Annotated in this window: 60 protein-coding genes and 5 pseudogenes (2 of these 65 only partly in view); 39 read left to right on the forward strand and 26 right to left on the reverse strand. The window is 41.4% G+C overall.

The features are described 5' to 3' along the window. From proB to gpt, 3 genes are all read right to left on the reverse strand, one after another. Window positions 1–71 carry the beginning of a glutamate 5-kinase gene (gene proB, locus BDD30_RS15310; RefSeq protein ID WP_041382270.1) on the reverse strand. The gene continues 1033 nt to the left of window position 1, outside the view, so only the first 71 of its 1104 coding nucleotides appear in the window; the start codon lies at window positions 69–71; its stop codon lies beyond the left edge, outside the window. A gap of 247 nt (window positions 72–318) precedes the next feature. Beyond that, window positions 319–1569, reverse strand: coding sequence for an esterase FrsA (frsA, locus tag BDD30_RS15315; protein WP_041382272.1), 1251 nt, complete (start codon window positions 1567–1569; stop codon window positions 319–321). A gap of 14 nt (window positions 1570–1583) precedes the next feature. Continuing rightward, a complete protein-coding gene (gene gpt, locus BDD30_RS15320) occupies window positions 1584–2045 on the reverse strand; it encodes a xanthine phosphoribosyltransferase (protein ID WP_041382274.1) in 462 nt (153 codons plus the stop codon). Between the two features lie 256 nt (window positions 2046–2301). On the opposite strand from gpt, the gene pepD reads away from it, so the two are divergent. Beyond that, window positions 2302–3762, forward strand: coding sequence for a beta-Ala-His dipeptidase (pepD, locus tag BDD30_RS15325; RefSeq protein WP_041382276.1), 1461 nt, complete (start codon window positions 2302–2304; stop codon window positions 3760–3762). A 52-nt stretch (window positions 3763–3814) separates the two neighbouring features. Here the strand turns inward: pepD and dinB are convergent, their stop codons facing one another. Next, window positions 3815–4870 (reverse strand): DNA polymerase IV, encoded by a 1056-nt coding sequence (gene dinB, locus BDD30_RS15330; protein ID WP_041382278.1) that lies wholly within the window; start codon window positions 4868–4870, stop codon window positions 3815–3817. 246 nt (window positions 4871–5116) lie between these two features. On the opposite strand from dinB, the gene BDD30_RS15335 reads away from it, so the two are divergent. The 3 genes from BDD30_RS15335 (at window position 5117) to BDD30_RS15345 (ending at window position 9034) form a co-directional block, all read left to right on the forward strand. Beyond that, window positions 5117–7423, forward strand: coding sequence for a TonB-dependent hemoglobin/transferrin/lactoferrin family receptor (locus tag BDD30_RS15335; protein ID WP_231849144.1), 2307 nt, complete (start codon window positions 5117–5119; stop codon window positions 7421–7423). 120 nt (window positions 7424–7543) lie between these two features. Continuing rightward, window positions 7544–8062 (forward strand): sigma-70 family RNA polymerase sigma factor, encoded by a 519-nt coding sequence (locus BDD30_RS15340; RefSeq protein WP_041382280.1) that lies wholly within the window; start codon window positions 7544–7546, stop codon window positions 8060–8062. A 96-nt stretch (window positions 8063–8158) separates the two neighbouring features. Further along, a complete protein-coding gene (locus tag BDD30_RS15345; protein WP_041382282.1) occupies window positions 8159–9034 on the forward strand; it encodes a glycerophosphodiester phosphodiesterase family protein in 876 nt (291 codons plus the stop codon). Window positions 9035–9099: 65 nt separating this feature from the next. Here BDD30_RS15345 and BDD30_RS15350 read toward each other — a convergent pair. Beyond that, window positions 9100–9381, reverse strand: a pseudogene (locus BDD30_RS15350) (transposase); the annotation flags it as partial. Window positions 9382–10153: 772 nt separating this feature from the next. On the opposite strand from BDD30_RS15350, the gene BDD30_RS15355 reads away from it, so the two are divergent. The 6 genes and pseudogenes from BDD30_RS15355 to nadS all read left to right on the forward strand — a co-directional run bounded on the left by BDD30_RS15355 (window position 10154) and on the right by nadS (window position 14922). After that, complete coding sequence (locus BDD30_RS15355; protein WP_015835346.1) at window positions 10154–12043, forward strand: lipase family protein; 1890 nt, start codon at window positions 10154–10156, stop codon at window positions 12041–12043. Next, a complete protein-coding gene (locus BDD30_RS15360) occupies window positions 12040–12780 on the forward strand; it encodes a hypothetical protein (protein WP_015835347.1) in 741 nt (246 codons plus the stop codon). The genes BDD30_RS15355 and BDD30_RS15360 overlap by 4 nt, the downstream gene beginning before the upstream one ends. Window positions 12781–12850: 70 nt before the next feature. Then, window positions 12851–13609, forward strand: coding sequence for a hypothetical protein (locus tag BDD30_RS15365; RefSeq protein ID WP_041382285.1), 759 nt, complete (start codon window positions 12851–12853; stop codon window positions 13607–13609). A 62-nt stretch (window positions 13610–13671) separates the two neighbouring features. After that, window positions 13672–14184: pseudogene (locus BDD30_RS15370) on the forward strand (hypothetical protein); the annotation flags it as partial. Window positions 14185–14304: 120 nt separating this feature from the next. Beyond that, a pseudogene (locus BDD30_RS15375) lies at window positions 14305–14636 on the forward strand (type II toxin-antitoxin system RelE/ParE family toxin). 1 nt (window position 14637) lies between these two features. Then, window positions 14638–14922 carry a NadS family protein gene (gene nadS / locus BDD30_RS15380; protein WP_041382287.1) on the forward strand — a complete coding sequence of 95 codons (285 nt, stop codon included), beginning with the start codon at window positions 14638–14640 and terminating at the stop codon, window positions 14920–14922. Window positions 14923–14964: 42 nt separating this feature from the next. On the opposite strand, the gene BDD30_RS15385 is transcribed toward nadS, so the two are convergent. Next, complete coding sequence (locus tag BDD30_RS15385) at window positions 14965–16890, reverse strand: sigma 54-interacting transcriptional regulator (protein ID WP_015835353.1); 1926 nt, start codon at window positions 16888–16890, stop codon at window positions 14965–14967. Window positions 16891–17137: 247 nt separating this feature from the next. Between BDD30_RS15385 and BDD30_RS15390 the strand changes: the two genes are divergently transcribed. From BDD30_RS15390 to BDD30_RS15445, 10 genes are all read left to right on the forward strand, one after another. After that, window positions 17138–17620, forward strand: a complete 483-nt coding sequence (locus tag BDD30_RS15390; RefSeq protein WP_036770581.1) for an MSMEG_0572/Sll0783 family nitrogen starvation response protein — start codon at window positions 17138–17140, stop codon at window positions 17618–17620. Window positions 17621–17650: 30 nt separating this feature from the next. After that, on the forward strand, window positions 17651–18658 hold the full coding sequence (locus tag BDD30_RS15395; RefSeq protein ID WP_015835355.1) for a Nit6803 family nitrilase: 1008 nt from the start codon (window positions 17651–17653) through the stop codon (window positions 18656–18658). Between the two features lie 23 nt (window positions 18659–18681). Next, window positions 18682–19761, forward strand: coding sequence for an MSMEG_0568 family radical SAM protein (locus BDD30_RS15400; protein ID WP_015835356.1), 1080 nt, complete (start codon window positions 18682–18684; stop codon window positions 19759–19761). Window positions 19762–19773: 12 nt separating this feature from the next. Next, window positions 19774–20337 (forward strand): MSMEG_0567/Sll0786 family nitrogen starvation N-acetyltransferase, encoded by a 564-nt coding sequence (locus BDD30_RS15405; protein WP_015835357.1) that lies wholly within the window; start codon window positions 19774–19776, stop codon window positions 20335–20337. After that, the gene (locus BDD30_RS15410) at window positions 20334–21389 is read left to right on the forward strand and encodes a sll0787 family AIR synthase-like protein (protein WP_015835358.1); all 1056 of its coding nucleotides are present in this window, start codon (window positions 20334–20336) and stop codon (window positions 21387–21389) included. The genes BDD30_RS15405 and BDD30_RS15410 overlap by 4 nt, the downstream gene beginning before the upstream one ends. Then, complete coding sequence (locus tag BDD30_RS15415) at window positions 21377–21667, forward strand: MSMEG_0570 family nitrogen starvation response protein (protein WP_015835359.1); 291 nt, start codon at window positions 21377–21379, stop codon at window positions 21665–21667. Before BDD30_RS15410 ends, BDD30_RS15415 begins: the two co-directional genes overlap by 13 nt. A gap of 12 nt (window positions 21668–21679) precedes the next feature. After that, a complete protein-coding gene (locus BDD30_RS15420) occupies window positions 21680–23017 on the forward strand; it encodes an MSMEG_0569 family flavin-dependent oxidoreductase (protein WP_015835360.1) in 1338 nt (445 codons plus the stop codon). 603 nt (window positions 23018–23620) lie between these two features. Then, window positions 23621–24358, forward strand: a complete 738-nt coding sequence (locus tag BDD30_RS15425; RefSeq protein ID WP_015835361.1) for a class I SAM-dependent DNA methyltransferase — start codon at window positions 23621–23623, stop codon at window positions 24356–24358. Window positions 24359–25563: 1205 nt separating this feature from the next. Next, entirely contained in the window at window positions 25564–25686 is a 123-nt protein-coding gene (locus BDD30_RS24745; RefSeq protein ID WP_282958046.1) for a hypothetical protein, read from the forward strand. Between the two features lie 203 nt (window positions 25687–25889). Next, on the forward strand, window positions 25890–26306 hold the full coding sequence (locus tag BDD30_RS15445) for a hypothetical protein (RefSeq protein ID WP_015835363.1): 417 nt from the start codon (window positions 25890–25892) through the stop codon (window positions 26304–26306). Here BDD30_RS15445 and BDD30_RS23645 read toward each other — a convergent pair. Further along, window positions 26284–26694 carry a hypothetical protein gene (locus BDD30_RS23645; protein WP_015835364.1) on the reverse strand — a complete coding sequence of 137 codons (411 nt, stop codon included), beginning with the start codon at window positions 26692–26694 and terminating at the stop codon, window positions 26284–26286. The genes BDD30_RS15445 and BDD30_RS23645 overlap by 23 nt on opposite strands. 26 nt (window positions 26695–26720) lie before the next feature. Here BDD30_RS23645 and BDD30_RS15460 point away from each other — a divergent pair, with 26 nt between their 5' ends. The 5 genes from BDD30_RS15460 to BDD30_RS15480 all read left to right on the forward strand — a co-directional run bounded on the left by BDD30_RS15460 (window position 26721) and on the right by BDD30_RS15480 (window position 29225). Next, a complete protein-coding gene (locus tag BDD30_RS15460; RefSeq protein WP_015835365.1) occupies window positions 26721–27122 on the forward strand; it encodes a DUF1240 domain-containing protein in 402 nt (133 codons plus the stop codon). A gap of 37 nt (window positions 27123–27159) precedes the next feature. Beyond that, on the forward strand, window positions 27160–27561 hold the full coding sequence (locus BDD30_RS15465; RefSeq protein WP_015835366.1) for a DUF1240 domain-containing protein: 402 nt from the start codon (window positions 27160–27162) through the stop codon (window positions 27559–27561). Window positions 27562–27598: 37 nt separating this feature from the next. After that, entirely contained in the window at window positions 27599–28000 is a 402-nt protein-coding gene (locus BDD30_RS15470) for a DUF1240 domain-containing protein (RefSeq protein ID WP_071823747.1), read from the forward strand. Between the two features lie 438 nt (window positions 28001–28438). Then, entirely contained in the window at window positions 28439–28723 is a 285-nt protein-coding gene (locus BDD30_RS15475) for a type II toxin-antitoxin system TacA family antitoxin (protein ID WP_015835368.1), read from the forward strand. Next, window positions 28713–29225 (forward strand): GNAT family N-acetyltransferase, encoded by a 513-nt coding sequence (locus BDD30_RS15480; protein ID WP_015835369.1) that lies wholly within the window; start codon window positions 28713–28715, stop codon window positions 29223–29225. Before BDD30_RS15475 ends, BDD30_RS15480 begins: the two co-directional genes overlap by 11 nt. A 150-nt stretch (window positions 29226–29375) precedes the next feature. On the opposite strand, the gene nqrM is transcribed toward BDD30_RS15480, so the two are convergent. From nqrM to BDD30_RS15520, 9 genes are all read right to left on the reverse strand, one after another. Continuing rightward, window positions 29376–29603 carry a (Na+)-NQR maturation NqrM gene (nqrM, locus tag BDD30_RS15485; protein WP_015835370.1) on the reverse strand — a complete coding sequence of 76 codons (228 nt, stop codon included), beginning with the start codon at window positions 29601–29603 and terminating at the stop codon, window positions 29376–29378. A gap of 13 nt (window positions 29604–29616) precedes the next feature. Further along, the gene (locus tag BDD30_RS15490) at window positions 29617–30645 is read right to left on the reverse strand and encodes an FAD:protein FMN transferase (protein WP_015835371.1); all 1029 of its coding nucleotides are present in this window, start codon (window positions 30643–30645) and stop codon (window positions 29617–29619) included. Then, window positions 30638–30769, reverse strand: a complete 132-nt coding sequence (locus tag BDD30_RS24750; RefSeq protein WP_282958047.1) for a hypothetical protein — start codon at window positions 30767–30769, stop codon at window positions 30638–30640. Before BDD30_RS24750 ends, BDD30_RS15490 begins: the two co-directional genes overlap by 8 nt. A gap of 80 nt (window positions 30770–30849) precedes the next feature. Beyond that, window positions 30850–32076: an NADH:ubiquinone reductase (Na(+)-transporting) subunit F gene (gene nqrF / locus BDD30_RS15495; RefSeq protein ID WP_015835372.1), complete on the reverse strand. Its 1227-nt coding sequence runs from the start codon at window positions 32074–32076 to the stop codon at window positions 30850–30852. A gap of 15 nt (window positions 32077–32091) precedes the next feature. Next, window positions 32092–32688 carry an NADH:ubiquinone reductase (Na(+)-transporting) subunit E gene (gene nqrE / locus BDD30_RS15500; protein WP_015835373.1) on the reverse strand — a complete coding sequence of 199 codons (597 nt, stop codon included), beginning with the start codon at window positions 32686–32688 and terminating at the stop codon, window positions 32092–32094. Between the two features lie 8 nt (window positions 32689–32696). Next, window positions 32697–33326, reverse strand: a complete 630-nt coding sequence (locus BDD30_RS15505) for an NADH:ubiquinone reductase (Na(+)-transporting) subunit D (RefSeq protein ID WP_015835374.1) — start codon at window positions 33324–33326, stop codon at window positions 32697–32699. After that, the gene (locus BDD30_RS15510; protein WP_015835375.1) at window positions 33319–34116 is read right to left on the reverse strand and encodes a Na(+)-translocating NADH-quinone reductase subunit C; all 798 of its coding nucleotides are present in this window, start codon (window positions 34114–34116) and stop codon (window positions 33319–33321) included. The genes BDD30_RS15505 and BDD30_RS15510 overlap by 8 nt, the downstream gene beginning before the upstream one ends. Further along, a complete protein-coding gene (locus BDD30_RS15515) occupies window positions 34109–35347 on the reverse strand; it encodes an NADH:ubiquinone reductase (Na(+)-transporting) subunit B (RefSeq protein WP_015835376.1) in 1239 nt (412 codons plus the stop codon). Before BDD30_RS15515 ends, BDD30_RS15510 begins: the two co-directional genes overlap by 8 nt. 3 nt (window positions 35348–35350) lie before the next feature. Beyond that, a complete protein-coding gene (locus BDD30_RS15520; RefSeq protein ID WP_015835377.1) occupies window positions 35351–36694 on the reverse strand; it encodes a Na(+)-translocating NADH-quinone reductase subunit A in 1344 nt (447 codons plus the stop codon). Window positions 36695–37109: 415 nt separating this feature from the next. Here BDD30_RS15520 and BDD30_RS15525 point away from each other — a divergent pair, with 415 nt between their 5' ends. Next, window positions 37110–37844 carry a L,D-transpeptidase family protein gene (locus BDD30_RS15525; protein WP_015835378.1) on the forward strand — a complete coding sequence of 245 codons (735 nt, stop codon included), beginning with the start codon at window positions 37110–37112 and terminating at the stop codon, window positions 37842–37844. Here BDD30_RS15525 and BDD30_RS15530 read toward each other — a convergent pair. Both BDD30_RS15530 and lpcA read right to left on the reverse strand, forming a co-directional pair. Continuing rightward, complete coding sequence (locus BDD30_RS15530; protein WP_015835379.1) at window positions 37815–38582, reverse strand: class II glutamine amidotransferase; 768 nt, start codon at window positions 38580–38582, stop codon at window positions 37815–37817. The genes BDD30_RS15525 and BDD30_RS15530 overlap by 30 nt on opposite strands. A gap of 24 nt (window positions 38583–38606) precedes the next feature. After that, window positions 38607–39188 (reverse strand): D-sedoheptulose 7-phosphate isomerase, encoded by a 582-nt coding sequence (gene lpcA / locus BDD30_RS15535; protein WP_015835380.1) that lies wholly within the window; start codon window positions 39186–39188, stop codon window positions 38607–38609. A gap of 259 nt (window positions 39189–39447) precedes the next feature. Between lpcA and fadE the strand changes: the two genes are divergently transcribed. The 3 genes from fadE (at window position 39448) to BDD30_RS15550 (ending at window position 44092) form a co-directional block, all read left to right on the forward strand. After that, window positions 39448–41883, forward strand: a complete 2436-nt coding sequence (gene fadE / locus BDD30_RS15540; protein WP_015835381.1) for an acyl-CoA dehydrogenase FadE — start codon at window positions 39448–39450, stop codon at window positions 41881–41883. Between the two features lie 347 nt (window positions 41884–42230). Next, window positions 42231–43127: a LysR family transcriptional regulator gene (locus BDD30_RS15545; RefSeq protein ID WP_041382298.1), complete on the forward strand. Its 897-nt coding sequence runs from the start codon at window positions 42231–42233 to the stop codon at window positions 43125–43127. Between the two features lie 227 nt (window positions 43128–43354). Continuing rightward, the gene (locus tag BDD30_RS15550; protein ID WP_015835383.1) at window positions 43355–44092 is read left to right on the forward strand and encodes a hypothetical protein; all 738 of its coding nucleotides are present in this window, start codon (window positions 43355–43357) and stop codon (window positions 44090–44092) included. A gap of 672 nt (window positions 44093–44764) precedes the next feature. Here BDD30_RS15550 and BDD30_RS15555 read toward each other — a convergent pair. Both BDD30_RS15555 and BDD30_RS15560 read right to left on the reverse strand, forming a co-directional pair. Beyond that, a complete protein-coding gene (locus BDD30_RS15555; protein WP_147408135.1) occupies window positions 44765–45136 on the reverse strand; it encodes a hypothetical protein in 372 nt (123 codons plus the stop codon). 347 nt (window positions 45137–45483) lie between these two features. Further along, entirely contained in the window at window positions 45484–45909 is a 426-nt protein-coding gene (locus tag BDD30_RS15560) for a hypothetical protein (RefSeq protein ID WP_147408136.1), read from the reverse strand. 541 nt (window positions 45910–46450) lie between these two features. On the opposite strand from BDD30_RS15560, the gene BDD30_RS25085 reads away from it, so the two are divergent. From BDD30_RS25085 to BDD30_RS15575, 3 genes are read left to right on the forward strand one after another with little or no spacing between them, the layout of a single operon-like run. Continuing rightward, on the forward strand, window positions 46451–46540 hold the full coding sequence (locus BDD30_RS25085; protein ID WP_081461606.1) for a hypothetical protein: 90 nt from the start codon (window positions 46451–46453) through the stop codon (window positions 46538–46540). Continuing rightward, complete coding sequence (locus BDD30_RS15570) at window positions 46518–46931, forward strand: homocitrate synthase/isopropylmalate synthase family protein (RefSeq protein ID WP_049795214.1); 414 nt, start codon at window positions 46518–46520, stop codon at window positions 46929–46931. The genes BDD30_RS25085 and BDD30_RS15570 overlap by 23 nt, the downstream gene beginning before the upstream one ends. A 3-nt stretch (window positions 46932–46934) precedes the next feature. After that, a complete protein-coding gene (locus BDD30_RS15575) occupies window positions 46935–47510 on the forward strand; it encodes a cupin domain-containing protein (protein ID WP_015835387.1) in 576 nt (191 codons plus the stop codon). 81 nt (window positions 47511–47591) lie between these two features. Here BDD30_RS15575 and BDD30_RS24285 read toward each other — a convergent pair. The 3 genes and pseudogenes from BDD30_RS24285 to lysA form a co-directional block, all read right to left on the reverse strand. Further along, window positions 47592–47756 (reverse strand): annotated as a pseudogene (locus tag BDD30_RS24285) (IS982 family transposase); the annotation flags it as partial. Between the two features lie 138 nt (window positions 47757–47894). After that, window positions 47895–48077: pseudogene (locus BDD30_RS24290) on the reverse strand (hypothetical protein); the annotation flags it as partial. Beyond that, window positions 48004–49341: a diaminopimelate decarboxylase gene (lysA, locus tag BDD30_RS15590; RefSeq protein WP_015835389.1), complete on the reverse strand. Its 1338-nt coding sequence runs from the start codon at window positions 49339–49341 to the stop codon at window positions 48004–48006. The gene lysA and the pseudogene BDD30_RS24290, both read right to left, overlap by 74 nt. A 124-nt stretch (window positions 49342–49465) precedes the next feature. On the opposite strand from lysA, the gene BDD30_RS15595 reads away from it, so the two are divergent. Beyond that, window positions 49466–50401, forward strand: a complete 936-nt coding sequence (locus BDD30_RS15595; protein ID WP_015835390.1) for a LysR family transcriptional regulator — start codon at window positions 49466–49468, stop codon at window positions 50399–50401. Here BDD30_RS15595 and BDD30_RS15600 read toward each other — a convergent pair. After that, the gene (locus tag BDD30_RS15600) at window positions 50384–51298 is read right to left on the reverse strand and encodes a LysR family transcriptional regulator (RefSeq protein WP_041382305.1); all 915 of its coding nucleotides are present in this window, start codon (window positions 51296–51298) and stop codon (window positions 50384–50386) included. The genes BDD30_RS15595 and BDD30_RS15600 overlap by 18 nt on opposite strands. Window positions 51299–51403: 105 nt before the next feature. Here BDD30_RS15600 and BDD30_RS15605 point away from each other — a divergent pair, with 105 nt between their 5' ends. Beyond that, window positions 51404–52288 carry an MBL fold metallo-hydrolase gene (locus tag BDD30_RS15605; protein ID WP_015835392.1) on the forward strand — a complete coding sequence of 295 codons (885 nt, stop codon included), beginning with the start codon at window positions 51404–51406 and terminating at the stop codon, window positions 52286–52288. A 31-nt stretch (window positions 52289–52319) separates the two neighbouring features. After that, entirely contained in the window at window positions 52320–52961 is a 642-nt protein-coding gene (locus BDD30_RS15610) for a DsbA family protein (RefSeq protein ID WP_015835393.1), read from the forward strand. 37 nt (window positions 52962–52998) lie between these two features. Here the strand turns inward: BDD30_RS15610 and BDD30_RS15615 are convergent, their stop codons facing one another. Next, window positions 52999–53673 (reverse strand): prepilin peptidase, encoded by a 675-nt coding sequence (locus tag BDD30_RS15615; protein ID WP_015835394.1) that lies wholly within the window; start codon window positions 53671–53673, stop codon window positions 52999–53001. A gap of 296 nt (window positions 53674–53969) precedes the next feature. Here BDD30_RS15615 and rsmE point away from each other — a divergent pair, with 296 nt between their 5' ends. From rsmE to ruvX, 4 genes are all read left to right on the forward strand, one after another. Next, window positions 53970–54701: a 16S rRNA (uracil(1498)-N(3))-methyltransferase gene (gene rsmE / locus BDD30_RS15620; RefSeq protein WP_041382307.1), complete on the forward strand. Its 732-nt coding sequence runs from the start codon at window positions 53970–53972 to the stop codon at window positions 54699–54701. A gap of 10 nt (window positions 54702–54711) precedes the next feature. Continuing rightward, the gene (gene gshB / locus BDD30_RS15625; protein WP_015835396.1) at window positions 54712–55662 is read left to right on the forward strand and encodes a glutathione synthase; all 951 of its coding nucleotides are present in this window, start codon (window positions 54712–54714) and stop codon (window positions 55660–55662) included. A gap of 107 nt (window positions 55663–55769) precedes the next feature. After that, window positions 55770–56333 carry a YqgE/AlgH family protein gene (locus BDD30_RS15630; RefSeq protein ID WP_015835397.1) on the forward strand — a complete coding sequence of 188 codons (564 nt, stop codon included), beginning with the start codon at window positions 55770–55772 and terminating at the stop codon, window positions 56331–56333. Then, entirely contained in the window at window positions 56334–56753 is a 420-nt protein-coding gene (ruvX, locus tag BDD30_RS15635; protein WP_015835398.1) for a Holliday junction resolvase RuvX, read from the forward strand. A gap of 41 nt (window positions 56754–56794) precedes the next feature. On the opposite strand, the gene BDD30_RS15640 is transcribed toward ruvX, so the two are convergent. Then, window positions 56795–57417 carry the 3' portion of a type IV pilus twitching motility protein PilT gene (locus BDD30_RS15640; protein ID WP_015835399.1) on the reverse strand. It continues 379 nt past the right edge of the window, so 623 of the gene's 1002 nt are visible here — the last part of the coding sequence; the start codon falls outside the window, past its right edge; its stop codon occupies window positions 56795–56797.

Genomic DNA, 57417 nt, shown 5'->3' on the forward strand with positions numbered 1-57417 from the left:
TTGAGGCGACGCGATCCACCCGTCAATACACTTGTTCCCAGTTTCACAACCAATGTTTGGCTGCTATTCATCATATTTCTGCCGTTATATTTAATTTGAAGAAAACAGTGTTCAGTTTTAACAGGAGAAAAGCATAATGCCAACAGGCATCATGCTAAATTAAAAAAATGTTAGTTTAAAACAAGCTTATGCTATTAATTTCAACTGAAAATGCGCTAACTCTTCAGAACATGCTGTTTTAATTTGCAAGAGTCAATAGCTCCGATAAAGCATTTAGGGGAATCCTGTAAATTGGTTAAAATCATCAAGTAAAAATAATTAATAACAGATTTTATTTTTCAACCATTGACTGGTCTCTTGTAACGCCTTATCGAAACTGCTGTAAACAGGAGTCGCCGGAATAGCCAGTAATTTACTGTCCATAGACGACATTGCTATCAGCTTCGATTCTTCTTTCGAGCTGAAAATATCATTCTGCCAGTAACCAGCCAACATAGGAACGGGACAACGCCGACCTAACAAACCTTGCTTTTTAAGAGAATAACAACTGAGTTCGAGACGAAACGCATTTTCATCCACATTATCAATACCCAACCTACTGGCAAACATATCAAGATACATTGCTGGCGCATTTTGTTGGCGCTCAACATTATTGAGCCATTCATGAACAATAGCACCAAGAACCGCAATTCCCTTAATACGTTTAGGCTCCAAATAGGCTAACCGGACAGCGACATTAGCACCAAAACGGAAACCAAAGATGCCAACCCGGGTATGGTCAATCCAGGGGATTTCACTCAATTGATGAATGACTTGCTGATGAAGAGTACAGGTATCTTGTGTCAACTTTAGACGTGAAGAATAACCAATTGAAGGCATATCCACCGTCAACATAGCAAACCCGAGAGGAGCCAAATAATCGCGGAATAGCCGATAATAATCACTTTGCAAATTATCTAAACTGCCACAAACCAAAATGGTTGGAGACGGCCCTTGCAGTTGTTGAGGCAAGTGAAGGAAACCGGTCACACAACCACCTTCTTTCAGTTTGAACTCTATTTTCCTCAACTGATAGTTAGAGTAATGAGCTGCATTTTCATAAGCTTTATTTGCCAAAATAACTGCCTGTTGAGACAACTCATCACCTTTAAGATGGGGATAACCGGCAATGCTATACAAATTAGCTGCTTTCAACCAAAAACTGCCAGCTTCTGGAGTTTGTCCGGTTTGCAATGCTTTCTGTTGCCAGAACATAGCCTGATGTGACCACTCAAAAACCCAGTTACCTTTACGATATCCAACTACAGTATCCAATAAATCATCATGACTACGTTGAGAGCTTGTTATGGCAATCCGGCACAATACTTCTTCTATTTCAAATGGATCAATTCCTCGCCAAATCCACATCAGCCGGTTAATCATACGATACCAACGACCGTGGCTATTACCGTCCAGCGTATTGTAATTACCGGCAATCAATCGTGGATAGCGGTGTTTTATCAGCGTAGAGGTTTCCTGATGTTTTTGCTTTGGCTTAAAAAGTGATTCTGAAAGATTCTGTTTTGCCATAACCAATGCTGACTTTATTTACCTTCACAAATTGGTGGAACGAATACCACGCCCATATCCCAAGGTTGCTCAATCCAGGTATCTTGTGGAATATCAATAACATAATCATCAACCAAAGGACGACCTGCCGGTTTGGCAAAAATAGTCACAAAATGAGCTTTTGGATACATTTCACGAATAGCCTGAGCGGTGCCACCAGTGTCAACTAAATCATCGACGATGATGAAACCTTCACCATCACCTTCTGCTTTCTTCAATACTTGCAGCTCACGTTGATTATTATGGTCATAGCTGGAAATACAGACTGTATCCACATGACGGATGCCCAGTTCACGCGCAAGGAGCGCTCCAGGTACAAGGCCCCCACGACTGACAGCAATGATGCCTTTCCACTGTTCGACAGGAAGCAAACGTTGTGCCAATTTACGGGCATGTATTTGTAACATATCCCAGGTTACGACGTATTTTTCGCTCATAAGAATTGATCCCGGCAACTAAGAATATTTCAGAAAAGATTTTTTGCAGAAAAAAGTTGCGCGAGATTATAGTGATTTAAGTGAGTAAAAACCAGCGGAAACAGGGAATCGACGAATCATATTATTCTTACTAAAAGAAAGTGGTATTCTGAGTTTAATAACATCATAGCGTTAAGCGCTCGTAATAATAAAACCTATATCTCGGGTAGAGATTAGTATTTTCATCTTATTGAAATGCAGTCACAGGAGATTCGTCGTGTCAGAACTATCACAATTATCCCCTCAACCTCTATGGGACATCTTTGCCAAAATCTGCTCTATTCCTCACCCTTCTTATCATGAAGAAGCGCTGGCAACTCACATTGTGCAATGGGCGCAAGAGAAACGCTTACATGTTGAACGCGATCAGGTTGGCAACATTCTGATCAGAAAGCCAGCCAGTAAAGGGCTGGAAAATCGCAAGTCAGTTGTTCTGCAAGCACACCTTGATATGGTGCCGCAGAAAAATAACGATACAGAGCATGATTTTACTCAAGATCCTATCCGTCCTTATATTGATGGTGAATGGGTTACTGCACAAGGTACAACACTCGGTGCTGACAACGGTATTGGTCTGGCATCAGCATTAGCTGTACTGGCTGATGACAATGTAAGACATGGTCCGCTGGAAGTTTTACTGACCATGACGGAAGAGACCGGAATGGATGGTGCTTTTGGCCTGCAACCGGGCTGGCTTAAGGCTGATATTTTAATCAATACCGATTCAGAAGAAGAAGGCGAAATTTATATGGGTTGTGCTGGCGGTATCGATTTCACGACAACTTTAGCACTGACTCGTGAAGAGGTTCCGGCTAACTACAAAACATTAAAACTGATAATCAAAGGTCTCAAAGGCGGGCATTCCGGTTGTGATATCCATTTGGGGCTGGGTAATGCCAACAAACTTCTGGCACGATTCCTTGCCGTCCATACTGAAGAGTTAGCGCTAAAACTGCTCGATTTCCAAGGCGGCACTCTGCGTAACGCTATTCCACGCGAAGGCCATGTTATTATTGCCATCCCCGCCGATAAAGTAACACAGCTTACCCAACTGAAAGATAAATACCTAGACATACTGAAAAACGAATATGCCATCGTTGAGAAGAACCTGACGATATTGCTGGAAGAAGTTGAAACCAATATTCAGGCATTAACTGATGACTGCCAAAACTGTTTTATCTCATTGCTAAACAGTACTCCCAACGGTGTTATCCGTATGAGTGATGTCATCAAAGGTGTAGTAGAAACTTCCCTAAATGTGGGCGTTGTTGCAATGGAACAAGATAAGGTAAACATTATTTACTTAATCCGTTCGCTTATCGATAGCGGCAAATCTTACGTCATCAGTATGCTCTCTTCTCTGGCTAAATTGTCAAATGCTGAAATTTCCGCTAAAGGTGATTATCCTGGCTGGCAACCAGATGCAAATTCTCCAGTCATGCACTTGGTACGTGAAACCTATCAACAGCTATTCGATAAGACACCTAATATTATGGTGATCCACGCAGGACTAGAATGTGGACTGTTCAAGAAACCTTACCCTGATATGGACATGGTATCCATCGGGCCAACTATCACTGGCGCTCACTCCCCTGACGAACAGGTTCACATTAAGAGTGTCGGGCAATATTGGCAACTTCTGACCGCAGTCCTGAAAGCCATTCCTGAAAAAGCTTAATCAACTCTCCCCTGCCTTGATGTGATGGCAGGGGAATTACCATTCAAGCAAGTTACCATTCAAATAAAAGTTGCCGCTCAATTTCTGGGTCCTGCAAAGTCACGTGCAAACCAACTAAACGAACGCCACGCCCTTCCCGGCGAGATGTCCATGTTTTCTGGGCCAATTGTAGTAAATCCTGCTTATCCAATAGTGGATGAACATGCTCCTGAGTTGTTAATTGAAAATCTTCAAATTTCAATTTAACCCCCTGACGGGCAATCCGAAGATCAGGTTTAACGTTACTCAATCGTTTTTCCAATTCCAGATATAAACTCTCTATCAGTTCAGTGCACTGTTCCCATTGATGAATATCCTTCGCAAGTGTCTGCTCCACACCAATTGATTTTCGCAGACGATCTGGATTCACCAATCGTTCATCAATACCGTGACAACGATCCCAAAGTACCTGACCAAATTTCCCCAACTGTTTTACCAAAACAATGACGTCATATTTTTGTACATCAGAACAAGTTTCCAGCCCCATATTAGTCAGCCGTTGCACCATGACTTTGCCAACCCCCGGAATTTTTCCCAAAGGTAAAACCTTAACAAAATCAGCCACTCGATCAGGAGGAATGACATATTGCCCATTCGGTTTATTAATATCGGAAGCGATTTTTGCCAAAAATTTCACCGGTGCAATACCGGCTGATGCCGTCAATTGTAATTCATCAAAAATGGATTTACGGATCTCCTGTGCGATAAGCGTGGCAGATCCATAACAATGATGGCAATCAGTGACATCCAGATAAGCTTCATCCAATGACAGAGGCTCTATCCACTCAGTATAACGAGAAAATATCTGACGGATATTCTGGGAAACTTCCTTATACAGTGCCATACGCCCCGGAAGAACTTTAAGCTGAGGACAGAGTTTCAGCGCCATTGCCGTAGGCATTGCACTATGTACCCCAAAACGACGAGCAGGATAATTAGCCGTGCTGATAACACCTCGTTTATCTGCACTGCCACCCACCGCTATTGGAATATGACGGAGTGACGGATTATCACGCATTTCAATCGCTGCGTAGAAGCAATCCAAATCTACATGAATAATCTTTCGCATTCTGCTTCGACCAATCACCAAAAACTGTATAAATATACAGATTAATACACTTGAGTTCAATCCAATGACAAAACCAAGAGTGCCTCATCGTGTTCCTGTGAAAAGGCATTTGGAACTCAGTTCTGAAAATATCTTAATCAACCAGAAAAAAGTTAATGCCGTTATTAACTTTTTTCTACCCGATTTTCTTCGTTAAGTGACCTGTAAAATACGATCCTTTTATTTAATGATATTTGAGGGGTGTTTATGACTATTAAAAATAGTAGGAAACCGCAAAAAGCCTCCGCAACAACGACTACACAGCAAATTAATCGCACTATTCATTATGCCTTATCAGGCATAATCGCACTTAGTGCAGGTCTGCCCAATTATCTGGCCGCACAGGAAAATGAGGTGCAAAAAACTGTAGAAAAGCCGGAAAAATCAGAAAAAGTGCTCGCATTTCCTGCACTTTCAGTTGTTGGTGACTTAAACAATAGCGTCAGTGCAGGAAGCTCAGTATTGAAAAAATCGGATATTGAACGCACTCAAGCGGACAATATAGCCGAGCTGCTCAATCAACTTCCCGGCGTTTCCATGTCAGGCTCGCCTCGTCCAGGAGGTCAAACCTTGAATATTTGGGGAATGGGCGACACAGAAGACGTAAAAGTCACCCTGGATGATGCACCAAAAGGTTTCGAAAAATATCGCCAGGGATCTATCTTCATTGAACCTGAATTAATCAAACGAGTAAATGTCGATAAAGGCCCACATAATCTACTTGATGGTAATGGCGGATTTGGCGGAACAGTTAAAGTTGTCACCAAAGATGCCAGTGATTTACTACGCCCGGGGGAAGATTTTGGTGGATTGCTGAAATACAGTTATCACACCAATGACCGACAAAATATTTATAGCAGTGCCGTTTATGGCCGGACAATAGAAGGCTTTGCTGATGGCCTGTTATATATGAGCAAACGAGATGGCGGCAATATTAAACGACCGGATGGTACCCGCTTTGCTTTTTCCAAAAGTGATCAAGCATCCTACTTACTAAAAACTAACTTTTATTTAAACGATACTCACACATTAACGCTTTCCGCTATGCGCTCTGAATCTAATGGCTGGCAACCGTGGGCCGCAAAACGTGATGAAATAGCTGTTCCGTCAGAAGCCGACGTTGAAAAATATGGTTGGAATGAAGCCTGGCGCCAGAAATTGGTTTATCGCGATCAAACAGACCAAAATTACACAGCTAAATGGAATATTGCACCGGAGGACAATCCATTACTTAACCTGACAGCAACCTATGCCTATTCGAAAACAGAACAGCATGATAAACGCTCTAAAAAAGCCCATAACGGTTTTATTGGTTCATTGGGAAATGAAAGTTGGATCGACTATGTAGATAACTTAGTAGACATAAATAACAAAAGTGATTTTATAACCGGACCAATAGAGCACACATTATTAGCTGGGGTTCGTTGGCATAAAAATCAGCGTAATACCCTAATTCATGATAAAAGTAAAGACAAAAGACCTGAATATAATTATGGCTATTTTCAGCCAACCTATATGCCTTCAGGCGAGCAAAAAACGAATAGTTTCTATTTGCAGGATACGATGGTTATCGGCAGTGTTACTGTGACACCCGGTGTTCGCTATGACCATATCACCAATATTGGCAAACCCAATATCGCGGCAATCTACAATGATAACTCACCAAATGTAGGCCATGATTACAGCAATGTCACCTATACTGGCTGGTCTCCTCATTTTAGTATCATGTGGAAAGCAACCCAAAACCTGTCGCTATTTTCGGATATCAGCCGGACATGGCGCGCTCCGTTGGTAGATGAACAGTATGAAATGCAATATGCAAAGGCAAGTATCACTGCCACCAGCCGTAACCTGGATGTAGAGAGAATAACGGGCTTACGCTTCGGTGCGATTCTGAATTTCAATAGTCTGCTGGCAGACAGAGATAGTTTGCAAATCCGTACAACTTTATTCCGTAATAGAGGCAAGGATGAAATATTTGTCCGTCGTGGAATAGTGTGTAAATCACCGGACTGCGGAAAACCTTTATCCAACTACCGCAATTTACCGGGATACACCATTCAAGGGCTGGAAATTGAGACTTTCTACGACAGCAATTACCTGTTCGGAAAACTTTCTTATTCAACTATCCGTGGTCAGAGAGATGCTTCACCTCGCGATCCTTGGGGTAATAAAACCTGGATTGCGGAAATTCCACCAACCTCTGCCCGTGCCATGTTAGGCATAAAAATCCTTCAATGGCAGATGGCAATGGGCTGGACCGGAGATTTTGTCCGTAAACAAGACAGATCGCCTAAAGATGGAGATCCAATGGCAACCCTCTGGTCAATACCCAAAAGCCAAGGTTATACACTGCATGGCTTATTCGCCAGTTGGCAACCTGATTTCTGGCAAGGGCTTGAAGCACGTGTAACAATAAATAACCTGTTTAATCGCGATTATAAACCATACCTCGGCGAATCTGTCTCCGGAATTGGGCGTAACATTAAATTCAGTGTCTCCCAGAAGTTCTGATATCCCACCTGAGAGTCCCTTCTATAACATGAAGGGACTCATTCATGACAATAACTTGACAGCCAACGATTATATTAAAATAATAATCATTATCATTTGTTAGAGTTGTTAAAAATCATAATGCCGACGCAGAAAGCCATATTTGGGTCTAATAGTTTTGCTAACCAACTTTATTCTGAGCATTATGACTGGTTATATAACTGGTTACGCCATAAAGTCTCCTGCCCCTGCCATGCTGAAGATCTTACTCAGGACACTTTCCTGAATGTTCTGTCTAACTCAAACTTATCAGATATCCGTCAACCGCGACCTTTTCTGGCAACTGTAGCCCGCTGCCTCATTGCCAATTACTACCGTCGGAGAAAAATTGAAGAGAACTATTTGGAATACATAAATTCCATACCAGAAACTGCCATTCCTTCTACAGAAAGCAAACTCGCTGCATTTGAACAGCTTGAAAAACTAGAAATCACGCTTGATAAATTGCCTAACCGGGTAAAAGAAGCTTTTCTGTTGGCACAACTACAAGGTCTGCGTTACAACGAAATAGCGGATCAGCTTGATATTTCCTCCAGTTCAGTGAAACAGTACTTACAACAAGCACATAACAAATGTAAAAAAATTCAAATTCTTACTTAAAATTTAAAAAACCGTGTTACATTCAAAATTGATTTCATTATGAAATCATTTGAAACGTTAATTATTTTAATTTAACTGGATATTATGGAGAAAACTATGCGACACGGAATTACCGCGACAATCCTACTTTGCTGCTCTGTCAGCGCTTTCGCAACAACACCACAAATTATCGCCCATCGTGCTGGTACGGGTGATGCACCTGAAAATACCGAGTATGCAATTTCTAAGTCCTTAGAGAATAAAGCAGATGCTATCTGGATCACTATTCAGCTTTCAAAAGACGGCATTCCAGTACTTTATCGTCCATCAGATCTGAATAGCCTAACCAATAAAAGCGGGCCTATTTCTGCCTATAAAGCAAAACAATTGGCAAAATTCGATGCGGGTTACAAATTTGGCTCTGATAGTGACCATCCATTCCGTAATAAAGGATTAGGTATCCCTACTCTGGAACAAGTCTTAAAAAAATACCCAGATACTTTCTTCTATATCGATTTAAAATCACCGGATGCAGATCCAGCACAACAAGCCAAAGAGTTAGAAAAAGTACTGGCCAAACAGAAGGCTTTTACTCGTACCCGTTTCTATTCCACTGACGAAACCTACCTTAACGCATTACCAAAAGAGATTCAGCGCTTTGAAAACCGTGATAAAACCCGCACCATGCTGGCAAATATTACCATGGCCCATCAATGTGATATCCCTGCAAATACCGACACCGCTCGCTGGTACGGTTTGGAAATGCGCCGTAACGTAGAAGTTGTTGAAAAATATACGCTTGGTGAAGCGCGCTCCAAATCAGTATTAACATGGGATAACGAAGCAATGAAATGTTTCCGTGCTAAAGGTGGCGCCAACATCATTTTATTTGGCATTAAAACTGAGGAAGATTTCAAACAAGCTGAAGAGCTTGGTGCCGATGGTGTGCTGGTGGATTCTCCCAAACTGTTCAGTACTTTTAAAACAAATTGACATTCTTCTCTGTATGAACGCATCCCAGTTTGCAAGGCCCTTGTTGTTCTGACATCGACGAACAGTTGTAGCTCTGTTATCCACGGGCCCGGCTCTTTTACCCGCAAAGATGCCGCCGCCCGTGCTCCGTGGATAAACAGTGTTCGCAGGTAGGTGTCGCCACGTTTACTTATCCCCAGCAGCTTCACTGTACCGCCAGAACCTGTTTGTTTAGGAACCAGCCCTGTATAGGCTGCGAACTCCCGCCCTGACTTAAAGGCTGAAATTTCTCCCATCGCGGCAACGGCGGCCGTGGCGTTCAACGGCACCACCCCAAGGATTTCCAATAACCTCTGACAGGTTTCATCTAAAGATATGCAATAAATTTATAAGTCATACTGGTAATTTTATAATCACAGGGGTACCACGTACTCCAAGATAAACCCTAATTCTTTCTATCCTGCATAGTATTCAGTCACATGCTCTCCGTATCTACGGAGATAAACCATGAATGAAGTGGTAATTCGATTTATTTCAACCGCTGTTCCCGGTGCTTACAGGGATGAGAACAGAATTAGGTTAAGGTTAATATCGGGAGATGCATAGAAAATTATCTATACGTAATAGATTTCGAGTTGCAGCGCGGCGGCAAATGAGCGAATCCCCAGGAGCATAGATAACTATGTGACTGGGGTGAGTGAAAGCAGCCAACAAAGCAGCAACTTGAAAGATGAAGGGTATATAAGCCCAAATTAGATAAAACTAAGATGCCTAAAATTATTATTCCCGCCGGCTAAGCTCCCTCAGAGATTGAATATCCTGAGAGTCGAATGAATATCAGCGGTAATGCTATTGATGACTAGAAAATAACTTGACAAGAGTTATCTGCCAACTCTATTTAAATACATTAAGGATAAAAAATGAACAATGGATTATCGCCCTGTTATGTCACAGGGTGAATCCTAATGTTTTCTATCCTAATAATCCTAATTATCTGTTCTTCGTATCTACGGAGATGAACCGAGAATAACAGCGGGGTCATTCGATTGACTGTCATCATTATTTACCTGTGTTGACGGGAATGAGAACCGCTTGTGTTTTTGGGTGTAATCGTAATTCAAAGAAAGAGGCGTGATATTGATGAGTAAATTAGGTCCATTGGATTGTATAGACTGTGCGAATATTCTGAAACACTGGATAGAGTTCCAGCTAGTGGATGAGCAAGGCGAGCCGATCGTGAATATGCCTTACCGGTTGAGAAGTCGGGGAAATCCGCGAGATGAACGTCGGGGGGTAACAGATGGTTTTGGTATGATCCGGGAAGAAACTTTCCCACCGCATCCAGTAACGCTGTATATCGGTGCTCAGGAACTGGCGAATGAGATGGAGAGACATCCGTTACGGGAAAAACGCGGTGAAGAGGCATCGGTGGTGAAACCAAAAGCCGAAGCGGAAGGTCACCAATACCGTTATGTGACGATAGGGCAAATTAGTGATGGTTTGCCGGTGCTTGATGACTGGAATGATCCTAAAAAAATTCCACCTCCCTATCATTTCCCGGACCCAGAGCCAAAAGGTTATGAAGTCCGTCCGCTAAATCGACGGTATGTACTGGAAGTGTGTCCCTTCCGGGCCTGGGTTTTACTGTTACATCATCAGAAAGAGTATTCCATTGTGAATGCCTATAACCAGTGTTTGATGAGCGTATTGGCTTATGCGGGCGGGGATATCAACGTAGAAGGCTCAGTGCCTCACTTTTTTAACCGGCAGATGGTGGATGTTTCGAAACTGCCCAATAAGGTAGAGACATTGTCGGCAACCCCAATTGTTTATGATGTACCGTTTAGTGAACGTTATACCCGGGTGGAGTTTATTAATTCAAAAGCCGGAGATAATAAGCAGGGTAATACCCAGCTGTTTTATGCGGCCAGCCAGTGTGATGTAATCGTCAGTTGGCGGGGCACAACTAACATGACGGATGCTATTACTGATGCTACATACCAACCTTTAGGATTGGATTGTGATGAAAAAGCTCTGTGTAGCGGGTTTACTCACAGCGGTAAAGTGCATAAAGGGTTTTGGCAGGCATTCAGTCTGGTTGAACAGTTAAAGGTTCCTAGTGATACAACTCAAGAAGTATTCAATGATATCATTCGGCTGGCTAAAAGAAGAAAGTTATTTATTTGCGGCCACAGTTTAGGAGGTGCACTGGCATTGTTGCATAGTGCACAACTGAAAGAACATAATCCTTGTCTTTACAGCTATGGGATGCCGCGAACCTTAACGCGCAGTGCAGTACAGGAACTGGCTGCTATTACCCACTACCGCCATGTGAATGAAGATGATCCGGTCCCTGCCGTACCGCCAGAAAAAAGCTTGGATAACTGGCTTTATAATTGTTGGGGACCGTTAGGCTATTTGTTCACTCCCGTTGAGTTGCTGGATTTTACTGACAGCGGGGAAATTTATCTGCATCATGGAAAAATAGTCCATTTTTGCAAAATCACTCTGGTCATTGAATGGCTGGAAGAGCGAAACCCAAGTAATCATGTACGGCTCAGAACTACCTTACCCACTAAAACAAAATTATATTTAATTCCATCACTCAACCCTGAAACAGAAAATAATCTGAAAGAGGCTGGGAATATTCAGAAAAGATTTTTTCAACAAATCAGTGAGGCAGATAAGGCTAAATGGTTTCCGCTGAATGAAAACCCTACTTTAAAAGATGCACTGGGTTTTCCTGATCACAGTTCGCTGAAATATGCCCGTTACGTTGGTGCACGATTAGCAGAACTGGTTGCGCCGGAGAAATATCATTTTTTCCGCGATCAGGAACAATTATTTGAAAAAACATTGTGTGAAAGGACCGATATTGTTGCGGATATTCGACAGCGCGATACCTTGTTTTTACAGATGGATCACCAGTTGAAACAAGCGTTAATTTGCACTCAACAGGATAAACAAGGCTTATTGGCTTTAACGCGGTATGCAGAAAATGCTGTTGGGATTGAGGACAATCTACCATGATAAATACAAAAAAATACCTTCCGGTATTGTTAGTCATATTCATATCGGGCTGTGCAGATCCGAATGAACCACTTTCGCCCCCGAAGGATAATCAGTGGATAACAGTGGAAGGGGTGGCGCCGAAATATACAAAACCCTATGTGTCGGCAGAATACATCTCGAAAGATTGTCTTGAATATCAGTTGCATGCGGATATGTCGCCTTATAAGGTGCCGACTTATAATGGATTGCGTTTGAATGTGAAAGCTGATCCGCAAACCGGTTACTTTCAGGCGAAATTACCTTTCAATGGCGGGGATAGGTGCAAATGGAAAATCAACCGGGCTTTTGTGAGCGTAGGTTATACCGATGTCAGCCATCTGATGAAAGATGCTGTTCAGGATGCAGGAGCTGAGGGGACAGGTTTAACTGTGTTTATCAATGATGCGGCCCAGACATATCTTAGCGAAACCGAAGCATTTAATATCATAAATTACAGTCCTGTTATTTACCCTGTTTTGCAAGTAGTCTATGGGAGTCCAAATAGAATATTCCCACGGGGTGAATTAGGCATGCGTCCCTTTAGATTGAAGTTAACTCCAGGAGCGGAATGGAAAATTATCTATAAGCCCAAATTAGATGAAACTAAGATGCCAAAAATTATTATTCCTGCCGGTAAAGAACCTTCAAGAGTTGAATATCCTGATGGTCGGGTGGATATTAACAGAGATTCTATTGACTATTGGAAAATAAAATAGCGTTATCCAACTGGCAATTTGGCTTTAACATGCTACACCAATAACTCTATGGGGATTGAGAGCGCTAATCATGATAAATACAAAAAAATACTTCCCGGTATTGTTAGTCATATTCATATCGGGCTGTGCAGATCCGAATGAACCACTTTCGCCCCCGAAGGATAATCAGTGGATAACAGTGGAAGGAGTGGTGCCAAAACATACAGAACCGTATGTGTCTGCTGTGTATATATCAAAAGACTGTCTTAAATCTCAGTGGCATGCGGATATGTCTCTTTATAAGGTGCCGTCCTATCACGGGTTACGTTTGGATGTAAAGGCCGATCCCCAAACGGGTTACTTTCAGGCGAAGTTGCCTTTCAATGGAGGAGGTTGGTGCAAATGGAAAATTGACCGAGCCTTTGTGTCAGTGAGCTATACCGATGTCAGCCATTTGGTGAAAAATGCTGTACCGTATGTAGGAACAGGTTTAACTGCATTTATCAACGATGCAGCGCGAACAAATTATTCTGAAGCGTCTGAGACTCAAGCATTAAATATTATAGATTTCAGCCCAGTTATTTACCCTGTTTTGAAAGTGGTTGAAGGTCGTCCAAACAGAATTTTCCTACAAGGTGTGGTCGATTCATTTCCTTTCAGACTAAAATTAACGCCGGGAGCCGAATGGAAAATTACCTTTAAACCTAAACTGGATGAAACCAAAATGCCGAAAATTACCGTGACTGACGGCAAGGGCGAGTGGGTTGAATATCCCAATGGGCGAATTGATCTGAATCGGCAATCAATAGATTACTGGAAAATAACGGCACCAAAACCGCCAGCAAAATAAGCGGGGAAAGATGACCTTGACACTCATATAGATAACGCTGTAGATATTGAGGACAATCTACCATGATAAATACAAAAAAATACCTTCCGGTATTGTTAGTCATATGCATATCGAGTTGTGCAGATCCGAATGAGCCGCTTTCGCCCCCGAAGGATAATCAGTGGATAACAGTGGAAGGAGTTGCGCCGAAATATACAAAACCCTATGTGTCCGCTGTGTATACATCAAAAGACTGTCTTAAATCTCAGTGGCATGCGGATATATCGTCTTATAAGGTGCCGACCCATCACGGATTGCGTCTGGATGTGAAGGCAGATCCGCAAACGGGTTACTTTCAGGCGAGGTTACCCTTTAATGGCGGGGGCAGGTGTAAATGGAAAATTGACCCGGCTTTTGTGACAGTGAGTTATACCGATGTTAGCCACTTGGTGAAAGATGCTGTTCTATACGATGGAGGAGGAGGAGGAACAGGTTTAACTGCATTTATCAACGATGCGGTTCGAACAAGCCCTAGCGAAACAGCGGCATTGAATACCATAGATTTCAGCCCGGTTATTTACCCTGTTTTGGAATTAAAGGATTTCCAATAACCTCTGACAGGTTTCATTTAAAGATATGGAATAAATTTATAAGTCATGCTGGTAACTTTAGAATCAAAGGAGTACCATGTACTCCAATATAAAGGAGGTTTTCCAGTGAGTCATGCGATAAAGTTTATCGAAACTAGTATTTTTACCCGACAGATAAAAGAGATTGCCACTGATGATGACTTAAAGAACTGCAACGAGAGCTTATCGAGTCACCAGATAAAGGTGATCTAATCCGTGGTACTGGAGGGTTACGTAAAATCAGAATGGCTATAGGCTCACAGGGAAAAAGCGGTAGTGCCAGAGTTATCTATCTTCTAGCGACTGAAGATATCATCTATCTGGTGATGGTTTATCCGAAAAGTAAAAAAGATAGCTTAACGGATGCCGAGAAAGCAGAACTGAAAAAACTAACAAAATTACTAAAAGATGAGGTGTAATATGAGTTTTTTTGACGAGTTGAAAGCATCCCTCGAAGCAGCAGTTGAAATTAAACAAGGTAATAAAACCGCAGCACGTGTGACCCGATACGAAGTTGCCGATGTTAAAGCTATCCGTGCTCAACTTAACATTTCACAGGCAGAGATGGCGGAAGCTTTGGGCACTAGCCTTGATACAATTAAAAGCTGGGAGCAGAAGCGTCGAAATCCGACAGGACTAGCGGCAAAGGTGTTAGCTATCATCCAAGATAACCCTAATTTCTATAAGGTTCTGGCGACGCATTGATTAGCTAGTGTGCTGGTAGATTCTCCCAAACTGATGAGATTTTTAATAATCAATCCCCAATTTCTTTAAGCGTGAGATCAATGTTGTTGGGTTCATTCCCAACAATTTTGCTGCGCCGCCATCACCAAAAATTTTCCCCTTACATTGTTTAACGGCAAGAGAGAAATTTTTAATTTCCAAGTCTTTCAGTTGTTGCATGGTCAGCACATTTTCGATTTGTTGAAGTTCATTATGAATATTCTGATGTATAGTTTCATTTTGCTGTTGATCTTGTTCTAACAAATATTTAAAGGAAACAGCACCATGTTTAGCTGTAATTAGTGCGCGTTCAATGACATTTTGCAACTCACGAATATTGCCAGGCCAGTCATATTGCTGTAGTTCTAAAATATGCTTTTGTGAAAATGGTAGATAATTAATTTTACGCTTGTCACAAATCAATTTAGTAAAGTGTGTAACTAACAGCGGAATATCTTCTTTACGGTCACGTAAGGCAGGTGAATAAATCGGGAATACATTTAAACGGAAATACAGGTCTTCACGAAAGCGTTTGTGTTTAACTTCTTCTTTTAAATTGCGATTGGTGGCGGCAATAATCCGCACATTCACATGCCGCGTCTTTTCTTCGCCGACCCGCTCAAAAGTGCCTTCCTGCAATACACGCAGTAATTTACTTTGTAACTCAACAGGAATTTCGCCAATTTCATCTAAAAACAATGTGCCCTGATCTGCCAATTCAAAACGCCCGGCACGATCACGCACCGCTCCAGTAAATGCCCCTTTGACATGTCCAAAAAATTCACTTTCAAACAGTTCAGAAGGAATAGCAGCACAGTTGACCCGAATAAGCGGTTGCTGTTGACGGTGACTGGATTGATGAATGGCACGGGCAATCAGTTCCTTGCCTGTACCTGATTCACCATAAATCATCACGTTGGCATCGGTTGGAGCGACCACCTTGATTTTTTCAATAATCTGCAAAATGGATGCACTGCTACCAATAATTTCATGGTATTTATTTTCCTGTAAAATTTCTTCTTGCAGATATTCATTTTGCTGTTCCAGTCGGCTTTTTAAATCTTGTAATTCTTCAAGAGCATGGGTCAGTTGTCTTTCAGTATTCAGCCGATCGGTAATATCACGGAACACCACTACCGCGCCAATAATTTCACCGTCACAAATCACTGGGGTACTGGTAAATTCTACTGGAAAGCAACTGCCGTCACGGCGCCAAAAAATTTCCTGAATACCTTCATGTACAATACCATCATGTACCGCTGCATAAATCGGGCACTCTTCTTCAGGATAGGGTTCGCCATTTTCATGAGTATGGTGATGAATCCTATGGATATTGTCACTCAATACATCTTCTGGTTGCAGCCCCAACATTTTAGCCCCAACAGGGTTAATAAAGGTACACAAACCTTGTTTGTTGATACTATAAATACCGTCACCGACTGAACTCAGCAATAAATGCTTGCCTGTGTCAGAATCAATAAATAACTCTTGTAAGGCTTGCGATTCTTTTAATTCTCTGAGGATAACTTCATCGGCATTTTTATTGAATTGGCGTAGTTCTAACTCTTTAACATCTACTAGCGACCATATCAGCAAAGTTTTATTTTTATAGGGCAATGAAATGGAAGTAATATCCAACTGGATTTTTTCACCATTTTTATCAAAAACATACAGCTTATTGTTCCAAGCCCGACCTTTTGCCAAAGCTTCTTCAGTAAATGCCACAAGATATGGCAATTGTCTGGAATGACCAAAAATGGAAGTTACCGTCTTTTGAATAATTTCATGACGTTCATATCGTAATAATTGGGTGGCGCTAATATTCACATCAATAAACTGGTTTTGATGTGGGTCCAATACAATTAATGCCTGTGACGTGTGTTCAAACACCAACGGGCGAATCGAATCTTCAAAAACTACCCAGTCCGAGATAAAATCAGTCGTATTCATACTATGAAATTTCATAATTGAAGCTATGGAATTTCATAATACTACGAAAAATCCCAATTCCCTAATAGTTCAATTTATATCCACGGAAAATATTTTCATAAAAATTAAATGATATTTTTCAAAATGATAAGAATTAACTTCCGCTCCAAAATATAACTTGGCACAACTCTCGCAATAATATCTCGCAATAGTACAGACAGACTACATGTTGGTTCATTCCCAAATAACATTGAACTAGGAGTTGGTTATGCCAAAGATTGATATCGAACAATATAAAGACGGCGATTTTCTCGTTGATTACGAAGAAAAAGTATTTGAGGACGTCAAAGCACAGCCAGGTGAAAAGGCATTAGTGACTTTCCATACCGTTGCATTTGAAGGATCAATTGGCTTGGTCAATGTGTTACAGGCAAAGCGTCTGTTGCGCAAAGGCTTTGAAACCAAAATTTTGCTTTACGGCCCAGGCGTACAGTTGGGTGTACAACGTGGTTTTCCAACTTTAGGAGCAGAAGCTTTCCCAGGTCATTTAGCCGTCAACAATCAGTTGAAAGCTTTTATGGCAGAAGGTGGCGAAGTCTATGCCTGCCGTTTTGCGTTACAGGCATTTTATGGTCAAACCGAAAAAGCGCTTATTCCGGGAATTCGTCCAATTAATCCATTGGATGTGATGGATTTAAAGCTGCTGATGCGTCGCGACAATGCCTTAATCATTGATACCTGGACTGCCTAAGTAAACATAAACTATAAGGGGGATAAGGTTATGAAACGAATCGTTAAAGCTGCCGCAGTGCAATGTAGTCCGGTGCTTTATAGTCAGGCCGCAACGGTAAAAAAAATCTGTGACATTATTTTAGAGCTTGGAAAACAAGGGGTAAAATTTGCCGTCTTTCCTGAAACCGTCGTGCCTTATTACCCTTATTTTTCCTTTGTACAGCCACCATTTGCCATGGGCAAAGAACATTTAAAGCTGTTAGATGAATCGGTGGTTGTACCTTCCGAAGCAACCTTAGCGATTGGTCAAGCCTGTCTTAAGGCCAGTATGGTAGTGTCGATTGGCATTAATGAACGGGCGGGCAGTACGATTTATAACGCGCAACTATTATTTAATGCCGACGGTTCAATCATTCAGCATCGCCGCAAAATTACCCCAACTTATCATGAACGAATGGTGTGGGGGCAAGGTGATGGCAGTGGTTTACGTGCCATTGATTCTGTAGTGGGACGTATTGGTTCGCTGGCATGTTGGGAACATTACAACCCGTTAGCCCGTTTTGCCTTAATGGCAGATGGTGAGCAAATTCATGCTGCCATGTTTCCTGGTTCGTTGGTAGGGCAAGTCTTTGCCGATCAAATCCGCGCCACCATTCAACACCATGCTTTGGAGTCCGGTTGTTTTGTGGTCAACGCCACCGCATGGCTGCATCCCGAACAGCAACAGCAAATTATGCAGGATACTGGCTGTGATATCGGTCCAATTTCAGGCGGATGTTTTGCCGCCATTATTTCTCCCGAAGGCAAACTCCTGGCTGAACCGATCACACAAGGGGAAGGTTATTGCATTGCCGATCTGGACTTCAGCCTGATTGATAAACGCAAACGCATGATGGACTCGATTGGACATTACAGCCGCCCTGAATTGCTCAGCTTATTGATTGATCGTCGTCCAACACATGTATTACACGAACTGAAAGTTGAACCATCAGATCAAAGTCATCTCGAAAAGCTCTCAACATTTAATAAAGAACATGTCGAAACCACATTGATGTAAACCCAATCGATAGGGGGTTAAAAATGTCTGCAATACAACTACTGACCGATTTGCAATGTAATGGCCTGAAATGGGAAGGCGAGTTTGGCTTGGCCCGTAAAGGCGGCGCAGGACCAAGCGATCATAAGGCGCTAAGCCTTGACGGGCAGACCATGATGATTCCTGTGCTGAACCTTGCAGCACAAGATTCTCCCTATACCGCAAAGCCAGAACCGCACTCTGACAAGGTGATTGTCTTTAAAAACCGGATTCCCGTGGCAACCTTAACTGCACCTGCACGACCACGTTTTTACGATTTAAAAACCGCAGAAGGCATTGCCTACGAACAAATTGCGACCTTACACAGCCGTGATGTGTTGGCGACAACGGTGTTACAGCATTGTATTCGTATGAAGGATAAGGCAACAGCCTGCCAATTTTGCTCGATTGATCAGTCTTTAAAAGAGGGGCGAACCTTGCCCCGTAAACGCCCGGAACAATTGGCGGAGGTAGCAAAAGCCGCCGTTGAGCTAGATGGCGTCAAGCAAATGGTGATCACCACAGGTACACCAAACACGGGAGATCGTGGCACCAAAATTTTATATGACTCCGTTAAAGCGATTAAGGCACAAGTAGATTTGCCGATACAGGTACAGTGTGAACCACCTGATGATTTTGCATGGTTTCAACGTCTAAAAGATGCCGGAGCGGTGTCGATTGGCATGCACCTTGAGGCGGTAAGCGAACGTGTACGGCAGAAAATTATGCCAGGCAAAGCCGAAGTATCGTTGGAAAAATATTTCGCGGCATTTGAGGCAGCCGTCGCGGTGTTCGGTCGAGGACAGGTCAGTACCTACATTTTGGCCGGTTTGGGCGACACCGAGCTGGAAATCGTGGAGATGACCGCCAAACTGACGGAAATTGGGGTATATCCGTTTGTAGTACCGTTTGTGCCAATTCGAGGTACGCCATTAGAGCATCACCCTAAACCTGATCAAGCTTTTATGCAGTCGCTCTACCCGAAAATTGGGCAGCAACTCAAACAACATGGTTTGAACTCAGAAAAGACTCAAGCAGGCTGCGCCAAATGTGGCGCTTGTTCTTCGCTAAAAGCATATGAATAAGGAGAATGTGATATGAAACTTTCGCACTATCCTTGGTTACCTGAGCTAAATGAAGAGCCAAAACAATTTATTAGCGATGATATTGCTATCAAAATTGTGTCGGAAGACTGGGAGCGTCGCCAATATTATCGTTTACGTGAAATGACCTTTCGCGATGAACAAAAAATCTTAAAAGAAGATCGTGACGAATATGATGTTAAAGCATTAGGCATTGTTGCCATTGGGAAAATGTTTGGTGAGCATGACCGAGTAATTGGTGCGGTACGGATTTTTCCAGATGGCAAACAGACGTGGTATGGCGGGCGTTTATGTGTAGAACCTTTATATCGACGTCGCCACATCATTGGTAAAGCGTTAATCAATACCGCGGTATCGACCGCCAAGAACTTGGGATGCCGTACTTTTTTAGCCACCGTGCAAAGTCAAAATGAACACTATTTCCAAAGGTTGTGTTGGGATAGTTTGCGTCAGTTAACCATTGCCAACATTCCACATGTATTGATGCAAGCACAGATTGAAAACTATCCATTACCGCATGTCCCGATGCAAGCCTATATGCAAAAGAAGACACGATGATGGAACTCAATCAATTATTCGAAATGCTAAAACAGACACCTGCTATGCAGTCCAAGCAGGCGCTTGCTAACAATGTTTCAATCAATACAACTTGCCATGTGGACTCATTGGATAGCTTATATGCCTATCCCGGAGATGACACAGCGGCAGTGTTGCTAGATGGTCAATATATATTGCACGCCTGTGAAGGCATGTTACCCAGTTTTGTAGCTAATCATCCTTATTTTGCAGGATGGTCAGCAGTCATGGCGAATATTAGTGATATCGCCGCAATGGGTGGCCGGGCATTGTCAGTAGTGAATAGTTTTTGGCATACCAGTAGCGAACATGCCCAGTTATTAATGCAAGGTATGCAGGATGCTTGTCGTGCTTATGGTGTGCCATTGGTCGGCGGACATACCAATCTTGGCGTGGTTTATCAGCCCACTTTATCCGTTGCGATTCAAGGCATAGCGCGAAAACTGCTCTCAGTATTGCATGTCAAACCACAACAAAAAATTCTGATTGCTTTAAATCTGCAAGGGAAATTCCACTCCAATACCACTTATTGGAAATGCTTTGAGCGTGTGTCTGACCACATTTTACAGTCACAAATTGCCTTGTTGCCGCAATTGGCAGAGGCAAATCTGGTTCATGCCGCCCGTGATATTAGCAATGCCGGTATTTTAGGCAGTTTGTTGATGCTGCTCGAAGCTACGGCATCGGGAGCACATATTAACCTGGATGCTATTCCTAAACCTGATGATGTGGATTGGTTTAAATGGCTACAAATCTTCCCCAGTTTTGGTTTTCTACTGACTGCCGATGCAAAGGAATGTGACGAAATTATCGCGCTGTTTCACCGTCAGGGCATTGCCTGCACGGTGATTGGTGAAACCAATGTCGGTGGTGTAGTTGCCGTGCAGCAGCAACAGCAATACGGCATATTTTGGGATTTTAACCGCCAGGTGTTTACCGGTTTTTGTTATGCCGATGCTTTAAAAAAGTTACCGGTTCAATCCGTACAAAGTAATCCTAAACGTCAGCAGGAGTCTATGTTATGCCCAGTGTGAATTTTACTGTGAAATGGCCTGATGGGAAGTTGACTCAATATTACTCACCCTCAACGGTAATTTATGAATATCTGTCCATTGGTCAACGTTACCCAAGTATGCAATTTTTGCATCAAGTTGAAAATGGTCTACATGCCGCATCGGAAAGGGTACGGGCACGTTATGGCTTTTTCTGTAGTTCGGCCATGGACAATCTGGCGCTAATCAAACGCCAAGCCAGACTCTTCGGGCTAAGTCCAGAAGATCAAATTGAAGTTATTGAAATGACGAATCAATGAGAGGGATATTCCATGTTAAGTATCCAAAATCAAATGTTACAACCCAATTATGATGTGGTGATTGTTGGTGGCGGTCAGGCTGGTTTATGTATCAGTCATTATTTGCAAAAAACAGGCATTGACCATGTGATACTGGAAAAAGAATCCGAGTTAACCCATAGCTGGCGTCGTAAACGTTGGGATAATTTTACCCTAGTGACACCGAACTGGCAGTGTCTATTGCCTGAACATCCTTATCAAGGGAACGATCCTGACGGCTTTATGAAAAAACATGAAATCGTGGCATATCTTGACGAATTTATTGAAAAAATTAATCCTCCTGCCATTTTAAATATTCAGGTGGAACACGTGAAAAAAGTGGCAGCACATGGGTTTGTCATTGAAACCAATCACGGTACAACCACAGCCAAACAACTTGTCGTTGCAGCGGGTGGGTATCACACCCCAATTTATCCAAAACTAAGCGATTCCTTGCCGGAGCATGTGAAAGTGATGCATTCGGAAGAATACTTAAATGTGGATCAGCTACCTGAAGGTGCAGTGTTGGTGGTCGGATCAGGCCAGTCTGGTGCACAGATTGCCGAAGATTTACATCTGGCAGGCAAAAAAGTCTATTTATCGACAGGCAATGCACCACGTTGTGCTCGCTTCTATCGCGGTAAAGATGTGGTGAAATGGCTATTTGATATGGGTTATTACGAAACTACGGTCAAAAATCATCGTTATAGTGAAGAAGTACGCAACAGTACCAACCACTATGTTACAGGGCGAGATGGTGGACGTGATATTGACCTACGTAAATTTGCCTTAGAAGGTATGCAACTGTTCGGGCATTTTGATGATTTTAAAGAGGGTCAATTCTGGTTTAAACCCAATTTATCAGAAAACCTGGACAGTGCTGATGACACTTATAATCGCATTAATGCCTCGATTGATGAGTATTTGGAGAAAAACAATATTACCGCCGATGAACCTGCATCGGTGTACCAACCGGTTTGGCAACCTGAGCAGGAAATCACACACATTGATTTAGCAAAAGAAAATATCACTTCAGTGATTTGGTGTATTGGTTTCAGACCAGACTATTCATGGATTGATTTAGATATTTTTCAAGCTAATGGTTATCCAGAGCATGACCGTGGTATTACCCTTGATCCGGATGTCACGTTTATTGGTTTGCCGTGGTTATATACATGGGGTTCTGGACGTTTTCTGGGGATCGATCAGGATGCCGCCTATGTGGTGCAACATATTGAGCAACAAATAAGTCAGCAAAATATACATATACTACCTACTCTGATCAAAGGTGCTAAATCTGCAATCAAAGATAAAAGAATATCTCAAATGTGAAACGCCTAACTTCGCCTGACAGAAGATTTTTAAGCTCTCTTAGGTGAAGTAGAACGGACAGATCACTCTGGCCGTTCTACTCATCCTAGACCCCCCTCAAAAACCTGTCCCGCCCTGAGGATGAAAAAACCGGCACGAAGGAAAGGCATAATGGTGCGAATACATTAAAGGACAAGGCACAACGACGGGTCATTGGCATTTTTCTATTATTTAACGCTGAGAATATCGCTCATTTCAACAATTGATGGTATGACATCATTATTATAAGAATAATAGTTTCCAAAAAAATATCATAAGTATTTTATATTTATTTCCTGATATTTATCCGAGAATTAACCAATATAAAAATCATATCTAATTCATCACTAATGTATTAATATATAATAAGAAAAAAACTTTCAGTAATTATTAATTCATACTATACCCAATAGATTTCAAGTTGCAGCGCGGCGGCAAGTGAACGAATCCCCAGGAGCATAGATAACTATGTGACTGGGGTGAGTGAAAGCAGCCAACAAAGCAGCAACTTGAAGGATGAAGGGTATAAATAATACATCTCTTCAATACATAAAGTACTTTGGCCTTTAGCTAAGGATAAAAAACATGAAAGACGACGCTTTATATGATCCTATTGCACATCTTTACGAGAATTTTTCAGATACTGCTGCCCATATCAAAGTAGAAATCAGAACTATCTTCGATCTGGCAGGAGATATACACGGGAAATCAGTGTTAGATTTAGCCTGTGGATATGGTCTTTTTAGTCGAGAATACAAAAATCGTGGCGCGTCAAAAGTCATTGGAGTCGATATATCAGATAACATGATAGCCATTGCGAAAAGCAAATCACAACAATACAGTGACGATATCGAATTTCACGTAAGAAATGTCTGCAAGATGGAGTCATTTGGCAAATTTGACATAGTCAATGCAGCCTGGTTATTCTGCCATGCAGAATCTATTGAAGACCTTGAAACTATGTTCCGTGTCATTGCCGCTCATCTCAAGCCTTCCGGTAAATTAATTGCATATACCGCTGAACCTGATTGTCAATTAGACAAAGTGAATTATGAAAATTATGGTATAAAAATTCTGAGTAAAGAGCCCGTGAAAGACACAACTTTCGTGAGAGCTGAATTTCTTACCACACCACCCAGCCCTTTCACTATGTATCACTGGAGTCGTGAACAGTATCAAACAGCGATTCAAAAGGCGGGGTTCAAACAATTTAGATGGCAAAAACCAATGCTGTTAAAAAGCGATATTGAGGAATATCCCCTAGGTTTTTGGGATGATTATCAACGAAATTGCCTTGATACAGCGCTTGTTTGTCAGTTTTAACAAGGTAATCCCCTAGATCCTCTGTCTCTCCTACACAAATCCCCCGATGAAAATCGAGGGATTTTTTTGAATTTCCCTCATCCCGCTAGACAACTTTTCCAGACCTCCAACCTGACCATTTAAAAGAGTGAATATAAAGAGATTAAAACTTTCATATAAACAGGCTAATTTAATTCAAAAAATGAAATTTTCAAACAAATAGTAAATTATGTTTAATATAAATTCATTAAAAAAGAATTGAAAATAAATTAGCAAGAAAAAAACACAATATAAATAGATTCATATTAAAGTATTTTCTCGCCATTATTTTACGAAGCAAACCATGATGATTATACTTAATAAAAAGCAACCCTTTCTTTCCGAAAAAAGGATAAATAAGTAGATGAATAGCTTTAATACCGGGGTTCCTTTCTAAAACACAGAGGCTTTTATTTACCTGTTCGAGTTAATCGTTTTGTTTGTCGGAAAAGGTTGAGGGTTGGGAAAACAAAATTTAAAGCATTTTATTTTATCATTTTCATACTTATATACCTAATAGATTTCGAGTTGCAGCGCGGCGGCAAGTGAATGCATCCCCAGGAGCATAGATAACTATGTGACTGGGGTGCGTGAACGCAGCCAACAAAGCAGCAACTTGAAAGATGAAGGGTATAAATTCATTTTCGTCTCGTCAGGTTAAATCAGATTTAAGTGTGGGGCTTTGCTCTGTTACTCAGTTTTAAGCATGATAAAAGATTAAGCCTGTAAAGGGTTTGAGTTATTATATAACCGATGTGGTTTTTTTTTACACAATGATGTTATACTCAAATTGGAAACTCAATCCGTTAAATACCGATGTGATAATTTTTGATTTTAAGAATATTAAAGGAAGTTTCGCGATGACATATATACCCTATGGATTTCAAGATGCATCGCGACGGCAAGGGCGTGAATCCCCGGGAGCATAAATAACTCTGTGACCGGGGTGAGCGAGTGCAGCCAACAAAGAGGCAACTTGAAAGATGACGGGTATATACCCAATGGATTTCAAGATGCATCGCGACGGCAAGGGAGTGAATCCCCGGGAGCATAGATAACTATGTGACCGGGGTAAGCGAGTGCAGCCAACAAAGAGGCAACTTGAAAGATGACGGGTATATACCCTATGGATTTCAAGATGCATCGCGACGGCCAGGGAGCGAATCCCCGGGAGCATAGATAACTATGTGACCGGGGTAAGCGAGTGCAGCCAACAAAGAGGCAACTTGAAAGATGACGGGTATACAAAGATACAGACCCTCTTGGGAAGGCTATATGGGGGATTTTCTAACAGGTCATGTTGGGATTAATCACTTAAAACCCCAATATCAGTTCTTTAATGCTACTGGTCTTGAAAAACAGTTAAATGAGAATACAACGTATATTGCACTACTATCCTTATACCCAATAGATTTCGAGTTGCAGCGCGGCGGCAAGTGAATGCATCCCAGGAGCATAGATAACTATGTGACTGGGGTGCGTGAACGCAGCCAACAAAGCAGCAACTTGAAGGATGAAGGGTATAGAGGAAGCGAAAAATGTTTTAGAGGATATTAACTCTCCAAAACCCAAAAGCCCATTTATGAAGAAAGTGTTTTCGGTTGCCGATCCCATATCACCCTATGCAGGTAATATGCATGACGCTTTTGACTTTATAAATGTGGTAGGAGAATTTAAAAGAGTGGGGATTAAAGCCACAGAGTATGTTGGTAAACATGGGCAAAAATATATTAAAATTTCAGGTCATGCGGGACTTAGAAAAATCATCACCGCTTCAAGATACAGCGCTTCTAACATGAAGATGATATCTATGGGGATAGGACAGCAAGGAATAAATAGTGGCATAGTTAAGGGAGTTAAATTCAATATCTTATTCTCCGCAGCTTATCGAACGGTTGAATATATCTTTAAGGATGAATATACCCAATAGATTTCGAGTTGCAGCGCGGCGGCAAGTGAATGAATCCCCAGGAGCATAGATAACTATGTGACTGGGGTGAGTGAACGCAGCCAACAAAGCAGCAACTTGAAGGATGAAGGGTATATACACTGGCTGATTTCTTAGGCAATATTGCAGTAGATCTGGCTAAGGCGGCAGTAGGGGCTTTTGCTTCCTGGGTTACAGGTGCTTTTTTTTCAACTTTCTTTGTAGCAGGTGCCAGCGTAATTGCTGTAGCTGGGGCAATGCTCTTTGTAGGTGTTTTAACGACGTATGTACTTGATACTGTGGATAAAAAATTTAAAATTAGTGAAACTGTGATTAATTTGATCAAAACAGAAATAGAGAGAAAACCAAGAACACCAGAAGCTAATTTCAATCAATTTCTTCATAACTGGGTGAATTATGGTAAATAAAAAAAAGATTATGCATATCACCGGCGCTTTTGCTATTTTTATTTTAGCGTTATCAGGTTTATTTCTGACAGGAGAAAATCTAATTTCTTTAATTAACATGGATGATAAAATAACATTCTCAGGTCCTGTTTTTATAATATTCTTTTCTTTTCCTTTTCTTTCATACCTTATAGCTTCTGTTATTTTCTTTAATATAAAAAATCGCTATCCAAAACATCACGATAGTTTCACTAACTATTTTTTAGTGATAGCTATTGTTTCATTTGTCTTAAGTTTCCCCCTATCTTTCTATGTGGATTATAAACTAAAAAGTGAGAATTATTTGGTATGTGAACGAATATCCTGGATGTCACCTAATACCTATGTAAAAGATATTAAACTATGTGATTAATATTATTGTGTTTAATTTATTAATAACTGGGTGAACTATGGAAAATAAGGAAAATATCTTACCAATAATCTGTGCTCTTGCTATTTTTATTTTATCGTCATTCGCTTTCTTTTTGGCCGGAGAAAATTTAATTTCTTTAATTAATATGGATAAAAAAGTAACATTCTCAGGCCCTGTTTTTATAATATTTTTCTCTTTTCCTTTGATTTCATATCATATGATTCTATCTATTCGTGTTAATATAACTGGCCGTTATCCTAAGCATCATAATACCTATGTTAAATATTCAGCTGTGATAGCTTTTTCTTCATTTATTTTAAGTTTTCCACTATCTTTTTATGTGGATTATAAATTAAAAAGCAAGAATTATCTGGTATGTAAAAGAATATCTTGGACATCGCCTAATACCTATGTAAAAGACATTAAACTATGTGATTAATATTATTGTGTTTAATTTCTTCATAACTGGAGGGTTTATGATAAATAAAAAAAAGATTATACATATCATCGGCGCTTTTACTATTTGTACTTTAACGTTATTTACTTTCTTTTCGACAGGGAAAAATTTAATCTCCTTAATCAAAATGGATGAAAAAATAATATTCTCAGGTCCTATTTTTATAATATTCTTTTCTTTTCCCCTGTTTTCATATAGCATGATTTTTGTTATTTACTTTAATATAACTGGTCGTTGCCTAAAATATCACGATAATTTTATTAACTGTTTTGGCATGATAACTGTCATCTCATTTTTTTTGAGTTTTCCAATATCTTTTTATGTAGATTATAAACTAAAAAGCGAGAATTATCTGGTATGTAAAAGAATATCCTGGACATCACCTAATACCTATGTAAAAGACATTAAACTATGTGATTAATATTATTGTGTGTAATTTCTTAATAACTAGGGTAATTATGGTAAATAAAAAAGAACTTGTACATACCCGATTAAACTTGCTTTACACTGTTTTAATCGGTCACATTTAATCTGACATCCATTCTTGATAGTTGTCAGCTCAGCTAAATGTGGTTTCGTATACGCTTTAATAACTCTGCATACTCGGACTTACTTGCCCAAATCTTGATGATTTTCGTTCTACCCGGTATAGCTTGTTCCTCCTCACAAAATGACGTCATTTTGTCACAAATATTGACTTTTGTTAAAACAGTGTTATATTAATCAATGAAGGAAACTTAGCATTTCACCAAATAATATGTTCCGCTAGATCCAAATAAATAGTGTAAGAGAGTAGTGGATATCTATAATGAACTAATAATTAAGAACTAATAACCGCAATGCGGTAGGAGTAAAGCTTATGGCCACATTAGCAAATGAAAGAATCACTACAAGGGTGAGTTCAGAGACTAAAGAGTTACTCGAAAGAGCGTTATCATTATCAGGGTATGCAAGCTTAAATAGCTTTATTGCAAATGCTGCTGTAGCAGAGGCAAAAAGACTTATTGAACAAAATATGCGTATTCGATTGTGTCAAGAAGATGCATTGGCGTTTGTGCATGCACTGGAAAAACCAATCAAGGTAAATGAACGTTTCCTTCGTGCTGCGCGTAGACATAAAGAAACAATAACAAATGAAGATTGAACGTTTAGATAAAAACAAACACGACAGAAACAATTTTGACTGTGGTGAACCCGCGCTAAACAACTACTTGAAAGCAGTATCGGGACAACATGATAAAAAGGACTTATCAAGAACATTCGTCCTGACAAGTAGTCAAAATGGAACTCAAATAAAGGGATACTATTCCCTAGCACTATGCACGGTAGAACTAAACGAACTACCAGAAAAAATATCGAAAAAATACCATTCAACACTACATTGCGCACTTATTGGTCGCCTGGCTATAAGTAAGTCATTTCAACGCCAGGGATTTGGTGAAATCTTACTTATAGATGCAATTCGAAAAGCTATGCAGTCGTCAAAATCTATTCCCACCCCGATGATTATCGTCGATGCTAAAAACGACATAGCCAAAAAACTGTATATGAACGTAGGGTTTGAGGAATTTCCTCAGACAAAGAGTAAACTGTTCATGCCTATGACTGTTGCAATAGAAATGATAAAAAGGGTAGATGCGATGTAACATATCGCTACTTTTCAAATCATTTTCGCGCCCTGTTAACGCTTGAATCTCCATTCAACCCACTTTTTACACCTATCTCCCCCAAATACTAACAGTTCGCTTTGCTCTCAATTAGTATTCAGGAAGGAGAATAGCGCAGATTGGTTAAACTCAGATAATCCGATGTTTTTCTAATTTAACCTGCCGCGCCGCTTCACGCGCCATTCGCCTTTTACGAACATCACAAGGTTCCGGGCAATCACAGACTTTCTCTACGCCAATGCTGCTTAAACCACCACAGCTCCCTTGTATGCTTTTACGTTTAATCATATAGCCCAACGACATTCCCGCAAAAGCCAGCAGGAAAAAGACGAAGGCTGCAATAAATACTTTCAGCACTTCTTTCCCCTTCTCATTGATTTTTCTGTAGGTATGGCTCAAAGGCTTTACTGTAACGCTCTTCAAAACCTGTTTTCGTTTTTACAATCATAAAAACCGGAATATTCAGCTTTTCTGCAATTTCCATCCCTTTTTCCGGCCCTAAAACATTCAATCCGGTAGAAAGCCCATCAGCGCTCATACAAACCGGAGCAATCACTGTAATAGAGACTAAATTATGAGAAATAGGGTTTCCCGTTTTTGGGTCAATCGTATGTGAATAGCGCACACCATCTTGTTCAAAGTAATTGCGATAATCACCAGAAGTCGCTATCGACATATTCCCAGGCGTTATCACTTCCTGAGCATTTTGTGCTATGCCAGTGTCAGATGGCTTTTCAATCGCAATCCGCCACGGCAGATCTTTACCATTATGGCCTGATGTGCGAACTTCACCGCCAATATCAACCATATAATCCTGAATATTCTGCGATTCCAGATATTCAGCAACAACATCTACGCCATAACCCTTAGCGATAGATGATAAATCAACATACAGTTCTGGAACGGTTTTAATCAGGTTATTGCCTTCTACTGCCAGTTTTTCAATCCCAGTCCATTCACGGCGTTTTTCCAGTTCACTTGCAGAAGGTGCTTTCGTCACACGGCCTTCAGGGCCAAACCCCCATAAATTAACCAATGGGCCAACTGTCACATCCAACGCGCCATCGGTTAATTTATTAATGTAGATCGCTTCTTTAACCACTTTGGCTGTCGCTGGCGATACAGGGAATGGCCGATTAATCTCACGACTTTGATTAAAACGACTCAATTCAGAATCCGGGCGATATGTCGACATCTGGTCGTTAACTTCCTCCAGCAAACGATCAATCTCTTTTTGTAGTGTTTCTGGCGAAGGAGCCGATGACCCCGTGACAAATTTAATGGAATAGTAAGTCCCCATTGTTTGCCCATGAATATTTTTCTGCTCCAGACCATCACATGCCGCCAGCAGTAATACTGCAAATATTAACGCTATCCAGCTACTTATCTTTTTACGCACGATTAATTACTCTTTCCGAATTGTTAGCGCCCACAAAGTTGTGGGCGCCAGTCATTAAAATCAAACTATACCCGTTATCTTTCAAACTGCCTCTTTGTTGGCTGCGCTCACTCACCCCAGTCACAGAGTTATCTATGCTCCCGGGGATTCGCTTCCTGGCCGTCACGATGCATCTTGAAATCCATAGGGTATATTTATGGCTTATCAGCCACCGAAATCATCCAACATGATGTTTTCATCTTCAACACCGAGATCTTTCAACATCTTGATCACCGCAGCATTCATGACCGGAGGCCCACACATGTAAAATTCACAATCTTCAGGCGCTGGATGATCCTTCAAATAATTCTCATATAGAACATTGTGGATAAAACCAGTGTAACCATCCCAGTTGTCTTCAGGCAAGGCATCAGATAGAGCCACATTCCAGGTAAAGTTTTCATTTTCAGCGGCTAGCTGATCAAAATCCTCTGTATAGAACATTTCACGTTTAGAACGAGCACCATACCAGAAGCTAATCTTACGTTTGGAATTCAATCGCTTCAGCTGATCAAAGATATGAGAACGCATCGGTGCCATACCTGCGCCCCCACCGATGAAGATCATTTCTGCATCAGTATCTTTTGCGAAAAATTCACCGAACGGACCAGAAATAGTCACTTTATCACCGGGTTTCAGTGACCAAATATAAGAAGACATAATTCCCGGTGGGGCTTCTGAATTTCTTGGCGGCGGCGTGGCAATACGAACATTAAGCATGATAATACCGTGTTCTTCTGGGTAGTTTGCCATTGAATAAGCACGAACTGCTGGCGCTTTCACCTCAGAAACGAAACGGAACAAATTAAATTTATCCCAGTCTTCACGGTATTCCTGCGGCACATCATAATCCGCGTAACGTGCAATATGTGGCTGAGCTTCAATCTGAATATAACCACCTGCACGGAAAGGCACAACTTCCCCATCAGGGATCTTTAATTTCAACTCCTTAATGAAAGTTGCCTTGTTATCATTGGAGATAACTTCACATTCCCATTTCTTAACACCAAATATCTCTTCTGGCAGGTCGATTTTCAGGTTCTGTTTTACATTGACCTGACAAGCCAAACGACAACCTTCCTTTGCTTCACGCTTATTAATATGAGAAAGCTCCGTCGGCAGAATATCGCCACCACCATCTTTAATTTTTACGCGGCATTGACCACAAGAGCCACCACCACCACAAGCCGAGGATACAAAAATACCCTGACTTGATAACATATTTAGCAATTTATCGCCGGCTGGAGCCGTAAAGCTCTTTTCCGGATCACCATTAACTTCAACTTTAATATCCCCAGTGTTAACTAACTTTGATTTTGCGAACAAAATTAGGGCCGTTAGTACCAACACAATTAGGGTAAACATCACTACGCCTAAAATTATTATATCCATGAACTCTTCTCGCCCTTATAGCTGCACACCGGAGAAAGACATAAAGCCCAATGCCATTAAACCCGTAGTGATAAAGGTGATCCCCAACCCTTTCAAACCAGCCGGAACATCAGCGTATTTCATCTTTTCACGGATAGAAGCCAACAGAACAATTGCCAGCATCCAACCTATACCTGAACCGAAGCCATACACGATGGATTCAGAAAAGTTATAGTCACGTTGTGCCATGAAAGAAACACCACCGAAAATCGCACAGTTAACGGTAATCAGTGGTAAGAAAATGCCAAGAGCGTTATAGAGTGATGGAAAATAGCGATCCAGGATCATTTCCAAAATCTGCACCAACGCCGCAATCACTCCGATAAAGGTAATAAAGTTCAGGAAGCTAAGGTCAACCCCTTCAACCAATGCGCCATCACGCAAGACCAGGTTATACACCAAATTATTGGCAGGAACAGAGATCCCCAGCACCACTGTTACAGCGATGCCCAGACCGAACGCTGTCGCTACATTTTTCGATACCGCCAGGAAAGTACACATTCCAAGGAAGAAAGCCAACGCCATATTTTCAATAAAGACAGCGCGGACAAACAGGCTAATATAATGTTCCATATTGTCAGTTATTCCTTCTCAACCTGCGCCGGCTTCAAAGTCCGCAGACCCCAAATCAGCATACCAATAATGAAAAACGCGCTAGGTGCTAACAGGAATAATCCATTAGGTTGATACCAGCCCCCATTCTGTACTGATTCCAAAACGGTAATACCAAACAGCTTACCGGAACCAAATAGCTCACGCAGGAAGCCAACTAGTACCAAAATAACCCCGTAACCCAAGCCATTACCGATACCATCCATAAAACTTTCAATAGGTGGAGATTTCATAGCATAGGCTTCTGCACGCCCCATCACGATACAGTTAGTAATGATAAGGCCAACAAATACAGACAATTGCTTGGAAATTTCATAAGCATATGCCTGTAAAATCTGATCTACGACGATAACCAGCGATGCAATAATTGCCATTTGTACAATGATTCGCACACTGCCAGGGATGTAATGACGGATCAGTGAGATAAAAAAGCTGGAAAACGCGGTAACCAACGTGACCGCCATAGTCATCACCAATGCGGTTTCCAGTTTGGTTGTTACAGCCAGCGCTGAACAGATCCCCAGAACCTGTAATGCAATCGGGTTATTATCCAATAGTGGCCCAAGAAGGACTCGTTTTATTTCTTTACTATCAGCCATCTTTCAACGCTCCTTCGCGTACTTTTTTCAGGAACGGACCAAAGCCGTTGTCCCCTAACCAGAAATTAAACATATTCTGCACACCGTTAGAGGTCAGCGTCGCACCAGACAGGCCATCAACACCATAAGAATCATCAGTAGCAGCGCCGCCGCGGACAATTTTGAGCGCCGGATTACCTTCATCGTTATACAGTTTTTTACCTATCCACTGCTTACGCCATTGTGGATTATCAACTTCACCACCCAGCCCCGGTGTTTCACCGTGCGAATAATAGGTGATACCACGAGCCGTCTTACCGTCTACATCAACGGAGATAAAGGCATACATGACAGACCACAGACCAGAACCATAAATAGGCAGAACGATTTCGCGAGTTTTACCCTGCTCATTCTTCACCAAATAGACCTCAGCCATGTTGGCACGACGGCGTATTTTCGCCAGATCCTTCTCAGGGGGTAATGCGATACTGGTATCATCACTGCGCAACGCATCGTTCAGGTTAAACTTACCCTGACTGCTTTCAAGCGTTGCCGTTTCCAGATTCAATAACTCGGTTTTAATTCGGCTTTTGAATGTTTCTTTAACTTCATCAGCGCTCATTTGAGGTTTCAATAAGCCAGCAACATCGAGAATATTACGCTGTTTATCCAGCAGTTTTTGTTCCTGTTGCTGAGATTTCAAGCCTACCGCAGAACCTGCCACAACAATTGAGCAAACGAGACATAGCACAAAAACAACAATAAACGTTCTGCCGATGCTGTCATTATTTTTTGGTTTATCATTAGCCACGGGCTTTTCTCCGCTTAATATTGGCTTGCACTACCAGATAATCAAACAATGGCGCAAACAGGTTTGCGAACAGAATCGCCAGCATCATACCTTCTGGATATGCTGGATTAACGACCCTGATAAGAACGCACATCACACCAATCAGAATGCCGTACCACCATTTACCTTTGTCGGTAAATGAAGCGGATACCGGATCTGTCGCCATAAAAATCATACCAAAAGCGAAACCACCCAGAACCATATGCCAATACCACGGCATAGCAAACAATGGGTTAGTCGCTGAACCGATAGCATTAAATAGGTAGGAAGTTGCAATCATACCCAACATCACCCCAGCGACAATGCGCCATGAAGCAATACGGGTAAACAGAATGATTGCGCCACCAATGAAAATCATCAGAGTAGACACTTCACCGATAGAGCCAGGGATATTGCCAATGAAAGCATCCATCCAAGTAACAGGCTGACCAGTAACGGTGTTCACTAATCCCTGACTACCACCAGCCGCCCACTGAGACAACGGAGTTGCACCAGAGAAACCATCAGCCGCAGTCCATACCAAATCACCTGAAATTTGTGCCGGATAAGCAAAAAACAGGAAAGCACGGCCAGCCAGTGCCGGATTTAAGAAGTTACGACCGGTACCACCGAAGACCTCTTTCGCAATTACAACACCGAATGTAATACCCAGCGCCGCCTGCCACAGAGGAATTGTTGGTGGAACAATCAACGCAAACAAAATAGAGGTAACGAAAAATCCCTCGTTAATTTCATGTTTACGGATCATGGCAAACAGCACTTCCCAGAAGCCGCCAACCACAAATACAACGATGTAAATAGGTAAAAAGTAAGTTGCGCCAAGCAACATTTCGCTACACCAGCTAGCGCCTGGCGTCAGTGATGCACCGAAAAACTGAGCAACACGATAGTGCCAATCAGATGCCAGAAGTTGTTGTAATTCTGCACCACTGTATAAATGATATAACGCAGGAATCGCCTGCTGACCAACGTTATACATCCCCCAGAACATTGCCGGGAATACTGCCAACCATACCGTGATCATCATACGCTTTAGATCGATAGCATCACGGACATGGGCACGGCCAGAAGTTACTGTACCTGGTGTATAAAAAATCGTCGTTACCGCTTCATATAACGGATAATATTTTGCTAACTTGCCCCTGGGCTCAAAGTAATGCTCAATTTTTTCAAAAAAGTTTTTCAGGCCCATGGATCATCCTTCCTGCTCAATCTTAGTCAGCACTTCACGCAGTACCGGACCATATTCATATTTGCCCGGGCAGACGTAGGTACAAAGTGCCAAGTCTTCCTCATCTAACTCTAAGCAACCCAGCGCCTGAGCGCTGTCAGTATCACCCGCCAGCAAATCCCGCAGCAAATGCGTTGCCATAATATCCAAAGGCATAACACGCTCATAGTTACCGATTGGTACCATAGAACGCTCACCGCCGTTGGTTGTGGTTGAAAAAGCAAAACGCTTATTTTTCAGGAAATGACCAATAGTAGTGCGGGTAATGGAAAATTTATCGATACCCGGCATAATCCAACCAAATAGCTCTTTTTCGCGACCTTCACACAAAACAGAGACCAAAGTGTGGAAACGACCAAGATAATGATGAACTTCATCTGACTGAGTACCGCACAATACGGAGCCTGAAATAATACGGTTTTCACCCTCTTTAAGCTGATCCTGAGTTAACTCAAGCAGATCAGCCCCTAAACAAGTACGTATAAGGCGTGGGTTCTCAACCTGTGGGCCTGCTAGTGCAATAACACGGTCAGTATAAAGTGTGCCGGTAGTAAACAACTTACCGATAGCAATCACATCCTGATATCCCAGATGCCATACCGTTTTAGTCGCACTAGCGGGTTCAATAAAGTGAATGTGAGTTCCAACTAATCCCGCAGGATGCGGACCAGAGAACTGATTATAAGTAATTTGTGCATTATTACCGGCATTCGGCAAATTTCCTACACCGTGGCAAACATGGACTTTACCTTCAGTCAGTTTAGTCAATACATTCAAGCCATCAATGAAAGCCTCTTCTTCGGTAGCAATAATAATCTGTGGATTGGCAGCCAGAGGCTGAGTATCCATAGCAGTTACAAAAATTGCTTTTGGCGAGGAACCAGGAACAGGAGTTCGACTGTAAGGACGGATACGTAGAGCAGTCCATAACCCGGAATCGATGAGGTTCTTTTCTACTTGTTGACGGGATAACTGAGAAAGTTGGGTTCGATCATAATGGTCAAAATTGACCTGTTCATCTCCCGTTATCTCAACCACGATTGACTGCAAAACACGTTGTTCACCGCGATTAATCGCCACAACCTGCCCACAGGCCGGACTGGTGAAAACCACACCTGGATTCTTTTTATCTTCAAAAAGAATCTGCCCTTGCTTAACATGCTCACCTTCCTTAACCAACATAGAGGGACGCATTCCAACATACTCTTCACCTAACAGTGCTACATGGCGAATCGTCGGACCGTCTTCTATTACTTGAGCAGGCGCCCCTGCAATCGGGAGGTCGAGCCCTTTTTTAATTTTAATCATAAGATTTGCACAAGTTTATCAATTAAATCATATGCTACAAATTACCTGGTGGTAACAGAGCTACTCTATAAAAAAACCCTTAAGTCACGAATCGCGCTCGGGTTATTATTCTCCGATAATTATTACGATTTTCTTAATCTCTGGGCGGCAATTTTAACATCTCCCCCCTTAAGCTGTCTGACTAATCAAGTGATTTACTTCAAGCAAACAGGAATAATTTTGGCACTGAACCGTTAATAGATCGCAAAAAACGAATAATTATATCACCTTTATCAATGGTTGATTGTTTTTTGATCTTATAATCACTTTGTAGAAAAAAGCCACGGTTATTATTTTTTATTCACAAAGTTGATAACTCATGGCAATCTTAAGCTAAATTTTCAATTAATTCCCTACGTTTCTATATGGTAGTCACATGAAAAAAACGGCTGCTTTTGCTGCAATAATATTGATGTTCTTTAGTTCACTCCCACCTACCTATGCTCAGGATACTCCAATTGAGTTAAAGTCAACCCCATCTACACAACTTGGTTATCCTGTATTCATCCAGATATTCAAAGAAGAGCGGATACTAGAGCTTTATACTAAAGATAGTCATGGAAACTACCAACTGGCTAAAAGTTATCCCATCTGTAATTACTCTGGCGGCCTTGGTCCCAAAACCATGGAAGGGGATCTGAAAAGCCCGGAAGGCTTTTATCGTGTGAAAACCAGTCAATTAAATCCGAATAGTCGGTATTACCGATCTATTAATCTGGGTTTTCCAAATGAATACGATAAATCCAGAGGTTATTCCGGCAACTATTTAATGATCCACGGAGAATGTAAATCTGTCGGTTGTTACGCTATGACTAACAATTACATGAATGAAATCTACCATTATGTAGAAAGTGCATTACTGAATGGACAATACGAAATTAATATCAGTATTTATCCATTCAGAATGACACCGCAAAATATGTTACGTCACCAGGCATCTTCCCATTATATGTTTTGGCTGCAATTACAACCGGCCTATGAGTATTTTATAAAAACTCGTCGACCGGCTGCTATTAGCGTCATCAATAATCAATATGCCGTTAATGATATAGCTGCTAAATCGCCACTTTCGCAAAATCAATCACAATATGCGTTCACCAAGGTGAAATAGTGCATAGCAACCCGGCTCAATCCGGTTCCAGGATTCATTGCCGGTTAAAGGCTGGGTAACAATGACGGAAACGACATCATCCGGCTGTGTGTGCTGCTGGAAATCAATTTCAACATCCTGATCCAAAAGCTTTGCTTTCCCAAACGGCGCCCGGCGGGTAATCCAGTGAAGATGAGTTGAACAATATGCCATGACAAAACATCCATCTGACAATAGCATATTAAATACCCCTTTTTGTCTCAGTTCGTCCGCTAATGACGCGATGAAACGAAATACTGCTGGCCAGTTAGAGGGAGTCCTTGGATATTTTTGTGAAAGTCGGTGCAAAATCCAGCAGAAAGCATGTTCGCTGTCAGTTTGCCCGATAGGGCGATATTGACCTGTTTCAAGCTGCCGATAGCCTCGAAGCTGCCCATTATGGGCATAAGTCCAATTACGTCCCCACATTTCACGAATAAAAGGGTGAGTATTTTCCAACGCAACATTACCGCGGTTAGCCTGCCGAATATGGGAAACCACCACTCTGGATTTAATCGGGTATTCCTGTACGAAGCGGGCAACGGGCGAATGACAACCCGGTTGATGATCTTTAAATGTGCGACAGCCCCGCCCTTCATAAAAAGTGATCCCCCAACCATCTTTGTGGGGTCCAGTATGCCCACCACGCTGAATCAGACCACGCAAACTAAAGCAGATATCTGTTGGCACATTTGCACTCATGCCAAGTAACTCACACATTTCCCACCTCTGTAACCTGTAAAATCAGGCTTTAATCATCTCTTTTTCAATCAGTTGAATCAGGATATGAATAACTTTGATATGAATTTCCTGAATACGATCTGCATAACCAAAATGCGGGACACGAATTTCCACATCAGCGGTTCCTGCCATTTTGCCGCCATCTTTGCCTGTCAGCGTAATTACTTTCATACCTTTTAAACGAGCAGCTTCAATTGCTTTAATAATATTACCGGAGTTACCGGAAGTGGAAATACCCAGTAATACATCTCCTTCCTTCCCCACAGCTTCCACATAACGGGAGAAAACAAATTCATAACCAAAATCATTACTAACGCAAGAAAGGTGACTGACATCAGAAATCGCAATCGCCGGATAACCAGGGCGATTTTCGCGGTAACGGCCTGTCAATTCTTCAGCAAAATGCATCGCATCACAATGCGAGCCTCCATTACCGCAGGACAATACCTTGCCACCCGCTTTAAATGAATCAGCCAGTAATACTGCTGCTTTTTGAATTGCTTTAATATTTGCATCGTCACTTAAAAACTTTGCCAGCGTATCCGCGGCTTCATTCAATTCACTACGGATCAGTTCTTGATACATAGGCTCCTCACTTCGGTCAGGTAATCTTTAATGTTGTGCTGAATGGCAGTTTACCGGATCAAGAGAATTGAAAGAAGACAACACCACGTTTCTGGAGAATTAATCCACTGCCAATCACCATGAGTTTGTGAGCTACATTGTAATTAAGATGTAAAGATATTGCTAAAAACAATTTCCTGGTCTAAAAAGAAAGGAACAGCACAACAGGTCCGACCTCTGACAACTTACCTGACCCTGAGATTAACCAGGAGCTTTTATTATGACCACATTGAGTATTGTTCTATTCTTAGTATTGATTGGGATACTTTGCTATCACAAAGTCAATCTCAGCCTTAGCAGCCTACTACTCCTTGTTTATACCGTCTTGATGGGCGCTATTGATACATGGAGCTACTGGATGTTATTACCAATGGCTATTATTCTGTTCCCGCTGAATTTTGCGCCAATGCGTCACTCCTTACTTACTGTTCCAGCTTTAAAAGCCTTCCGTAAAGTGATGCCGAGTCTGTCCCGCACAGAAAAAGAAGCTCTTGATGCCGGTACTACCTGGTGGGAAGGAGAACTGTTCCGCGGTAAACCCGACTGGAAAAAATTACATGACTATCCAAAACCTCAACTCACCGCCGAAGAGCAAGCATTTCTGGATGGACCTGTAGAAGAAGCTTGCCGGATGACCAATGATTTCCAGATAAGCCACGAACTAGCTGATTTACCACCTGAGTTATGGCGTTACCTGAAAGAACATCGTTTCTTTGCCATGATTATCAAAAAAGAATACGGTGGTCTGGAATTCTCTGCTTATGCACAGGCACGAGTATTGCAAAAACTGGCGGGGACTTCCGGCATTCTGGCAATCACTGTCGGCGTACCTAACTCCCTCGGCCCCGGTGAATTATTACAACATTATGGCACCGAAGAGCAGAAAAACCGCTATCTACCCGGGCTTGCCCGTGGTGAAGAGATCCCATGTTTCGCACTGACCAGCCCGGAAGCCGGCTCAGATGCCGGAGCTATCCCAGATACTGGCGTAGTCTGTATGGGAGAATGGCAAGGTAAACAAATTCTGGGTATGCGTTTAACCTGGAACAAGCGCTATATCACTCTTGCACCTATTTCTACCGTGCTTGGCCTGGCTTTCAAACTGTCTGACCCAGACCATTTACTGGGTGATACAGAAGAATTGGGCATCACCTGTGCATTGATCCCAACCAATGTACCCGGAGTAGAAATTGGTCATCGTCATTTCCCACTGAATGTCCCATTCCAAAACGGCCCAACTCGCGGTAAAGATGTTTTCGTACCAATTGACTACATCATTGGTGGACCGAAAATGGCCGGACAAGGCTGGCGTATGCTAGTTGAGTGTCTGTCTGTTGGCCGTGGCATCACTCTACCTTCAAATGCAACGGGGGGATTGAAAAGTGTTGCTATGGCGATTGGCGCATACTCTTATATCCGCCGTCAGTTCAAAATGCCAATTGGTAAAATGGAAGGAATTGAAGAGCCACTGGCACGCATTGCGGGTAACGCCTATCTGATGGACGCAGCTTCAACTCTTGCTACAACCGGTATTATGCTGGGCGAGAAACCTTCGGTATTATCCGCTATCGTCAAATATCACTGTACCCACAGAGGCCAGAAATCTGTTATTGATGCGATGGATATTGCTGGTGGTAAAGGGATTTGCCTTGGTCCATCCAACTTCCTTGCTCGCTCTTATCAAGGTGCACCTATTGCTATTACCGTTGAGGGTGCCAATATTCTGACCCGCAACATGATTATCTACGGTCAAGGCGCTATTCGCTGCCATCCTTATGTACTTGATGAAATGGCCGCAGCTGAAAATAACCGTATTAAAGATTTTGATAAAGCATTGTTCAGTCACCTTGGTCACGTTGCCCGTAACATATTACGCAGCTTCTGGCTTGGCCTGACGAATGGCCGTACCAGCAGCACACCGGTCAATGACGCAACACTCCGTTACTACCAACAATTAAATCGCCAATGTGCCAACCTTGCTCTGTTATCAGATGTGGCAATGGGTGTATTAGGTGGCAGTCTGAAACGCCGTGAACGTGTTTCCGCCCGCCTTGGGGATGTTCTGAGTCAAGCTTATCTGGCTTCAGCAACGTTGAAACGCTATGAAGATGAAGGTCGTCAAAAAGAAGATTTACCGCTAGTACAGTGGGCGGTTCAGGATAGCCTGTACCAGGCTGAACAAGCGATAGATAACTTACTACGTAACTTCCCAAACCGACTGGTTGCTGGTTTGATGCGTGTTATTGTCTTCCCATTAGGACGCGTGCATTCAGCACCATCTGACCATCTGGACCACAAATTAGCGCAGCTCTTACAACAGCCTTCAGCTACCCGTGATCGCATTGGTCGTGGTCAATTCCTGACACCAAGCAAATATAATCCTCACGGATTATTGGAAGAAGCGCTGCAAGACATTATTGCCGCAGAGCCGATCCATGCTCGTCTGAGCCGCGAAGCGGGTAAACGTCTCGGCTTTACCCGCCTGGATAAACTGGCGGAACGAGCACTAGCAGAACGTAAGATTACTCAAGAAGAGGCTGACATTCTAAAACGTGCCGAAGCAAGCCGTTTGCGCTCTATTAATGTCGATGAGTTCGAACCGGAGGCGCTGGCTGTTCCTGCTCCAGTTAAAAAGCCAAAAACAAAAGCGGCCTGATGCTGACAACTAAAGAATGGATGTCATTACGGGACGATACCTTAGGGTATCGTCCCGAGTTGCCAAGGTAGGATTGCGCTTTGCGCAAAAAAATAGACACAGTCAAAAATATCCGATATTTCCTTTGAAAGAGTAGATGAAATTTACTCTCTACAGCACCCTACTCACGATACAGACGACAATCCGCTTGTAATGTCACACCAGCACATCCTTCAACATAGCTTTGTCGAGGCTCAGATCGGCAACCAACTGATTCAGTTGCAATAACTGAACAAATGGTTAAACATAATTTTTTATCGTAGTTTATTGATACACCAGACAGTTAAACTCACTCAACAGTGGTGCTTATGGACAAGTTAAGAGCAATCAGCGTCTTCCGGCGTGTTGTAGAACTAGGCAGTTTCAAAGCCGCCGCCCAAGATCTGGGCTTATCCAAGGCAGCTGTCAGTAAAAACATCAATCAGCTTGAAGAGTATCTCAAAAGCCCCCTGATTAACCGAACGACCAGAAACATGCACATAACCGCAAACGGCAGGAATTACTATCATCAGGTGTGCAACATCCTGGATGAGCTTGAGAATGCTGACTTATCGGTTATGGAAACGTCTCACACTCTGACAGGCTCGATAAAAGTCAGTATTCCAATGTCTATGGGGCTAAAGGCATTAAATCCACTGATATGCCAGTTTATGCATACTCACCCTAGTATTTCTGTAGAAGTTGTCATGATTGATAAATATATCGATCTTATTGAGCATGGAATAGATGTTGCGATACGTGGAGGAGGTGAACTGAGCGACTCCAGCCTTCGTTCTAGGAAACTGATAAAAGTCCCCCGAGTCTTATGTGCCTCACCAGCATATATTGAGGCTTCTGAAAAAATACTCATCCCTGAAAATCTCACCTCCCATAACTGTCTTGTCTACAGTTTATCTTCTTCTCCACGACGCTGGATATTTCACAATCAAAATGATGTGAAAGTCGTTGACCTTAAGCCCGGAACCTATGTGGTGAATAACGGGCTTGCACTCAAACAGGCGGCTCTTTCCGGACATGGTGTGATTTTACTGCCTGAATTACTGGTCACTGATGAGCTGCTGTCAGGCAAACTTGTCAGACTACTTCCGGAATGGGAAGCTGACATGCAGGCACTTTATGCCATACAACCCTTTCATAAAGAACACTCTAACAAGACAAGGGCTTTTATCGATTTCCTTATAAATGCACTAGACAAAACCTGCTGAATATCTGAAAAGTGATCGGTGATTTTAAATGGCAAATCTCCGGTTGAAATAAATGCCAGGCCAACCGGTTTTGAAAAGTCATGGTCAAATCAGAGAAGACCCTATAATTGTTTACTATCAGTGCACAATGTTTTCACATAATAGGCATTTTAATAAACTATCTCTCTCCCTATACTCGGTTCTGCAAATGAACTTATCGGTTACATCAAAATTGAGGAGATGTAGATATGAACAGTTCCGTTACTTCAACATCAGAAAATCTTGTTCTGTCCTATCTTGACGGACGCCAGCCGACCGTTGGCATTGAGAACGTAAACAAGGTCTTATTTTCCATCGGGGTTCGGGTCAGTACAACGCCGATCCCTAAAGAAGCCAGACCTATTCTTGAAGCGTCAAAAACCCGTGCGCTCACGGAAGAAGAGAGCGAGAAGCTGATTTCGCTGTTTCCTTTACACCGAGGAGAACTTCTGGAACAAATCCGACTGGCTGGCCGCCAGCCGGAAGCTCACCGCGGCGGTTTCCTGTCAACGTCGGAAGTCGGTGTTGCACCTTATCCTAAAGTTTACGATATGAAAGCAATTTCGGCTGAAACCAGAAAAACTGTTCTCGAAAAATTCGGTAAACTGCATGTGAACAGCGCTGAAAACGGGATGGGTATTGATGAAGTCATGACAGTTGTGGCTGGCGGACCGTGGACTTGGTTCTTCCGTCTGCCAGATGGCGTGATCACAAAGCTGTCGATAGGACGTGTGGAAGCTGGCGATCCTGCTTGGCGTCTCAGCTATCCCGGGCTAGGAATGCATGCTGCGTTTCTGGATGCTGAGGATGGATTAATCGTGGCATTTGCCCACGGACCAAAGCATTTCGTTATGCGCTATGATGAACCCAGTGTTGACAGTGCAGAGATGCTGGGCACCAACCCGTGGATTGATTTCAGCGTTGATATCCCGAAATTAGTAAAATAACATCCTAATAACGCTTTATTACATCAACGATAATGAAAAGTCTGGCGGATTAATCCGCCAGAAAAATTATATACCCAATAGATTTCGAGTTGCATCGCGACGGCAAGTGAACGAATCCCCAGGAGCATAGATAACTATGTGACTGGAGTGAGTGAAAGCAGCCAACAAAGCAGCAACTTGAAGGATGAAGGGTATAGGTATTTAAGCGTTAACAGGGCGCGAAAATAGCTTGGAAAAATAACGATATAAATTGATTTTAGCGTTAAATCACATTAATGATATAAAAGGGGAATAGTTTAAATCAAACAGTAAAAAAGAAGTGCTATCGGACGGGTTAAAGCAATGTAAAGCCTGTTTAAATTGACGAATTTAAGGTATCACGGTTTTGTATAATAAATGCAATATCATAACGCTGAAAGTGACCCAATTCGTATTCTATTAAATCGTTTATTTCGGATTTCGTTATTCATATTTTTCATGATTTAATAAATTCATTCCCTGATTGAAAACATTATTGAAGCCGATGCTTTTTGAAAAATAGATTAGGATATCTTCAAATATATCCATTGCCTTTATCTCTTAATTTAATCAATTAAAAGTAAAGGCAAGGTTGAGATATTATCAATGAAAGCTTATTTATATAAACTTATCGCTTTTCACTACCTGACATTATTATTTTTTTGAATTAACCATTGAAAGAAAAATAGTAGAAATAACTATTGAAGAAATTAATAATATTGTAAATCCAGTAATAATTTCTTCAAGGCCAACACCTAAGTAAATAGTATAAAAGAGAATAATCATAGTAATAAATACATAAACCCCTGACTGCATACCCAAAGTATAAAGAGAGTTTTTTGAATATAACCCCAGATAAGAGAAAAAAACAGGTTGCATAATTGTATTAGCTAAAAACACCATAATTGTGAATAGCAAATAGAGCATGCCAGAATTTATAATAATTCCAAGTGAACAAAATCCGAGAGAAAATAATTGAATGATATTACCTATCATGATCCTTTTTGTTAAAAATACCGATTTCATGATGCCAATTGCACAGGGGAACCATATAATCAGCAGTATGATATACATTTGAACCATATCAATATGTTCAAAATATTTTGTTCGCATTGCTGGCATAATCATTAAAGAGAGGAAAAAACAAACATTAATTATAACCAAACTTGAAAAGGAAAAGAAAACAACCAATTTATTGTCTGTTTTTACAGAATCCTTAATATTATGTTTTTGCTTTTTTGCATTATTATTTTTAAAGCCAGTAAAATAGATAATTGAAGCAATAGAATAAATAAAAGCAGAAAAAAAATCTGCTGATGTACGGGAGTTTAAACCGAAGAAAGAGAAAGTGACTGGGATTATAAATGGCAGGCTTAAGATAGAAAAATCCTTATTCGTCTTCTTTTCATTTCATTTCCTTCGGTTATAAGAATATTTCTTCCCATTATGACAATAAATCCACTTATTACTCCCCATAATATTCTATGTAGAGCATCCAGCCAAACTGAAATAAGTATTGTTTCTCTTGCAAAGAGAATGCAGTTTATAGTTGCTAAGAATAAGAAGAATCCAAAAATATTTTTTTCAAAAAGAGCAATATTCATTTTTCGAATGAGGAAGGATATGGTCATACACCCCAGAGATAACCCCAATAAATAGGAAAAAACAGTAACATAAGCGTATAGAATCATGCCTCCATCTTTAAGCATAGTATCTACCCAAATCATCAGACCAGAAGAACCGGTGATGTTTGCAGAGATTAATAACACATTAAGCATAACAACTCTATTATTAAACATGATGATCGTTTTCCTTTTGTTCATTACTTGTTTCTTTTATTTTGTTATTAACTACTTAATATTATTAGATTATTCTATTTGTCATGTTGCCTTTGATAGCATTCTGAAAAACCTATAGTTGTTGAATGTATTTAGTTGACTTGTAGATATCGTCTCGTTCCCCTATGGATAAGCATTATTCCAGACTTTAAATTTCTTATACTCCCGGTGCTTGTGCATATTCGTGTCAACGATATATTGATAAGAATACTCGGTGTTAATAATACTAATAATTAGCTATATTTATCACTGATACGATTGAAACTCAAGCTAAAGAATGGATAAAGGTAGGATATATACCCTATGGATTTCAAGATGCATCGCGACGGCAAGGGAGTGAATCCCCGGGAGCATAGATAACTATGTGACTGGGGTGAGCGAGTGCAGCCAACAAAGAAGCAACTTGAAAGATAACGGGTATAACTAAATGGTTATATAGACACCGACTTAATTCAAGATTCTTGAAGATACTATTTTACGAGATGGTGAACAGGCACCTGGTATGGCATTCAATCGTGAGACAAAATTAAAAATTCTGGATGCTTTAATTTATTGTGGTGTTAAATGGATTGAAGCTGGAATTACATTATAATATTGATATAGGGATTAAAACTGAAGCATTGAAAGGTCTCTGTGAGTATGTATCGAAAACAACCAAAATACCTCTTTATCCTTGGCAGCCTATTGTTGGTGATAACATTTTTTCACATGAGTCTGGGATTCATGCTAATGGAACACTAAAAAATAGTGCTTCTTTTGAGCCGTTTTCTCCCGATCTTGTTGCAGGTATTCGAAAAATTATAGTGGGCAAGCACTCAGGTAAAGCATCAATTAAATATGCTCTTGAGAAACTGGATATTAGTTATAAAGAACATGAATTAGCTCCTTTACTTGCGATGGTACGGGAAGTAGCAATAATTAAATCTTCAAGTCTATCTTTTCAGGATGCTGCGGATCTCCATTCTATACTACGTAAAATATGAGCCATGAAAAATCATCTATTTGTTTTCAATCAAGGTGCAATTTCCGCATTATTGAATAACCACAAGAAGTCTCTGGACGATATACCATTTCTTAATCTTACTCTTAAAGGCGAAATATTTTTCAATGATTTCAATAGCATCAAGGCTTTTGCAAGTTCCATTAGTTTGCCAGTGCAAGATATTTTGTCTTTGCTAGATAATTATCCTTATGATCTGGAATCTGGAGTAAAAATTAGTCGCAAAGGAACTCAATTTGAGAGAATAAAAACAAGTGAGGCTGGTGATCTTTATCATTACCGTCATGTAATGAAAACGCTTGCTGACCCTGAGTTAATGGTGCTTAAAACTACCCCACTTTGCAATGATTTGTATAAAATGAAATTGAATACTGGCCATAAGGCCAAAGAAGTTGTTTATGTTCTTCAAGGAGAAGTTGGTGTTTTATGGCTGAATAAGCAGAGAGAACGCCGTAGGGATAGCCTTAAGCAAGGGGATTCCATTTACATTGACTCTTGGATTCCTCATGCTTTCTACTCAATAGTTAAGGATTCCCATATACTTGCCATTGATTATTTTTAATTTATCGGGCTGGTTTATCCAGCTCGTATGAATTATCTCCAGTATTATGGACATCCTTTATCGTTATAGTTAATCTCAGTTTTATGTAAGGATAGCTATTTCAAAATTACACAAATTTAAGCTCGGCTTTTTCGACTGAAAAGTGTAGGCAATTAATCCTGACACGACTTCCAGCAGAAAACTGATAACACTACAATGTCTTGAAGGTTCTATCTGAGAGATATTTTTCAACTGAGACGCCGCAGTAAAGTTCTTCTAAATTAGACATGCTTGAGGATCTCCACGACTCTGTTTTATTTGACAAAAACTTTGATCGTGCCTCAGGCACTGAGTTCCCTTCTTAAGCAAACCTCAGATTATAATTATAAGGCAGTAGATAATCCGTTATTCCGACATACTTGCCGCTTCCCGTATCAGATGCCAAATCATTGTGCCTGTCTCCGCACCTCGAACATCAAAAACAATAGCGCCCTGAGCAAAGAAATATTGATTCTTAGGCTGTCTGTCTGTTCGCCAGAATCCACTGACCAAAGCCGGATGGCCTCCCCTCAAGGGGATGATATGCAAAAGATACCTCTTCCAATGCTAATAACTCTTCAATCGTTTGACGACGGCGAATCAATCGAAACTTGCCATTAATAAACAGCACTTCGGGGATAAGCGGACGGCTATTGTAATTAGAAGACATTGACGCACCATAAGCACCGGTATCATGGAAAACCAAATAATCTCCAACCTGAACAGGCGGCAACATTCTTGGCGCAACGCCTCCACCCTCAACCTGTGTAAAAACATCACCTGATTCGCATAACGGGCCCGCAACTAACGTTTCTTGCAATGGCAACTGCTCAATCTTACGTCCATCAGCAGGCAAAACTGAAATATGGTGATAACTGCCATACATGACTGGACGCATTAAGTCATTGAACCCCGCATCCACCAGAACATAATTACGGCTACCCATCTGCTTAACCGCACGAACTTCTGACATCAGAACGCCAGATTCCGCAACCAAAAAACGTCCCGGTTCAATTTCTAGCTCAACTTTATGACCTAAATGCTGCTCAATTCTCTTACGAGCATCATCCCACAACCCAAAATAATGAGCGATATTGATCCGTTCATCTCCCTGCTGATAAGGAGTCGATAAACCGCCACCTGCTGAAATTGCCTGAATATCTTCACCACAGAGAATAACCTGCTCAACCATTGCATCGCACACACTGGCAAGGTGCTGATAATCAACGCCAGAACCGATATGCATATGTAAACCAAGCAACTTCAATTCATAGTGACGTATTTTCTCAATTGCCAGTGGCAGATCCTGATACCAAATACCATGTTTGCTATTTTCACCACCCGTATTGGTTTTCTGACTATGACCATGACCAAATCCCGGGTTAATCCGTAACCATACCGGATGCCCTTTTCTATATCGGCCAATATGCTCCAACATATCGATAGAGCCTGCATTAACCGGGATACCCAATTTGGTTACTTGTTGCAACGTCGGCCCATCAATTAAATCAGCAGTAAAAACGATGTCTGACTCTGCTTGTCCTGGACAGAACCCGGCCCGCAAAGCACGCTCAATTTCCCCTAGCGAAACAGCATCAACTTTCACACCATATTCACGCATCAGGCGTAAAATATGAGTATTAGAACAAGCTTTCTGAGCAAACCTAACGACATCAAACTGACATAACAATTTAATTTTTTGAATAATTGTTTCACTATCATAAACCCATAACGGAGTACCATACGCTTCTGGTAGACGACTCAAATTCTCCGGTATCAGATCAGGACAACTATTGCAGGTAAAAGGGCTCATCAGGGTTTCTCTCACAAAGTCAGCAGATAACCCATTATTGGCAGTAAAAAACAGGAATAAAAATATCTATTTCGTTATAGTCTATTCATCTGTGATATAGAATTATCATCTGAAGGAACAATTTATGCCTTCTTGTTCATGGCGCCATATTGAAATTTTCCATGCGGTAATGACGACAAAAAACCTGACAGAAGCGGCTATTTTATTACAAACATCACAGCCAACAGTCAGTCGTGAATTAGCACGGTTCGAGCATCTAATACAATTCAAACTATTTGACAGAGTAAAAGGCCGCCTGCATCCGACAGCACAAGGATTGCGTCTTTTTGAGGAAGTTCAGCGTTCTTATTACGGACTTGAAAGAATAATGAATGCGGCTGAAAGTATCCGCAAATTTCAGCATGCCCGGCTTTCCATTGCTTGCTTGCCGGTATTCTCTCAATCATTGTTACCGAAAGTTTGTCACAATTTCACTCGCCAATATCCTGATACCAATTTGACAATCATTCCGCAAGAATCCCCTCTGCTAGAAGAATGGTTGTCAGCTCAACGCTATGATCTTGGTTTAACTGAACATTTGCAAACACCACCAGGTACTCAGAGAGAAACCCTAATAACGATGAATGAGATTTGCATACTGCCCATCGCTCATCCACTCAGTCATAAGTCATTACTCACACCGGAAGATTTCAGAGAGCAAAACTTTATCAGCCTGTCGATAACAGACAGCTACCGCCAGCTCATTGATGGGATATTTGCAGAGCATCATGTTAACCGCCGGATGATTATGGAGACTCACAGCGCTGCGTCAGTATGTGCCATGGTACGGGAAGGTATCGGTGTTTCTATTGTTAACCCACTGACTGTACTCGATTATATGGGCTGCTACAGCGAATCTGAAATATGCGCCCGCCCATTTAGTATTAACATTCCTTTTACTGTCAGTCTGATAAAGCCCATTCATCGCCCTTCTTCGGCACCAGTCGATGCCTTTATTGAACACCTGAAAACTCAGATTATATTATTTCCTCAGAAACTGGAGTCAGCTTTTCAACATTAGTTTTTGCCAGTATGGTGATGAAGCAAACCATTTCGCTAAAAAATCCAGTAATGCCCTCAGCGTTGCTGGCATATTTTGGCGACTGGCATAAATGCCATAAATTCCCATAGCCTGAGGTTGATATTCCGGCAACAAATGAATCAATTTCCCTGATGCCAAATGAGAAGCAACGGAATAATAGGGTTGCATAGCAATTCCTGCGCCTTGTAATGTTGCTTCCATTAACACCACCGATTCATTGGCACTCAAAATACCGCTAACAGGAACAGAATACTTTTCCCCTTGGCGTTCAAATAACCAAAGGCTTTTACCAAAAAAGTTATAAGTCATGCAGTTATGCAAGGCTAAATCAGCTGGCTTTTGAGGGATCATTTTACCTGTCAGATAGGAAGGAGCAGCACAAACAACAGAATGACAAGTCGAGAGCGGTCTGGCGATCAAATTTGGTTCTAAATTATTAGTGATTCGTAATGCCAAATCTATCCGTTCTTCAACCAAATTTATTGCCTTATTGCTCATCTGCATATCAATGGCTATCTGAGGGTAAATTTGCATAAACTCAGGGATAGCGACAGACAATGCACTCATTGCCAGAGACTGAGAACTGCTTATCCGCACAAGACCACTAAGTTCCTGTGCTTCCACTGGCTGATGAACGGGTATTTCCTCTGATAATTGCAGTAGTTTACGGCTGTGCTGATAGACAATCTCTCCTGCTGATGTCAGGCTGATCTTTCGCGTTGTGCGATGTAACAGACGCACTCCCGCCCATTTTTCCATCTCAGCCAGATAACGGGATACCATTGCCCGCGACATATCCAACCGTTCCGATGCAGCAATCATGCTGCCTTGTTCTACAATTATAGTGAACACTTGCGCAGCAGTGACTCTATCCATCAATTAGCTCGATTTATGCAACAAATAATTGCCAATTATGTGGTTTTTCTATCGAAAAACGCAACTTATTATGAACCTCGTTCGCACAACATCAGGAATTCAATCATGACTCGCAAAACAAAATTAAACATCGTACTGGCTGGTATCCTTTCTGTGGGTACAGTTTCTCTGGCACAAGCCACTGAACTGAAGCTGGATGTTTACAATCCAGGTGAAAAAAGCATCTTTCCCGTCTCTTCTGAAATCATCAGTGGTGATAAAGAAGTTGTATTGATCGATGCCCAATTTCAAAAAAACGATGCTGAAACGCTGGTCAAAAGAATTAAGGATACCGGCAAAAAACTGACCACCATTTATATCAGTCAGTCCGATCCTGATTTCTACTTCGGCCTTGAAGTACTAACCAAAGCGTTTCCTGACGCAAAAATCATTGCATCACCAGAAACAATTAAAGAAATCAACCAAACCAAAGATGGCAAACTGGCTTATTGGGGAGGTATCCTGAAAGATCAGGCACCCAAAAAGGTTATCGTACCGAAGCCGTTGGAGGGTAACACTTTTACAGTTGATGGTGAAAAGCTGATCGTCGAAGGTCTGAATGGCCCCGCGGCTGACCGTACTTTTGTTTGGGTACCAAAACTAAAAGCGGTAGTAGGCGGTGTCACCGTTTCAAATAACATTCATGTTTGGATGGCAGATACACAGACTAAAGAGTCTCGTAAAAACTGGGGGCAAACATTAGATCGTATAAAAGAGCTGAAACCAACAATTGTGGTTCCGGGACATTTCATTGGTAACACACCAATGACATTGGAATCCGTTCATTTCACGCAAAAGTACCTGACTGTTTTTGAGAAAGAGCTGGTAAAAGCGAAAGATTCAAAAGCGCTAATAGCCGCAATGGAAAAGCACTATCCAAAACTTGGAGACAAATCCAGTCTCGAATTAAGTGCTAAGGTGCTGAAAGGCGAAATGAAGTGGCCCCAATAAGTGAATTAACTCTTTTTCAGGAATAAGTAATATGCCCGGAATGACTCTGCATTATATCTATGATCCACTATGTGGCTGGTGTTATGGCGTTTCCTCTCTGATACAAGCAGCAAAAGAGGTCGCAAATGTGAAAATTGAATTGCATGGCGGCGGAATGCTGACAGGTGATAATAGACGCCAAATAGACAGTGCATGGCGTGATTATGTCCTTAGCCAGGATAAACGGATCGCAAACCTTACCGGGCAAGTTTTCAGTGAGCAATATGTCACACTGCTAAACGATAAATCACTGATTATGGATTCATTACCACCGATATCAGCCATTCTTGCCGCAGAAAAGCTAGCTGGTAAAGGTGTCGAAATGTTACTGGCAGTACAAAAAGCGCATTATGTTCGTGGATTAAAAATCAGCGAAACTGAAACATTATTGAATTTAGCAAATGAATTACAGCTTAATTCACAATTGTTCCAGCAAGAGTTGACACTGAATAATGAATCAGAAGGTCTCCAGCATATTAGTAAAAGCCGTGAACTATTAGCACTAGTTGGTGGCTCAGGCTTCCCTAGTTTTATTCTGGAAAATGATAGAAATGAGCTATCTGTTATTTCTCTGGATAAATACCTGGGACAACCCAAACGTTGGCAAGATGCGCTGATTCACTCTCAATTTTAATACCACAATTTTAACTGCTGGCGCCTATATAACTTATTCAGTTATCGGGCGCCATCCATGATAATCCATCAATTCCCTTTAAATTCATGTAGATCATGATGATCGCAGAAATAGCTATATATGGGCCAAAAGCAACAGATTCCTGGTAATTTCCTCGTATTCTCCACATCCACAAACACCCAATAACACCAAATAGTGAGGATAAAAACATTAATAAAGGAATTGCACCAATCCCCAACCAGGCACTAATCGCCGCCATTAACTTAAAATCACCATATCCTAATCCTTCTTTATGACAAAATATTCTAAATAACCAATAGAGCGACCATAAAATCAAATAACCCGCAATCGCACCGGTCACGGCTTGTTCGATAGACACAAAAGTTTGATTCAAATTTAATAATAGTCCTAACCATAAAAGTGGATAATTTATTATATCTGGCAATAATTTAATTTTCACATCAATAAAAGAAAGTATAATTAGCATCCAAATAAATATTAAAACAATATATAAATGAAAACCTAATGGAAAATAAATCATAAAAAAAGCCGTTATAAACAATGTCGTTAATTCAACCTGAAAATAACCAAAAGATATTTTTTCACATCCATAAATAACCTCAGTAAATAACGACATCATTTTATTCAGAATTATTCCCGCCACTATTCCAGTAAAAACAGCCAGAACAAAAACATTAATATTAAAATCCATTTAATAAAACACCTCTAACTTTATTATATAATAAATATTTTAATTAAATAACAAAACAAATATCCATTATACTTTTGGCATAAAAAGATAATAATAAATATCGACAATTTAAAACAACAAAATAAATATAAAAAAGTTAATTTAGATATAAATATGCGAGCAGACTCGCAATATCCACCCAGAGATAAAAATCAGTGTCAGAGATAACTTGATAGTTGTATTGGGCCTCCCTTATCATAGCCACCATTATTTATTACCATGTGTACAGCTATATACCCCGCAGGAAGGAAAAAAACATGCGTATACCCCGCATTTATCATCCGGAATTACTCTCATCTAGCACTGAAATTTATCTCAGTGATGAGGCAGCTAACCATGTCGGGCGGGTACTCAGAATGAGTCATGGTCAACAGTTACAACTCTTTGATGGCAGTAATCAAATCTTCAATGCTGAAATTACAGAAGCCAGTAAAAAATCGGTCAAAGTACATATCAGTAATAGCACACTGGCCGATAATGAATCACCACTTAATCTCCATCTAGGGCAAGTCATATCCCGCGGTGAGAAAATGGAATTCACCATCCAAAAATCTGTAGAGTTAGGGGTAAACACCATCACACCGCTAATATCCGAGCGCTGCGGCGTAAAACTGGATGGAGACCGACTAGCTAAGAAACTTCAACAATGGCAGAAGATCGCTATTGCCGCCTGTGAGCAATGCTGCCGTAACCGTATACCTGAAATCCGCCCAGTTATGCAACTTGAACAATGGTGCGCAGAAAATGACGGTAGTTTAAAACTGAATTTACATCCACGAGCCAACCAAAGCATCAACACTCTGCCTTTACCTGTGGAAAAAGTACGTTTACTCATTGGCCCCGAAGGTGGTTTATCAACAGATGAAATTGCTATGACGGCTAACCACCAATTTACTGATATCCTGCTAGGACCACGCGTCCTGAGAACAGAAACCACAGCACTCACCGCAATTACTGCATTACAAGTGCGTTTCGGCGATTTGGGTTAAGGAAAAAAAAATGATCAAACTCGGAATAGTGATGGACCCAATTTCATCCATCAACATCAAGAAAGACACAAGTTTTGCTATGCTATTGGAAGCACAACGCCGTGGCTGGGAACTCCATTATATGGAGATGAGCGATCTCTATTTACACCAAGGAGAAGCCCGCGCACGTACTCGCCTATTGCAGGTAGAAAACAACCCCCAACAATGGTATCAACTTAATAAAGAACAGGATCTGGCATTAGAAACATTAGACGTTATCCTGATGCGTAAAGATCCTCCATTCGATACTGAATACATTTACACCACATATATTCTAGAGCGCGCTGAAGCGAAAGGTACTCTTATCGTCAATAAACCCCAGAGTCTGCGCGATTGTAACGAAAAGCTATTCACAGCCTGGTTCCCTGACTTAACGCCAGATACACTAGTCACCCGCAATGCCATTCGTCTGCGTGAATTCCATCAAAAACATAGTGATGTCATCTTTAAGCCTCTGGATGGTATGGGCGGTGCATCGATATTCCGCTTGAAAAAAGATGATCCAAACGTTGGTGTTATTATTGAAACCCTGACGGAACATGGCAGCCGCTTTTGCATGGCACAAAATTTCTTGCCTGCTATAAAAGAAGGCGATAAGCGGGTATTAATTGTCGATGGCGAACCTGTTCCTTATTGTCTGGCGCGAATTCCAGCGCAAGGTGAAACTCGTGGTAACCTTGCTGCGGGTGGACGTGGTGAAGCACGCCCACTTTCAGAAAGTGACTGGGCTATAGCCAAAGCTGTTGCTCCTACTTTACAAGAAAAAGGGTTAATTTTTGTTGGACTGGATATTATCGGCGACAAACTGACCGAAATTAATGTCACCAGTCCAACCTGTGTACGCGAGATAGAAGCCGCTTTTCCTGACATTTCAATAACTGGCATGCTGATGAATGCTATTGAAAAACGATTAGAGAAATAAAAAGCTCTTTTTATTAATTTGCCCGTCAAGATTTGTCATTTACACTTTTAGCCCACATACTATGGGCTAAATAACTCTCACATAGCCAGGTAATTACTAAAAATAAAATGAATCTACAGCACCACTTTCTTATCGCTATGCCCTCATTATCTGATCCCTACTTCAAACGTTCAGTTGTTTACATTTGTGAACATAATGAAAACGGGGCAATGGGATTAGTGATAAATAAACCTATTGAGCAAATCTCTGTTCGGAAAGTTCTACAAAAGCTGAAAATATCACCAGAAGATCAGGATGAAAGTATTAATCTAAATAAACCTGTCATGACTGGTGGCCCCCTTGCTGAAGATCATGGTTTTATATTACACACGCCAAAACCCGGTTTTAGCTCAAGTATCAAAATCTCCGATGACACAATGATCACCACATCCAAAGATGTGCTTGAAACCCTAGGTACTCCTCGTCAACCAAAACAGGTATTGGTCACGCTGGGATATGCAAGTTGGGAAAAGGGCCAACTCGAAAAAGAGATAATGGAGAATAGTTGGCTGACAGCAAACGCTGATCCACATATTATTTTCAACTCACCAATTGCAGACCGCTGGCGTGAAGCTGCATCTTTACTCGGCATCAACATCTATAATATTGCTTTACAAGCAGGACACGCTTAGATGAGTAACCGCACAATAATGGCATTTGATTTTGGCACCCGCAGCATTGGCGCAGCTATTGGACAGGAAATTACGGGTACTGCCAGAGCATTAACCTCGTTTAAAGCCACGGATGGTATCCCCAATTGGCAACAAATCGAAAAATTGCTCAAAGAATGGCAACCCGATCTAGTTATCGTTGGCCTTCCTCTCAATATGGATGGTACTGAGCAATTTGTAACAATACAGGCCCGTAAATTTGCAAACCGGCTGCATGGCCGGTTTGGTGTACAAGTTGAGCTACAGGATGAACGTCTGACAACGGTTGAAGCCCGTGCTCATCTATTTGACCGTGGTGGTTACAAAGCCTTAGATAAAGGTAAAGTAGATGCTACATCTGCTGTCATTATTCTAGAAAGTTGGTTTGAGCAACATTATTAACAAAAGTCACTGAGAGCATTTTCTTTAATCTTCATCTCTTCCTACTCTGCTAGTAACCCCTGTAATTTACGCTGCTGCCAGCCTTGCTCATAGGTTTGCATCCCACTGGCAGCACCTGTCTGCATAAGCGTTAATATCTGATGATTTTTCCCCTCCCGTATCAGATGACTAACCGCTTGATTAACCACCAATATTTCATACACAGCAATTCGCCCTCCTCCCCGCGCCGAGACTAATTGCTGTGCTATCACAGCCTTTAAACTCCCAGCCAATTGGCTACGTACCCATCCTTTTTCTTCAGCTGAAAAAATATCCACCAGCCGGTCGATTGTTTGTATAGCCCCTCTGGTATGTAAAGTTGAAAATACTAAATGCCCCGTTTCTGCCGCAGTTAACGCCAAGCGAATTGTCTCTTTATCTCGTAGCTCACCCAACAGCAGTACATCAGGATCTTGTCGGAGAGCCCCTTTCAACGCTTCTTGATAGCTGGACGAATCCAAACCAATTTGTCGTTGTTGTATCAGGCAATTGCGACTATTGTGGACAAACTCCACAGGATCTTCCAATGTAATAATGTGATGACAACAATAACTATTCAGCCTATCCACAATGGCAGTTAACGTTGTTGATTTCCCGCTACCTGTAGCCCCCGTTACCAGAATCA

The organism is Photorhabdus asymbiotica, assembly GCF_003634575.1.
Taxonomy (GTDB): domain Bacteria; phylum Pseudomonadota; class Gammaproteobacteria; order Enterobacterales; family Enterobacteriaceae; genus Photorhabdus; species Photorhabdus asymbiotica.

What these genes read in the sequence shown, in the direction of transcription:
- BDD30_RS15355 (WP_015835346.1), top strand. Translation starts at nt 10,154, where the DNA reads ATGAGTAAATTAGGTCCATTGGATTGTATAGACTGTGCGAATATTCTG.
- lysA (WP_015835389.1), bottom strand. Translation starts at nt 49,341, where the DNA reads ATGAGCCCTTTTACCTGCAATAGTTGTCCTGATCTGATACCGGAGAAT.
- BDD30_RS15630 (WP_015835397.1), top strand. Translation starts at nt 55,770, where the DNA reads ATGAATCTACAGCACCACTTTCTTATCGCTATGCCCTCATTATCTGAT.
- BDD30_RS15515 (WP_015835376.1), bottom strand. Translation starts at nt 35,347, where the DNA reads ATGGGCCTGAAAAACTTTTTTGAAAAAATTGAGCATTACTTTGAGCCC.
- frsA (WP_041382272.1), bottom strand. Translation starts at nt 1,569, where the DNA reads ATGGCAAAACAGAATCTTTCAGAATCACTTTTTAAGCCAAAGCAAAAA.
- BDD30_RS15345 (WP_041382282.1), top strand. Translation starts at nt 8,159, where the DNA reads ATGCGACACGGAATTACCGCGACAATCCTACTTTGCTGCTCTGTCAGC.
- gpt (WP_041382274.1), bottom strand. Translation starts at nt 2,045, where the DNA reads ATGAGCGAAAAATACGTCGTAACCTGGGATATGTTACAAATACATGCC.
- BDD30_RS15410 (WP_015835358.1), top strand. Translation starts at nt 20,334, where the DNA reads ATGATGGAACTCAATCAATTATTCGAAATGCTAAAACAGACACCTGCT.
- BDD30_RS15545 (WP_041382298.1), top strand. Translation starts at nt 42,231, where the DNA reads ATGGACAAGTTAAGAGCAATCAGCGTCTTCCGGCGTGTTGTAGAACTA.
- nadS (WP_041382287.1), top strand. Translation starts at nt 14,638, where the DNA reads ATGAGTTTTTTTGACGAGTTGAAAGCATCCCTCGAAGCAGCAGTTGAA.
- BDD30_RS15560 (WP_147408136.1), bottom strand. Translation starts at nt 45,909, where the DNA reads ATGTTTAATAATAGAGTTGTTATGCTTAATGTGTTATTAATCTCTGCA.
- BDD30_RS15475 (WP_015835368.1), top strand. Translation starts at nt 28,439, where the DNA reads ATGGCCACATTAGCAAATGAAAGAATCACTACAAGGGTGAGTTCAGAG.
- BDD30_RS15390 (WP_036770581.1), top strand. Translation starts at nt 17,138, where the DNA reads ATGCCAAAGATTGATATCGAACAATATAAAGACGGCGATTTTCTCGTT.
- ruvX (WP_015835398.1), top strand. Translation starts at nt 56,334, where the DNA reads ATGAGTAACCGCACAATAATGGCATTTGATTTTGGCACCCGCAGCATT.
- BDD30_RS15610 (WP_015835393.1), top strand. Translation starts at nt 52,320, where the DNA reads ATGCCCGGAATGACTCTGCATTATATCTATGATCCACTATGTGGCTGG.
- BDD30_RS15525 (WP_015835378.1), top strand. Translation starts at nt 37,110, where the DNA reads ATGAAAAAAACGGCTGCTTTTGCTGCAATAATATTGATGTTCTTTAGT.
- BDD30_RS15365 (WP_041382285.1), top strand. Translation starts at nt 12,851, where the DNA reads ATGATAAATACAAAAAAATACTTCCCGGTATTGTTAGTCATATTCATA.
- BDD30_RS15385 (WP_015835353.1), bottom strand. Translation starts at nt 16,890, where the DNA reads ATGAATACGACTGATTTTATCTCGGACTGGGTAGTTTTTGAAGATTCG.
- BDD30_RS15335 (WP_231849144.1), top strand. Translation starts at nt 5,117, where the DNA reads ATGACTATTAAAAATAGTAGGAAACCGCAAAAAGCCTCCGCAACAACG.
- BDD30_RS15420 (WP_015835360.1), top strand. Translation starts at nt 21,680, where the DNA reads ATGTTAAGTATCCAAAATCAAATGTTACAACCCAATTATGATGTGGTG.
- BDD30_RS15460 (WP_015835365.1), top strand. Translation starts at nt 26,721, where the DNA reads ATGGTAAATAAAAAAAAGATTATGCATATCACCGGCGCTTTTGCTATT.
- rsmE (WP_041382307.1), top strand. Translation starts at nt 53,970, where the DNA reads ATGCGTATACCCCGCATTTATCATCCGGAATTACTCTCATCTAGCACT.
- dinB (WP_041382278.1), bottom strand. Translation starts at nt 4,870, where the DNA reads ATGCGAAAGATTATTCATGTAGATTTGGATTGCTTCTACGCAGCGATT.
- lpcA (WP_015835380.1), bottom strand. Translation starts at nt 39,188, where the DNA reads ATGTATCAAGAACTGATCCGTAGTGAATTGAATGAAGCCGCGGATACG.
- BDD30_RS15575 (WP_015835387.1), top strand. Translation starts at nt 46,935, where the DNA reads ATGAAAAATCATCTATTTGTTTTCAATCAAGGTGCAATTTCCGCATTA.
- BDD30_RS25085 (WP_081461606.1), top strand. Translation starts at nt 46,451, where the DNA reads ATGGCATTCAATCGTGAGACAAAATTAAAAATTCTGGATGCTTTAATT.
- BDD30_RS15445 (WP_015835363.1), top strand. Translation starts at nt 25,890, where the DNA reads ATGAAGGGTATAGAGGAAGCGAAAAATGTTTTAGAGGATATTAACTCT.
- BDD30_RS15480 (WP_015835369.1), top strand. Translation starts at nt 28,713, where the DNA reads ATGAAGATTGAACGTTTAGATAAAAACAAACACGACAGAAACAATTTT.
- BDD30_RS15465 (WP_015835366.1), top strand. Translation starts at nt 27,160, where the DNA reads ATGGAAAATAAGGAAAATATCTTACCAATAATCTGTGCTCTTGCTATT.
- gshB (WP_015835396.1), top strand. Translation starts at nt 54,712, where the DNA reads ATGATCAAACTCGGAATAGTGATGGACCCAATTTCATCCATCAACATC.
- BDD30_RS15395 (WP_015835355.1), top strand. Translation starts at nt 17,651, where the DNA reads ATGAAACGAATCGTTAAAGCTGCCGCAGTGCAATGTAGTCCGGTGCTT.
- BDD30_RS15615 (WP_015835394.1), bottom strand. Translation starts at nt 53,673, where the DNA reads ATGGATTTTAATATTAATGTTTTTGTTCTGGCTGTTTTTACTGGAATA.
- BDD30_RS15595 (WP_015835390.1), top strand. Translation starts at nt 49,466, where the DNA reads ATGCCTTCTTGTTCATGGCGCCATATTGAAATTTTCCATGCGGTAATG.
- BDD30_RS15605 (WP_015835392.1), top strand. Translation starts at nt 51,404, where the DNA reads ATGACTCGCAAAACAAAATTAAACATCGTACTGGCTGGTATCCTTTCT.
- BDD30_RS15555 (WP_147408135.1), bottom strand. Translation starts at nt 45,136, where the DNA reads ATGAAATCGGTATTTTTAACAAAAAGGATCATGATAGGTAATATCATT.
- BDD30_RS15400 (WP_015835356.1), top strand. Translation starts at nt 18,682, where the DNA reads ATGTCTGCAATACAACTACTGACCGATTTGCAATGTAATGGCCTGAAA.
- nqrE (WP_015835373.1), bottom strand. Translation starts at nt 32,688, where the DNA reads ATGGAACATTATATTAGCCTGTTTGTCCGCGCTGTCTTTATTGAAAAT.
- BDD30_RS15470 (WP_071823747.1), top strand. Translation starts at nt 27,599, where the DNA reads ATGATAAATAAAAAAAAGATTATACATATCATCGGCGCTTTTACTATT.
- BDD30_RS15600 (WP_041382305.1), bottom strand. Translation starts at nt 51,298, where the DNA reads ATGGATAGAGTCACTGCTGCGCAAGTGTTCACTATAATTGTAGAACAA.
- BDD30_RS15340 (WP_041382280.1), top strand. Translation starts at nt 7,544, where the DNA reads ATGCCGACGCAGAAAGCCATATTTGGGTCTAATAGTTTTGCTAACCAA.
- BDD30_RS15505 (WP_015835374.1), bottom strand. Translation starts at nt 33,326, where the DNA reads ATGGCTGATAGTAAAGAAATAAAACGAGTCCTTCTTGGGCCACTATTG.
- fadE (WP_015835381.1), top strand. Translation starts at nt 39,448, where the DNA reads ATGACCACATTGAGTATTGTTCTATTCTTAGTATTGATTGGGATACTT.
- BDD30_RS15425 (WP_015835361.1), top strand. Translation starts at nt 23,621, where the DNA reads ATGAAAGACGACGCTTTATATGATCCTATTGCACATCTTTACGAGAAT.
- nqrF (WP_015835372.1), bottom strand. Translation starts at nt 32,076, where the DNA reads ATGGATATAATAATTTTAGGCGTAGTGATGTTTACCCTAATTGTGTTG.
- BDD30_RS15530 (WP_015835379.1), bottom strand. Translation starts at nt 38,582, where the DNA reads ATGTGTGAGTTACTTGGCATGAGTGCAAATGTGCCAACAGATATCTGC.
- BDD30_RS15550 (WP_015835383.1), top strand. Translation starts at nt 43,355, where the DNA reads ATGAACAGTTCCGTTACTTCAACATCAGAAAATCTTGTTCTGTCCTAT.
- BDD30_RS15405 (WP_015835357.1), top strand. Translation starts at nt 19,774, where the DNA reads ATGAAACTTTCGCACTATCCTTGGTTACCTGAGCTAAATGAAGAGCCA.
- BDD30_RS15520 (WP_015835377.1), bottom strand. Translation starts at nt 36,694, where the DNA reads ATGATTAAAATTAAAAAAGGGCTCGACCTCCCGATTGCAGGGGCGCCT.
- BDD30_RS15415 (WP_015835359.1), top strand. Translation starts at nt 21,377, where the DNA reads ATGCCCAGTGTGAATTTTACTGTGAAATGGCCTGATGGGAAGTTGACT.
- BDD30_RS15360 (WP_015835347.1), top strand. Translation starts at nt 12,040, where the DNA reads ATGATAAATACAAAAAAATACCTTCCGGTATTGTTAGTCATATTCATA.